Annotated in this window: 47 protein-coding genes (2 of these 47 cut by a window edge); 27 read left to right on the forward strand and 20 right to left on the reverse strand. The window is 72.3% G+C overall.

All coding sequences use genetic code 11. The features are described 5' to 3' along the window. The 4 genes from IE275_RS46910 to IE275_RS36830 form a co-directional block, all read right to left on the reverse strand. Window positions 1–1,084 carry the beginning of an AAA family ATPase gene (locus tag IE275_RS46910; RefSeq protein WP_189717009.1) on the reverse strand. Its footprint begins 2,993 nt before the window's first position, so only the first 1,084 of its 4,077 coding nucleotides appear in the window; its start codon is at window positions 1,082–1,084; its stop codon lies off the left edge, out of view. Between the two features lie 3 nt (window positions 1,085–1,087). Beyond that, the gene (locus IE275_RS36820) at window positions 1,088–2,563 is read right to left on the reverse strand and encodes an esterase/lipase family protein (RefSeq protein WP_189717010.1); all 1,476 of its coding nucleotides are present in this window, start codon (window positions 2,561–2,563) and stop codon (window positions 1,088–1,090) included. 123 nt (window positions 2,564–2,686) lie between these two features. After that, window positions 2,687–4,177: a cellulose-binding domain-containing protein gene (locus tag IE275_RS36825; RefSeq protein WP_189717011.1), complete on the reverse strand. Its 1,491-nt coding sequence runs from the start codon at window positions 4,175–4,177 to the stop codon at window positions 2,687–2,689. 283 nt (window positions 4,178–4,460) lie between these two features. Beyond that, complete coding sequence (locus IE275_RS36830) at window positions 4,461–5,780, reverse strand: radical SAM protein (protein WP_189717012.1); 1,320 nt, start codon at window positions 5,778–5,780, stop codon at window positions 4,461–4,463. A 150-nt stretch (window positions 5,781–5,930) separates the two neighbouring features. Here IE275_RS36830 and IE275_RS36835 point away from each other — a divergent pair, with 150 nt between their 5' ends. The 9 genes from IE275_RS36835 to IE275_RS36875 all read left to right on the forward strand — a co-directional run bounded on the left by IE275_RS36835 (window position 5,931) and on the right by IE275_RS36875 (window position 17,683). Beyond that, window positions 5,931–7,205 carry a D-arabinono-1,4-lactone oxidase gene (locus IE275_RS36835; protein WP_189717013.1) on the forward strand — a complete coding sequence of 425 codons (1,275 nt, stop codon included), beginning with the start codon at window positions 5,931–5,933 and terminating at the stop codon, window positions 7,203–7,205. Between the two features lie 136 nt (window positions 7,206–7,341). Beyond that, window positions 7,342–8,589 carry an ROK family protein gene (locus tag IE275_RS36840; protein WP_189717014.1) on the forward strand — a complete coding sequence of 416 codons (1,248 nt, stop codon included), beginning with the start codon at window positions 7,342–7,344 and terminating at the stop codon, window positions 8,587–8,589. 367 nt (window positions 8,590–8,956) lie between these two features. Beyond that, the gene (locus IE275_RS36845) at window positions 8,957–10,219 is read left to right on the forward strand and encodes an ABC transporter substrate-binding protein (protein ID WP_189717015.1); all 1,263 of its coding nucleotides are present in this window, start codon (window positions 8,957–8,959) and stop codon (window positions 10,217–10,219) included. A 20-nt stretch (window positions 10,220–10,239) separates the two neighbouring features. Then, the gene (locus IE275_RS36850; RefSeq protein WP_189717016.1) at window positions 10,240–11,205 is read left to right on the forward strand and encodes a carbohydrate ABC transporter permease; all 966 of its coding nucleotides are present in this window, start codon (window positions 10,240–10,242) and stop codon (window positions 11,203–11,205) included. After that, window positions 11,202–12,098: a carbohydrate ABC transporter permease gene (locus IE275_RS36855; RefSeq protein WP_189717017.1), complete on the forward strand. Its 897-nt coding sequence runs from the start codon at window positions 11,202–11,204 to the stop codon at window positions 12,096–12,098. The genes IE275_RS36850 and IE275_RS36855 overlap by 4 nt, the downstream gene beginning before the upstream one ends. A gap of 12 nt (window positions 12,099–12,110) precedes the next feature. Next, window positions 12,111–14,987 (forward strand): glycoside hydrolase family 2 TIM barrel-domain containing protein, encoded by a 2,877-nt coding sequence (locus tag IE275_RS36860; protein ID WP_189717018.1) that lies wholly within the window; start codon window positions 12,111–12,113, stop codon window positions 14,985–14,987. Between the two features lie 91 nt (window positions 14,988–15,078). Continuing rightward, complete coding sequence (locus IE275_RS36865; RefSeq protein ID WP_189717019.1) at window positions 15,079–16,074, forward strand: ABC transporter ATP-binding protein; 996 nt, start codon at window positions 15,079–15,081, stop codon at window positions 16,072–16,074. Further along, a complete protein-coding gene (locus IE275_RS36870) occupies window positions 16,074–16,877 on the forward strand; it encodes an ABC transporter permease (protein WP_189717020.1) in 804 nt (267 codons plus the stop codon). The genes IE275_RS36865 and IE275_RS36870 overlap by 1 nt, the downstream gene beginning before the upstream one ends. 5 nt (window positions 16,878–16,882) lie before the next feature. Then, window positions 16,883–17,683 carry an ABC transporter permease gene (locus tag IE275_RS36875; protein WP_189717021.1) on the forward strand — a complete coding sequence of 267 codons (801 nt, stop codon included), beginning with the start codon at window positions 16,883–16,885 and terminating at the stop codon, window positions 17,681–17,683. A gap of 30 nt (window positions 17,684–17,713) precedes the next feature. Here the strand turns inward: IE275_RS36875 and IE275_RS36880 are convergent, their stop codons facing one another. Continuing rightward, the gene (locus IE275_RS36880) at window positions 17,714–18,409 is read right to left on the reverse strand and encodes a TetR/AcrR family transcriptional regulator (RefSeq protein ID WP_189717022.1); all 696 of its coding nucleotides are present in this window, start codon (window positions 18,407–18,409) and stop codon (window positions 17,714–17,716) included. Window positions 18,410–18,576: 167 nt separating this feature from the next. Here IE275_RS36880 and IE275_RS36885 point away from each other — a divergent pair, with 167 nt between their 5' ends. Continuing rightward, entirely contained in the window at window positions 18,577–19,182 is a 606-nt protein-coding gene (locus tag IE275_RS36885) for an NADPH-dependent FMN reductase (protein ID WP_189717023.1), read from the forward strand. 12 nt (window positions 19,183–19,194) lie between these two features. Continuing rightward, entirely contained in the window at window positions 19,195–20,607 is a 1,413-nt protein-coding gene (locus IE275_RS36890; RefSeq protein WP_189717024.1) for a DHA2 family efflux MFS transporter permease subunit, read from the forward strand. Between the two features lie 206 nt (window positions 20,608–20,813). Here the strand turns inward: IE275_RS36890 and IE275_RS36895 are convergent, their stop codons facing one another. From IE275_RS36895 to IE275_RS36905, 3 genes are all read right to left on the reverse strand, one after another. Then, on the reverse strand, window positions 20,814–22,142 hold the full coding sequence (locus IE275_RS36895) for an MFS transporter (RefSeq protein WP_189717025.1): 1,329 nt from the start codon (window positions 22,140–22,142) through the stop codon (window positions 20,814–20,816). Between the two features lie 148 nt (window positions 22,143–22,290). Beyond that, window positions 22,291–23,604 carry an MFS transporter gene (locus tag IE275_RS36900; protein ID WP_189717026.1) on the reverse strand — a complete coding sequence of 438 codons (1,314 nt, stop codon included), beginning with the start codon at window positions 23,602–23,604 and terminating at the stop codon, window positions 22,291–22,293. Continuing rightward, a complete protein-coding gene (locus tag IE275_RS36905; protein ID WP_189717027.1) occupies window positions 23,601–24,194 on the reverse strand; it encodes an ArsR/SmtB family transcription factor in 594 nt (197 codons plus the stop codon). Before IE275_RS36905 ends, IE275_RS36900 begins: the two co-directional genes overlap by 4 nt. A gap of 246 nt (window positions 24,195–24,440) precedes the next feature. On the opposite strand from IE275_RS36905, the gene IE275_RS36910 reads away from it, so the two are divergent. Together IE275_RS36910 and IE275_RS36915 are read left to right on the forward strand one after the other, a co-directional pair. Further along, window positions 24,441–24,989, forward strand: a complete 549-nt coding sequence (locus IE275_RS36910; RefSeq protein ID WP_229870993.1) for a hypothetical protein — start codon at window positions 24,441–24,443, stop codon at window positions 24,987–24,989. 118 nt (window positions 24,990–25,107) lie between these two features. Beyond that, window positions 25,108–26,439, forward strand: a complete 1,332-nt coding sequence (locus IE275_RS36915) for a jacalin-like lectin (protein ID WP_189717028.1) — start codon at window positions 25,108–25,110, stop codon at window positions 26,437–26,439. 58 nt (window positions 26,440–26,497) lie between these two features. Here IE275_RS36915 and IE275_RS36920 read toward each other — a convergent pair whose 3' ends face one another. Continuing rightward, the gene (locus tag IE275_RS36920; protein WP_189717029.1) at window positions 26,498–27,625 is read right to left on the reverse strand and encodes a hypothetical protein; all 1,128 of its coding nucleotides are present in this window, start codon (window positions 27,623–27,625) and stop codon (window positions 26,498–26,500) included. 224 nt (window positions 27,626–27,849) lie between these two features. Here IE275_RS36920 and IE275_RS36925 point away from each other — a divergent pair, with 224 nt between their 5' ends. Then, window positions 27,850–28,446, forward strand: a complete 597-nt coding sequence (locus IE275_RS36925) for a TetR/AcrR family transcriptional regulator (RefSeq protein WP_189717030.1) — start codon at window positions 27,850–27,852, stop codon at window positions 28,444–28,446. 37 nt (window positions 28,447–28,483) lie between these two features. Here IE275_RS36925 and IE275_RS36930 read toward each other — a convergent pair whose 3' ends face one another. Both IE275_RS36930 and IE275_RS36935 read right to left on the reverse strand, forming a co-directional pair. Continuing rightward, entirely contained in the window at window positions 28,484–29,266 is a 783-nt protein-coding gene (locus tag IE275_RS36930) for an isocitrate lyase/PEP mutase family protein (RefSeq protein WP_373299364.1), read from the reverse strand. Window positions 29,267–29,554: 288 nt separating this feature from the next. Then, window positions 29,555–29,932 (reverse strand): VOC family protein, encoded by a 378-nt coding sequence (locus IE275_RS36935; protein ID WP_189717032.1) that lies wholly within the window; start codon window positions 29,930–29,932, stop codon window positions 29,555–29,557. 115 nt (window positions 29,933–30,047) lie between these two features. Between IE275_RS36935 and IE275_RS36940 the strand changes: the two genes are divergently transcribed. After that, window positions 30,048–31,433, forward strand: coding sequence for a hypothetical protein (locus tag IE275_RS36940; protein WP_189717033.1), 1,386 nt, complete (start codon window positions 30,048–30,050; stop codon window positions 31,431–31,433). A gap of 149 nt (window positions 31,434–31,582) precedes the next feature. Here IE275_RS36940 and IE275_RS36945 read toward each other — a convergent pair whose 3' ends face one another. Continuing rightward, entirely contained in the window at window positions 31,583–33,295 is a 1,713-nt protein-coding gene (locus IE275_RS36945) for a DUF2264 domain-containing protein (RefSeq protein WP_189717034.1), read from the reverse strand. Between the two features lie 105 nt (window positions 33,296–33,400). Continuing rightward, window positions 33,401–34,486: a rhamnogalacturonan acetylesterase gene (locus IE275_RS36950; protein WP_189717035.1), complete on the reverse strand. Its 1,086-nt coding sequence runs from the start codon at window positions 34,484–34,486 to the stop codon at window positions 33,401–33,403. A 191-nt stretch (window positions 34,487–34,677) separates the two neighbouring features. Here IE275_RS36950 and IE275_RS36955 point away from each other — a divergent pair, with 191 nt between their 5' ends. Further along, window positions 34,678–36,357 (forward strand): rhamnogalacturonan lyase B N-terminal domain-containing protein, encoded by a 1,680-nt coding sequence (locus tag IE275_RS36955; protein ID WP_189717036.1) that lies wholly within the window; start codon window positions 34,678–34,680, stop codon window positions 36,355–36,357. A gap of 7 nt (window positions 36,358–36,364) precedes the next feature. Here the strand turns inward: IE275_RS36955 and IE275_RS36960 are convergent, their stop codons facing one another. Beyond that, complete coding sequence (locus IE275_RS36960) at window positions 36,365–37,777, reverse strand: RICIN domain-containing protein (RefSeq protein ID WP_189717037.1); 1,413 nt, start codon at window positions 37,775–37,777, stop codon at window positions 36,365–36,367. Between the two features lie 283 nt (window positions 37,778–38,060). Between IE275_RS36960 and IE275_RS36965 the strand changes: the two genes are divergently transcribed. Then, complete coding sequence (locus IE275_RS36965) at window positions 38,061–40,181, forward strand: autotransporter (protein WP_189717038.1); 2,121 nt, start codon at window positions 38,061–38,063, stop codon at window positions 40,179–40,181. A gap of 217 nt (window positions 40,182–40,398) precedes the next feature. Beyond that, a complete protein-coding gene (gene mmuM, locus IE275_RS36970; RefSeq protein WP_189717039.1) occupies window positions 40,399–41,340 on the forward strand; it encodes a homocysteine S-methyltransferase in 942 nt (313 codons plus the stop codon). Between the two features lie 201 nt (window positions 41,341–41,541). On the opposite strand, the gene IE275_RS36975 is transcribed toward mmuM, so the two are convergent. Further along, a complete protein-coding gene (locus IE275_RS36975; protein WP_189717040.1) occupies window positions 41,542–43,230 on the reverse strand; it encodes a carboxylesterase/lipase family protein in 1,689 nt (562 codons plus the stop codon). Between the two features lie 292 nt (window positions 43,231–43,522). Between IE275_RS36975 and IE275_RS36980 the strand changes: the two genes are divergently transcribed. After that, window positions 43,523–44,536 (forward strand): hydroxyacid dehydrogenase, encoded by a 1,014-nt coding sequence (locus IE275_RS36980; RefSeq protein WP_189717041.1) that lies wholly within the window; start codon window positions 43,523–43,525, stop codon window positions 44,534–44,536. A 399-nt stretch (window positions 44,537–44,935) separates the two neighbouring features. Next, window positions 44,936–45,988, forward strand: a complete 1,053-nt coding sequence (locus tag IE275_RS36985; RefSeq protein WP_189717042.1) for a LacI family DNA-binding transcriptional regulator — start codon at window positions 44,936–44,938, stop codon at window positions 45,986–45,988. 50 nt (window positions 45,989–46,038) lie between these two features. On the opposite strand, the gene IE275_RS36990 is transcribed toward IE275_RS36985, so the two are convergent. Beyond that, window positions 46,039–46,692 carry a ThuA domain-containing protein gene (locus IE275_RS36990; protein ID WP_189717043.1) on the reverse strand — a complete coding sequence of 218 codons (654 nt, stop codon included), beginning with the start codon at window positions 46,690–46,692 and terminating at the stop codon, window positions 46,039–46,041. A gap of 76 nt (window positions 46,693–46,768) precedes the next feature. Next, window positions 46,769–47,371, reverse strand: coding sequence for a hypothetical protein (locus IE275_RS36995; protein WP_189717044.1), 603 nt, complete (start codon window positions 47,369–47,371; stop codon window positions 46,769–46,771). A 72-nt stretch (window positions 47,372–47,443) separates the two neighbouring features. Here IE275_RS36995 and IE275_RS37000 point away from each other — a divergent pair, with 72 nt between their 5' ends. Continuing rightward, window positions 47,444–48,076 (forward strand): VOC family protein, encoded by a 633-nt coding sequence (locus IE275_RS37000; RefSeq protein ID WP_189717045.1) that lies wholly within the window; start codon window positions 47,444–47,446, stop codon window positions 48,074–48,076. Window positions 48,077–48,176: 100 nt separating this feature from the next. Further along, window positions 48,177–48,581: a VOC family protein gene (locus IE275_RS37005; protein ID WP_189717046.1), complete on the forward strand. Its 405-nt coding sequence runs from the start codon at window positions 48,177–48,179 to the stop codon at window positions 48,579–48,581. Here IE275_RS37005 and IE275_RS37010 read toward each other — a convergent pair. Beyond that, window positions 48,578–49,255 carry a helix-turn-helix domain-containing protein gene (locus IE275_RS37010; protein ID WP_189717047.1) on the reverse strand — a complete coding sequence of 226 codons (678 nt, stop codon included), beginning with the start codon at window positions 49,253–49,255 and terminating at the stop codon, window positions 48,578–48,580. The two genes, IE275_RS37005 and IE275_RS37010, sit on opposite strands and share 4 nt — an antisense overlap. A gap of 71 nt (window positions 49,256–49,326) precedes the next feature. Further along, window positions 49,327–50,292 (reverse strand): AraC family transcriptional regulator, encoded by a 966-nt coding sequence (locus tag IE275_RS37015; protein ID WP_189717062.1) that lies wholly within the window; start codon window positions 50,290–50,292, stop codon window positions 49,327–49,329. A gap of 111 nt (window positions 50,293–50,403) precedes the next feature. Here IE275_RS37015 and IE275_RS37020 point away from each other — a divergent pair, with 111 nt between their 5' ends. Beyond that, entirely contained in the window at window positions 50,404–51,237 is an 834-nt protein-coding gene (locus IE275_RS37020; protein ID WP_189717048.1) for a Rossmann-fold NAD(P)-binding domain-containing protein, read from the forward strand. A gap of 31 nt (window positions 51,238–51,268) precedes the next feature. Here IE275_RS37020 and IE275_RS37025 read toward each other — a convergent pair whose 3' ends face one another. Next, the gene (locus tag IE275_RS37025; RefSeq protein ID WP_189717049.1) at window positions 51,269–52,444 is read right to left on the reverse strand and encodes a YihY/virulence factor BrkB family protein; all 1,176 of its coding nucleotides are present in this window, start codon (window positions 52,442–52,444) and stop codon (window positions 51,269–51,271) included. Window positions 52,445–52,567: 123 nt separating this feature from the next. Here IE275_RS37025 and IE275_RS37030 point away from each other — a divergent pair, with 123 nt between their 5' ends. From IE275_RS37030 to IE275_RS37045, 4 genes are all read left to right on the forward strand, one after another. Then, the gene (locus IE275_RS37030; RefSeq protein WP_189717050.1) at window positions 52,568–54,217 is read left to right on the forward strand and encodes an acyl-CoA dehydrogenase family protein; all 1,650 of its coding nucleotides are present in this window, start codon (window positions 52,568–52,570) and stop codon (window positions 54,215–54,217) included. Window positions 54,218–54,690: 473 nt separating this feature from the next. Next, a complete protein-coding gene (locus IE275_RS37035) occupies window positions 54,691–55,968 on the forward strand; it encodes a GAF domain-containing protein (protein ID WP_189717063.1) in 1,278 nt (425 codons plus the stop codon). A gap of 254 nt (window positions 55,969–56,222) precedes the next feature. Then, window positions 56,223–57,539, forward strand: a complete 1,317-nt coding sequence (locus tag IE275_RS37040; RefSeq protein WP_189717051.1) for a hypothetical protein — start codon at window positions 56,223–56,225, stop codon at window positions 57,537–57,539. Window positions 57,540–57,643: 104 nt separating this feature from the next. Next, window positions 57,644–57,671: the 5' portion of a GNAT family N-acetyltransferase gene (locus IE275_RS37045; RefSeq protein ID WP_189717052.1), read on the forward strand. 545 nt of this gene lie beyond the right edge of the window; the window shows 28 of its 573 coding nt (coding positions 1–28); it begins with the start codon at window positions 57,644–57,646; its stop codon lies beyond the right edge, outside the window.

Consider the following 57,671-nt stretch of genomic DNA (forward strand, 5'->3'; position numbering starts at 1 on the left):
TCGCCCCGGTCAGATGGAGGGTGACGTCGACGTTCGGCAGGTCGAGAGGGTCTTCGTAGTCGGGGCCGGCGAAACCGGCCCGCGACAGCAGCGGCAGCAACTCGCCGAAGCGGGCGTTGGCGTGCAGCAGGACGTTGCCGAGCAGGGCGGACTTGCCGCACCCGGCCCGGCCGCTGACGACCAGGAGGCCCGACCGGTGGTGGGCGAGCCACTCGGCGATGGCGGCGCGGTCGTCGGCGCGCCCGACGAAGTTCCAGGACAGCTCACCGAAGTCGGAGCCGAGCCCCTTGCGGGCGAAGTGCGCCCGCTCAGCCTCCGGCAGTGCGTCGATCGCCGTGCGCAGCCGGGCGTGGTTCTCCACCGAGGCGGTGACCGGGAACGCGGTACGGCGGCGCAGCGGTGGCAGGCCGCCCAGGTTGAGCGCGCCGATGAAGAACGCCTGGGCCTCGTCGAGGTACTGGGCCAGTCCGCTGACGGGAATCTCCGTGTCGTGGTCGGAGTAGCGCTGGGTGAGGATCCGTTCGAGGACGTGGCGGAACGTGCCCAGATGCCCGAGCCCCTCGTCGCGTCCGGAGCCGACGAGCAGCAGACCGCCGGCGCTCTTCGCCGCGCTGATCGCGGCGAGGGCGTGCTCCACGAACCCCTCGGCGCCACAGGCCTCGACGACGACGATGTCCCACTTGCGGTAGTAGGACCTCAGTCGGCGTGCTTCGACGACGTGCCTGGCGAGGAAGGCCGGCGGGATCCGGGAGTCGTCCTCCATCCTCGGGGCGCCCCGCACGTAGAGGGCGGACTCCTGGCCGTTCGAGGTGCCGTGTCCGATCCACAGCAGGACGCCGTTGCGGACGTCCTGCGGGCCGGCCCACGCGGTCAGCCGCTGGTCGACCTGTGCCAGGTCGCGCTCCTCGGGCTTGGCTTCCCAGGGAACGAGGGTGCCGCCGAACTGGGCGAGCAGATCACCGATCGCCCGCGCCTCGTCGTCGGCGTCGAAGTTCTCCTGCCGCACGTAGTCGCCGAGCGCCACGGAATAGACGTCGAAGCCGTCCCCGTCCGGCTCCGCCTCCGGGTTCGTGTCCCCCCACACAGGTCAGCCGCCGAAGTCCGGGTCCTCGGCGCTGACGAGGACCAGCCGGGTGACCGGTTCGCTGCCGCCCGACACCTTGATCCGGTACAGGCCGGGTTCTCGCAGCCGGCACCGGACGCGGAGCGCGCCGGACGTGTCACGGCGCGGCGGCAGCCGCGGGGCGTCGACGACGCGGTCGGTGTCCCCGGTGTCCTCGATCCGGCAGCTCATCCGGCGCGGGTCGTCCTCGCCGGTCACCGTGATCTCGAACTCTTCCTGCACGCCCACGAGATCAGGCACCTCGAGCCCGGTCTCGCCGTGCCCGAGGCGTTGTCCCAGGTCCGTGAGGCGGCGCAGCCCGGTCAACAGTCCGCGCGCCCGGTCGATCGCGCTGCCGCAGCTGGCCAGCGCGCCGTGCTGCTGGGCGTAGGTGCCGCCCTCTTCGGTGCCGTCGACGTGTCCCGCGTAGCGGTAGACGGTGCCGTCACCTCCGCAGTCGTCCTTGAGCGGCCGCCCGATGCCGTCCCGCCACACCTCGTCGTCCGGGTGTCGCTTGAAGACGTACGGCTGGGTCAGGACGACTCCGTCCTTCAGCCGCATGCTCTGCATGGTGTGCTGGGCGATGCCGACGACCATCACATGGTCCGGGATGCGTGTGGAGCGCAGCGCCGTCGTGCGGGAGAGGGACGCCTCGGCCAGTTCCGGGTCGCCACCGAGGGCGGCGATGTCCGCGGGGGTGGGCGCGACCATGTCGTCGGCGGTCTCGACACAGCGGTAGGCGGGGAGCAGATCGTGCAGCCCGGGAAGGGTCCGGGCCAGGTCCCGTAACTGCCGGTGGGGCAGCGGTACGGGCGCGCCGCGCCCGGAGTTGAGGATCGCCGCCGCCTTCACGGCGCCGTGGAACGGTGTGCCGAGGGTGAGCGTGGCGCGTACCCGGTCTGTCGCTCCGGGGATCCGGGTCAGTTCCCGGACCAGCAGGCCGCCCATGGAGTGTGCGACGAGCACCACCTCGGCCGGCCGCCCGTCCGGATCGTGGCGCCGGGCCGCCGCGTACGCGGGATGCTCCGTCCAGGCCCGCAGGTGCCGGTCGATCGCGTCGGCGAGCAGACGGGCGTTGTGCGCGACCGGGAGCCGCCAGTCGTACGCGAACTCGCAGATCGCGGCCGGGTCGGCGACGGCGGGCGTGATTCCCCGGACGAGGCCGGTGTACGGCTCCGTTCCCCCGAGGAGCGGCGACCAGGAGGCGAACTTCAGGAGCCTCCGGGCGGTGATCCGGCCCGTCCGGCCGGCCCGCTCCTCGTCGGTGACGGCGAGTGCCGCCATCCCGCTCTTGTGATGCCAGCGGGCGGAGTACGCGAGCGCTCTCCGCATGCCCCACAGAACACGGCCGGAGTCCGTCTCGACCAGCTCGCTGCCCATGATCCCCGGGATGATCACTACGGCGTCGTGGGTCGCGGCATTCCCGACCACGGGCAGGTTGACGGGGTCTAAGTGCTCCATGGGCCGAGAGCCTACGGTGAGACCTGCCCGTCTCGTGGCGTGTCCCCCGAATGTGCCCATCCTGTCCACACCACGACTTCCCTGTGGTGCGGACAGCGTGGTCTCCTCGGGTCGTGCCCCGCGTCAGCCCTCCGCGCAGTCCTGCCCGTTGAGGGAGAACTCCCGCGGCGCGGTGTTCGTGTCCTGCCAGGAGGCGAGGAAGCCGAAGGAGAGGCTGCCGCCGGCGGGAACGGAGCGGTTGTAGTCGGCGGCGGTCGCGACGACCCGGGAGCCGTTCTGCGCGAAGCTCGCGTCCCACATCTGGTCGACCCGCTGGCCGTTGCGGAAGGACCAGGCGATCCGCCAGGTGTCGAGGGCGTCGACGGTGGTCACGGTGACGGTGGCCTGGAAGCCGTCCGGCCACTGGTTGACCAGCTTGTACGCGACCGTGCAGGCGGCGGCGTCGTCGGAGCCGGACGTCTCGCCGGTGCCGGCGGTGGACGAGGAGGTGCCCTGCGGCTCGGGGTCGGGCCGTTCCCCGCCGGAGGCGGTCGGCGTGCCGTCGGCGGACGGGGTCGGGTCGGTCGCGGGCCGCGCGGCCGAGGTGGCGGGGGCGACGGTCGGCTGGGAGGGGGCGGCGGAACCGGCCACCGGGGTGCTGTCGGTGGGACCGCCCTGGGCGTCGTTGACGGTGCCGCTGTCGCCGGGTGACATCGAGACGGCGAGGGCCAGCGCGGAGACCATGACGGCGGCGGCGACGAGCCCGCCCCGCACGGCGCGGGCACGGTTGGTGGCGGCCCGTCCGGTCTCGGCCTCGACGTCCGGCGTGTCGGGGCGTCCGGCGCCCAGCCGGACCTCGGCGGCCCGGCGGCGGCGCTCCAGGTAGGCCAGGCCGCCCCAGCCGATGACCCCGCCGACCAGTGCGGCGGGCAGACCGCCGCCGTGCAGCCGCAGACAGGCGGCGGCCTCGGCGCACTCCACGCAGGTGGCGAGGTGCCGGGAGAGGTCGTCGGGTGTCTCGGCGGAGTTCGAGCGGGTGACGGCGTCCAGCAGCCGGACGTAGCTGCGGCACTCCGCGGACATCGGCGTGTCGAGGTGGTTGCGGTGGCAGCGGTCCCGGAACAGACCCCGGACCTGGTTCAGTTCCTCGACGGCGGCGGACGGGTCGAGGCCCTGCCGGCGGACCACGGAGTGCAGGGGCAGCGCCTCCACCTCCGCCAGCCACAGCAGGGTGGCGTCCTGTTCCTGCATGTCGCGCAGGCCACGCAGCGCGATGGGGCGGCTGAGCGGAGGCCCGGTGTAGCGTGCGGCCTTCTCCGAGTTGAGCCAGAGCCGCAGATCGGGGTCGAGTTTGTGGCCCTGGCCCTCGGCCTCCCAGGCGGCCGCGGTGGCGCGTACGGCGGTCAGCAGCAGGGGGATCCGGGGCAGCCGGGACGAACGACGGCCGGTGCCTCGCCCGGTACCGTCCTCGGCGGCGCGGGCCTCGCGTATGCCGAACGCGAACGCCTCGCGGGCCAGTTGGTTCGCCGCGGTCGAGCCGGAGGTGCACAGGTCCGCATACGACAGGACGGCGTCCCAGCACTCGGAGAACAGCGCTGCCTCGGCGGCGTCCTTCGGGGTCGGCAGGTCGGGCATGAGTCTCCTGCATCCACAAGCGAGGTCAACTCACCATGACGGCAATGGAGTTGGGGGGAACCTCGCGGCAGTGGCAGAGCTTTTCACGTAACCCGCACAACTGACAAGCGCCCTGTTCAGATGTCATGTCAGGACGTCCGGACAGACAGCCGCGCTCCGCTCGAACCCGCTCCCCCGGCTCCGTTCGCCGCCGTTCTCCGCCTTCTTGTACGGACGCGAGCGCCCGACGACTCAGCCCCGGAGCCGGGAATTGTGGGAAACCCCTTGAGGAACCGTGCGGGGACTATACGGCCGAGGTCTCCTGCGCCGGAAGGCTGTCCATGAAGGAACTGACGGAGAACACGGCGCGACCGGGGCCGGGCGGGCCGTAGCCGGGGGGCGAGGCGAGCCCGAACTCGTCCATCGTCGCCCGGTAGGCCTCCAGCAACCGGATGTGGTACTCCAGCGGCGCGCCCTGCGGATTGGCCTTGCCGAGCGGGGTGGTCGGCTCCGGGCACCAGGTGGTGAAGCGGGGCGTGATGCCGTGCGACATGAAGAAGCGCAGCCCCTCGGTGGTCGACGCGATCGCCTCGTCGACGGTGGTGAAGCCGAACGGCTCGGCCATCTCCACGCCCGCCACGAAGTTGGGGATGACATTGCGCGCCCCGAACACCTCGGCGGAGTCGAGGATGCGCCGGTGCCACTCGTCGCGGCCGACGTAACGCTCCTTGCCCGGGCAGTACAGCTCGAACAGCCGGCGGTCCCACACCTCGTAGTTGGGGTGGTAGATCTGCACCCCGTAGTCCTTGAACCGCTGCACGTCGTCGCGCGGCAGCGCCTGGGCGACGACCTTGCCGATCCAGCGGCCCGGGAAGCGCTCCTCGATGGCCTTGGCGTAGTGCCCGTAGAAGTCGGCTTCGTCCCGCCCGGCGACCGTCTTGGTGATGGCGCCGCCGGTGAGGGTGTAGGCGGTGGACGCCTTCGCGGTGTCGTACTTGTCGATGATCTCCAGCGCCTCCAGCACCTCCTCCACGTCCTTGACGCCGGTGTAGGGCCGGCCGGCCGCCTTGTGCTGGCGCCAGTTGTGGTTGATGTCGCAGTACTGGCACTCCTCCTTGGCACCGAAGTACTGGCAGACCCGGAAGACGGTCAGATAGATCAGGTAGCCCCACTGGATGGTGGGGGCGACCTCCATGACGGACTTCCCGTTGGAGAGCGTGTGCCGGTAGTACTCGGGCATCGGCGGCACCCCGACGTCGGCGATGCGCCCGCCGTCCAGATAGAGCCCGAGGAGCCCGTCGTCGTCCGCCGCCACCCGGTACGGCGAGGACGGGTTCACCCGCACGGAGACCACGGTCCGCCGCAGGTCGTACGGCCCGCCGGTGAGGATGATCTCCTCCGGCGGCCGGCGCAGCGCGGCCTCGCCCAGCTCGGGCAGGGTGCCGTGGTCGAAGGAGAAGATGAAGTACGACTTCGGCTTGACCTCGCCGGACTCGTTGTCGCTCAGCGCGGAGGGGTCGAAGGCCACCCCGCCGCGCAGCAGGTCCTCCTTGAAGACGGCCTCCCGCGGAACATGCGGAAACCGCTCCATCAGATCCTCGACCAGCGCGGTACGGCTGCCCATCCGTCTCTCCTCCCGGCTCAGGCGTACGACTCCTCACGGTATGCCCCCGGCGACGCGCGGGTGGTGGCGGGGGGCCTCGTGTTGCGGACGCGGTAGGTTCCACCTGGGAACCGGCGGGTTCTCGATCTCTTCAGAAGGGGCGGCAGTCGTATGGCCGAGACCGTGCCGCAGACGGCGGGACCGCGCTGGACGGGGACGAACTGGGCGGGCAACATCACGTTCGCCGCGCGGGAGCTGCACCGCCCCGGCACGCTCGACGCGCTGCGCGCGCTGGTGGCGGACGCCGCGCGCGTGCGGGTGCTGGGCAGCGGGCACTCGTTCAACCCGATCGCCGAGCCGGGCGCGCACGGCGTCCTGCTGTCCCTGGACGCCCTGCCGGCGGAGGTGGACGTCGACACGGCGGCGCGGACCGTGCGGGTCGGCGGCGGGGTGCGGTACGCCGAGCTGGCGCGCCGGGTGCACGCGCACGGTCTCGCGCTGGCGAACATGGCGTCCCTGCCGCACATCTCGGTGGCGGGCTCGGTGGCGACCGGTACGCACGGCTCGGGCGTCGGCAACGGCCCGCTCGCGGCGCCCGTGCGGGAGGTGGAGATCGTCGCGGCGGACGGTTCCACCGTCGTCGTCGGACGGGACGACCCGCGCTTCGGCGGGGCGGTCACCTCCCTCGGCGCACTCGGTGTGGTCACCGCGCTCACCCTGGACCTGGAACCCGACTACCGGGTCGAGCAGCACCTGTTCACCGAACTCCCGCTGGACGGACTGGACTTCGAGGCGGTCGCGGGGGCGGCGTACAGCGTGAGCCTGTTCACCGACTGGGGTGCGCCGGGCTTCCGTCAGGTGTGGCTGAAGCGGCGTACCGACCAGCCGCTCGCCGCCTTCGGGTGGGCCGCGCCCGCGACCGTGGCACTGCACCCGGTGCCGGGGATGCCGGCGGTCCACTGCACCGAGCAGTTCGGGGTGCCGGGGCCGTGGCACGAGCGGCTGCCGCACTTCCGGGCGGAGTTCACGCCGAGCAGCGGACAGGAGCTCCAGAGCGAGTACCTGCTGCCGCGCGAGCACGCCCTCGGGGTGCTGCACGCGCTCGACGGGATCCGGGAGACGGTCTCCCCCGTGCTGCAGACCTGCGAGGTGCGGACGGTCGCCGCCGACGAGCAGTGGCTGAGCCCGGCGTACGGGCGGGACTCCGTCGCCGTGCACTTCACCTGGGTCGAGGACACCGCGGCCGTCCTGCCGGTGGTACGGGCGGTGGAGGCCGCGCTGGAGCCCTTCGCGCCGCGGCCGCACTGGGGGAAGGTGTTCGAGATGCCGGCCGCCGTGGTCCGGGGACGCTATCCGCGGCTCGGCGACTTCACGGCCCTGGTACGGGAGCTGGATCCGGCCGGGAAGTTCACCAACGCCTTCGTGCGCGACGCCCTGGGGAGCTGAACCGGGCCACCCCGGCCCGGACTTCATAAAGCCCCTTTCCTAACCCCTTGTCGAACCTCGCGGTTGCCCATAGCCTGACGCCGCGCCGGTGCCGTCACGGTCCTCGGCACCCGTGGCGGTCGGCGAAGGGAGCGCGATGAAGCGCGGCACATCACGGGACATCCGCACCGCGAACCGCTACGAGGTGCTGCGCCAGATCATCGCCGCCTCCCCCACCTCCCGGCAGGAGCTGGCGGCCGCCACCGGGCTGTCGCTGGCCACGGTCGCCACCCTCGTCGGCGAGCTGCTCGACCTCCGGATGATCACGGAGGTCGGGTTCGAGGACTCGGCGGGCGGCCGCCCCCGGGGCCTCGTGGCCGTCAACGCGTCGGGGGGCGCGTTGATCGGCGTCGACATCGCGGAGACGTACGTCCATGTCGAGCTGTTCGACCTGGCGCTGAACGTCCTGGCCCGCGCCGAGGAGCACATGCGCCCCGGGGAGAGCCGGCCGGAGCAGGTGATCGGCCATGTCAGCGCGGCCGTCGGCTCGGTGGTCGCGCAGGCCGGGGTCGAGGCGGCCCGGGTGCTCGGCGTCGGGGTGAGTGTGCCGGGGCAGGTGGACCGGAGCACCGGCATCGCCGAGTACGCCCCCAACTGGGACTGGCACGACGTGCCGTTGCTCGACCTGCTCTCCGAACACATCGCGTATCCGCTGTACTTGGACAACCCGCTGCGCGCGAGCGCGGTCGCCGAGCTGTGGTTCGGTGCGGCGCGCGGCCACGGTGACACGGTCGTGGTCAACCTCGGCACGGGTGTGGGCGCCGGACTCGTCCTGGGCGGCGGGCTGCACCGGGGGGTCAGCAACAGCGCCGGCGAGTGGGGGCACACCACGCTGGTGCTCGACGGGCGGTTGTGCCGGTGCGGCAACCACGGCTGCGTGGAGACGTACGTCGGCGCGCTCGGGATCATGCAGAACCTGCGGGAACTCAGCCCGCGCAGCGCCTTGTTGCATCCGGGGGACCAGACCGCCACCATCGACGCGCTGGCGGCGGGCGTCGCCGCGAGGGAGCCGGAGGCCGTCAAGGTCGTCCGGGACACGGCCCGTTACCTCGGCGCCGGTATCGCCGTCCTGGTCAACGTCCTCAATCCCGAGGTGGTCGTCCTGAGCAGCTGGGTCGCGGCCCGGCTCGGCGAGCCCCTCCTGGAGGAGGTGCGCGAGGCGGTCGCCCGGCACGCGCTGAAACGGCCGCTGGCCGCGAGCCGGATCGTCCTCTCCCCCATCCCCACCGACCCGGTCTGTCTGGGTGCGGCGACGTTCGCGCTCGAAGGGGCGCTCCAGTCGGTCGGGCAGCGCAGCACCAAGCGCACGAGCCCGGCACGGAGCCGCACCGCGCCGTCCGCCTGACCCGGGGGGATCGGGGAATCGGGGGACCGAGGGAGCGGGGCGAGCAGGGAGGGCCGGGAGAGCCAGGCCCCCGGCCGCGGCCGGGTACCGGCGGCGCGGACCACCGCAGCACCCCCAACTGCCGCTCCCCACCGTCTCTTTCCCCGCCCGCGTTCCCCGTTGCCGACCGCTCTACACACCCCCTCCCCCACCCCCTCCCCACCCCCATGTTCGCCATCCCGAACACTTCACAACTCTTCGAACAGGCTTCGTCCAACCCCTTGCCGAAGCCTTAGCCGAAGGTTAACGTCCCGCACCGCAGCCAGATTTGAGCCACCTGGCGCTGAGTCCCAGAGCCGTAGCCGTACTTCGAGACAAGGACGTCAGCATGTCGGCAATGAGCAACAGCAACTGGTCCCGCCGTTCCCTCTTCCGGGCCGCCGCGGGCATGGCCGCGGCCGGCACGCTCGCCGCGTGCGGCGGCAACAACGGCAGAAGCGGGGGCGGTTCGGGCGACTCGCTCGTCCAGTACTTCCACGCCTACGGCGAGGCGGGCACCGAGCAGGCCGTCAAGCGGTACGCGAAGGCCTACAAGGACGCGAACGTCAGCACGCAGTGGATCACCGGCTCGAACTTCGAGAGCAAGCTCTTCGCCTCGCTGCTCACCCAGAACGCGCCCGACCTCTTCGAGTTCCACCCGCAGATCCAGCTCGTCGAGAGCGGGCAGGTGGCGGACCTGACGGACATCATCGAGCCGGTCAAGGACGACTTCAACCAGGCCGACATCCAGTCGCACACGGTCGACGGCAAGATATACGGCGTCCGTATGATCGACGACCCGCAGTTCTTCTTCTACCGCAAGTCGCTGCTGGAGAAGGCCGGCCTCGAGGTGCCGCAGACCCTCGACGAACTGCTCGAAGTCGCCGCCAAGCTCACCACCGACAAGGTCAAGGGCGTCTACCTCGGCAACACGCTCCAGGCGGTCATCCGCCCGATGATCTGGGCGGCCGGTGCCGACACCCTGGACGCGAAGAACCAGCCCGCCTACCACACCGACGGCGTCGTCGGCGGCATCAAGCAGATGCGCAAGCTGTTCACCAGCGGCGACCTGCTCCTGGACGCCCCGGCCGACTACTGGGACCCGTCCGCGCTCGTGCAGGGCCTCACCGCCATCCAGTTCTGCGGCATGTGGGCCATGCCCGTCATGCAGAAGGCGCTCGGCGACGACCTCGGGATCTTCCCCTTCCCGAAGGTCGGCGACGCGGGCAAGCCCTCGGTCTACAACGGCGGCTGGTCGATGTTCGTCAACGCCAAGGGCGACAAGGTCGACGAGGCCAAGGAGTACGTGAAGTGGCTGTGGATCGACCAGAAGGAGTACCAGGAGGACTGGGCGCTCTCCTACGGCTTCCACATCCCGCCGCGCACCTCGATCGCCCAGTCCGCCGAGAAGCTCAAGTCCGGTCTGCCGGCCGAGGGCGTCAAGCTCTTCAGCGACTACGGGCACTTCGACAACATCGGCTGGACCCAGGCCATGATCAAGGCGACGGAGGACGTGTTCGCCGACTCCGTGCGCAAGGGCGGTGACCCCGAGGCCTCGCTCGACAAGTGCGACAAGGTCGTGGGCGCCGAGCTCAAGAAGCTGTTCGGATAGGCCGGCGGACGGACCCCGACATGTCGACCACCACCGAGCTCGACTCCGCCCCCTCCGCTCCGGCCAAGGCCTCCCCGGCCCGGCCCCGGCGGGGGCTGCGGGGCAGCGGGACGTTCAACTTCTGGCTCTTCACCGGGCCGTTCCTCGTCGGCCTGCTGATCTTCGTCTACGTGCCGATCGGCTGGAGCATCTGGCTCAGCTTCTTCGAGGCCCGCTTCACCGTCACCCCCAGCACGTTCGTCGGCTTCGACAACTACCGCTTCATGCTGGAGAACGACAACTTCACCGGCGCCCTCGGCACGTTCACCGTCTTCGCCGCGATCATCGTGCCCACCACCTGGGCGCTCTCGCTCGGTCTGGCGCTCCTGGTGAACCGGCTCCGGTTCATGCGGGCGTTCTTCCGGTCGGTCTTCTTCCTGCCGACGGCGTGCAGTTACGTGGCCGCTTCCCTCATCTGGAAGATGTCCCTCTTCAACGGGGTCCGCTTCGGTCTGGCGAACACCGTGATCGGCTGGTTCGGCGTCGAGAACGTCGCCTGGCTCGCCAACCCCGACCCGCCGTGGTACTGGCTGGTCATCGTCAGCGCGCGACTGTGGCTTCAGTCCGGTTTCTACATGATTCTCTTCCTGGCCGCGCTCCAGAACATCCCGGACGAGCTGTACGAGGCCGCCGCGCTCGACGGCGCCAAGCCCGGCTGGCAGACCTTCCGGTACATCACGCTGCCGCAGCTGCGGGCCACCTCGACGGCCGTGATCCTGCTGCTGCTGATCGCCGCCTACCAGGCCTTCGACGAGTTCTTCAACCTGCTGTCCAAGACCACCTGGGGCCGGCCGCCGCTCGTCGAGCTCTACTACACCGCGCTCGGCGACAACCAGGACTACGGCGCGGGCAGCGCGGGCGCCGTGATCCTCACACTGCTGATCATCCTCGTCACCCTGTTCCAGGGCAGGATCATGGGATTCGGAAGGGGTGAGGAGTCCAAGTGACCACCACCGTGACCAAGGCGCGGGACGCCGTACCCGGCCGGCCCCGCACCCCGCGCGGCGGCCGGCGCGGCTCCGTACTGGGCTCCACCGGCCTGTACCTCGCCGTCGGTGTCGCCGCTCTCCTCTTCCTCGTCCCGTTCTACGTCCTGATCCGCAACGCCTTCGCCACCGACCCCGAGATCACCGGGGAGGAGTGGACGTTCTTCCCCACCGACATCCAGTGGGGCAACATCACCGAGCCGTTCGAGGACACCACCGTCGACTTCGGCCAGTCGATGGTGAACTCCCTCGTCGTCGGCGTCCTGCACACCGTCGGCACCCTGCTGGTGTGCTCGCTGGCCGGCTACGGCCTGGCCCGCATCCCGTACCGGCACGCCGACAAGGTCTTCTACGGCGTCCTGTTCACGCTGATGGTCCCCACGGCCGTCACGTTCGTGCCCGGCTTCGTGCTGGTGTCGTCCCTCGGCTGGATCGACTCCTACCGAGGACTGATCATCCCGGGCCTGTTCAGCGGTTTCACCTGTTTCCTGTTCCGGCAGTACTTCCTGGGGTTCCCCAAGGAGCTGGAGGAGGCGGCGCGGGTGGACGGCCTGGGCTACTGGGGCGCGTACTGGCGGGTCGTCGTACCCAACTCGCTGAACTTCTTCGCCGCGATCGCCACCATCACCTTCATCAACGGCTGGAACTCCTTCCTGTGGCCCCTGGTCATCGGCCAGGACCCCAGCGCCTGGACGGTCCAGGTCGCGCTGTCGTCGTACATGACGAACCAGACCGTCAACTACCACCTGATCTTCATGGCCACGGCCATTTCCCTGCTGCCCCTGCTGCTCGTCTTCCTCTTTTTGCAGCGCTGGCTGGTGCAGGGGATCGCGCAGACCGGCATCAAGGGATGACCTAGGAGACAGATGTCCTTCCGCACCACCGGAACCACGTCCGCCGCCGACTACGTCGAGGACGTCTCGCCGGGCAGCGGGGCCCTCGCGCCCCGCGCCTGGTACGCGTCCTCGGACGCGAAGTCCCTGTCGCTGAACGGCAGATGGCGCTTCCGGCTGTCGCCGACGGCGGACGCCGAGGACGAGACGTTCGCCGGCACCGGCTACGACGCCGGGGGCTGGGCCGAGGTCACGGTCCCGGGCCACTGGGTCCTCCAGGGCGACGGGGCCTTCGGGGCGCCGATCTACACCAACGTCCTCTATCCTTTCCCGGTGGACCCGCCCCGGGTCCCCACGGAGAACCCGACCGGCGACCATCTGCGCACCTTCGACCTGCCGGCGGACTGGCCCGCCGGCGGGGGCGCCGTCGTGCGCTTCGACGGCGTCGAGTCCTGCGCCCGGGTATGGCTGAACGGCACCGAGCTGGGTGAGTTCAAGGGCTCGCGGCTGGCCCACGAGTTCGCCGTCGAACATCTGCTCAGGCCCACGGGGAACGTCCTCGCCGTCCGCGTCCACCAGTGGTCGGCGGGGTCCTATCTGGAGGACCAGGACCAGTGGTGGCTGCCGGGCATCTTCCGTGACGTGACCCTGCTGCACCGCCCGGCGGACAGCGCGCTCGACTTCTTCGTGCACTCCGCCTACGACCATGTCACCGGCGAGGGCACCCTGCGCGTCGACTCCGACGTCGACGGGCGGGTGACCGTGCCCGCCCTCGACATCGATGTCGCCACCGGGGAGACGGTCACGGCGACGGTCCGGCCGTGGACGGCCGAGACCCCTGCGCTCTACGACGGGGTCCTCGACACCGGCGGCGAGCGCGTCCCGCTGCGCATCGGTTTCCGTACGGTGGAGCTCGCGGACGGTCTGATCAAGGTCAACGGCAGGCCGGTCCTGTTCAAGGGCGTCAACCGCCACGAGTGGCATCCTGAGCGGGGCCGCGCCCTGGACGTGGAGACGATGCGCCAGGACGTGCTGCTGATGAAGCGGCACAACGTCAACGCCGTCCGCACCTCGCACTATCCGCCGCACCCCGCCTTCCTCGACCTGTGCGACGAGTACGGCCTGTGGGTGATCGACGAGTGCGACCTGGAGACCCACGGCTTCGAGCAGCAGGCCTGGCGGGACAACCCCGTCGACGACGACCGCTGGACCCCGGCCCTGCTGGACCGCGCCGCCCGCATGGTGGAGCGCGACAAGAACCACCCGTCGGTGGTGATCTGGTCCCTGGGCAACGAGGCCGGCACCGGACGCGGTCTCACCGCGATGGCCGAGTGGATCCACGGCCGCGACACCTCGCGCCTCGTGCACTACGAGGGCGACGCGGACTGCCGTGACACCGACATGTATTCACGGATGTACGCCGACCACGCCGAGGTCGAGCGGATCGGCCGGGGCCTGGACGGCGGCACCCACCGGCGACGGCACCTTCCGTTCATCCTGTGCGAGTACGCCCACGCCATGGGCAACGGCCCCGGCGGACTCGCCGACTACCAGCGGATCTTCGAGGACCACGCCCGGGTGCAGGGCGGCTTCGTCTGGGAGTGGATCGACCACGGCATCGCGCACCCCACGCTGGGCTACGCCTACGGCGGTGACTTCGGCGAGGAGCTGCACGACGGGAACTTCGTCTGCGACGGACTGCTCCTGCCCGACCGCACCCCGTCCCCCGGCCTCGCCGAGTTCAGGAAGGTGATCGAACCGGTTTCCGTCGAGGGCTCCGGCGACGGCACCGTCCGGATCACCAACAAGCAGGACTTCGCCGACCTCACGGCGCTCGCCTTCACCTGGGTGTTCCGGGCCGACGGCGAGACCCTCGCCTCGGGCGTGCTGCCGGTGCCGGCGCTCGCGGCGGGCGAGTCGGCCGTCGTGAAGCTGCCGCGGCCGCCGGCCGACGCGCCGGCCGGTGCGGAGACCGGGTGGACGGTCCGGGCCGTGCTCGCCGGGAGCACCCCGTGGGCGCCGCGGGGGCACGAGGTGGCGTGGGGGCAGATACCGCTCACGGCACGGGCGGCGCCGTCCGTGGACCGGACCGACGGCCCGGTCGTCGGCGAACGGCTGATCACCCTGGGTCCGGCCTCCTTCGACGCCCGCACCGGCGCGCTCCGGTCGATCGGCGCGGTCGAGGTGACCGGGCTGCGACTGGACGTCTGGCGGGCGACCACCGACAACGACGACGGCTCCGCGTGGCAGGCGGACACCCGCTACGGCGAGCGGTGGCGCACGCTCGGCCTGCACCGGATGCGCCACCGCCTGGACGCCGTCGAGGCCGACGACGACAGCCTGACGGTACGGACCCGGGTGGCGCCGGCCGCGGCGGAGGCCGGCCTGTCGACGGTGTACCGGTGGACGTCCGACGGGAACCGGCTGCGGCTGACCGTGTCCGTGACGCCCGACGGCGACTGGACGGTGCCGCTGCCCCGGCTCGGCGTCCGCTTCGGACTGTCCGCGGCCGACACGGTGACCTGGTTCGGCGGCGGTCCGGGCGAGGCGTACCCGGACAGCCGGGCGGCCTCGGAGGTGGGCCGCTGGCAGTCGACGGTGGACGCTCTCCAGACGCCGTACGTCCGGCCGCAGGAGAACGGCGCCCGCGCCGACGTCCGCTGGGCTCGGCTCGGCGGACTGCGGATCGACGGCGACCCGGAGTTCTGGTTCACCGCCCGCCGCTGGACCGGCGAACAGCTGGACGCCGCGCGGCACCGCACCGACCTCACGCCCGGCGGAACCGTCTGGGTCAACCTCGACCACGGCCAGCACGGCATCGGCTCCCAGTCCTGCGGCCCGGGCCCGCTGCCGCGGTACTGGCTGAACGTGGCACCGGCCGAGTTCTCCTTCGTGTTCTCGGCCGAGTGACCGAACGACCGGCATTCCGACACCCTGAGGACGTCTCCCGCGGCCGGCCGGCTCCCCGCCGTCCGGCCGCGCCGCACCGGAGGTTGAACGAGTGAGCGGCAGTATCGAGGTGCGCGGTCTGTCCCGCACCTTCCACACCACCGTCCGCCGGCCCGGCGTCGCCGGAGCGCTGCGCTCCCTGGTGAACCCGGAGCGGGTCGCCAAGCACGCGGTGTCCGACATCTCCTTCGACGTGGCCGCGGGCGAACTTCTCGCCCTGCTCGGCCCGAACGGCGCCGGCAAGTCCACCACCATCAAGATGCTCACCGGCATCCTCACCCCCACCTCGGGGGAGGCGCGCGTCGCGGGCGTGGTGCCGTACCGGGAGCGGGAGCGCAACGCCCGCAACATCGGCGCGGTGTTCGGGCAGCGCACCCAGCTGTGGTGGGACCTGCCGGCCCGTGAGTCGTTCGCGATCCTGCGCGACATCTACGAGGTGCCGAAGGCCGAACACGCCTCGCGCCTGCGGGAGTTCGACGATCTTCTCGACCTCTCCTCCTTCTGGGACACCCGGGTGCGTCACCTCTCCCTCGGCCAGCGGGTGCGCTGCGACCTGGCGGCCGCCCTGCTGCACGACCCGCCGGTGGTCTTCCTCGACGAGCCGACCATCGGCATGGACGTGGTGGTCAAGGAGCAGGTCCGGGAGTTCCTCCGGCATCAGGTCGAAGAGCGTGGCCGTACGGTCCTGTTGACCACGCACGACATGACGGAGGTCGAGCGGCTCGCCGAGCGTGTGGTGCTGATCAACCACGGCCGGCTCGTCCTGGACGGCGGCCTCGACGAGATCCGCCGCAGGTTCGGCTCGACCTGGCAGGTGCGGGCCACGCTGGCCGACGCGCACTTCGAGGTCGTACCGCTGCCGGGCATCGCGGTGCTGAGCCACGACGGCCCGCAGGTGGTGTTCGGCCCGGAAGGAGCCGACGCTCCGACGGTCCACCAGGCGCTGAAGGCGGTCATCGAACGCTACGAGGTGACGGGCATCGCCATCGACGAGGCCGATCTCGAGGACGTGATGCGGGCCGCGTACGTCCAGGCCGGGGTGGCGTGATGCCCGCGGCGCACGCCTGGCGCGTCGCCCGCGTCACCCCGCTCGGCGAACTGCACGCCCCGCCCCGGATGACCGCCGTCCTGCTCCGGCTGACCGTGCAGGTGGTGCTGGTGGCGTCGCTGTGGGACGGCCTGTACGCGCATACCGGTACGACCGCCGGACTCGACCGCGACCAGGCGGTCACCTACGCCGTCCTGGCCGTACTCGCCTCCCGGCTGCGGGAGTTGGACCAGTACACGGGCCGGGACACCGTGCTCCAGCACCTGCACTTCGGCACGATCGTCTACTGGTACCTGCGCCCGCTGCCGCCCCGGCGCTACTACGCCCTGCGCGCCCTCGGCGAGCAACTGTACGGGCTGGTCTGGGCGTTGGGCGGATACGCGGTCTGTGTCGCGGCCGGAGCGGTGGAGCCGCCCGCGTCGGCCGCGGTGGCCGGGGTGTTCGCGCTCAGTCTGCTGCTCGGCCAGTGGGTGCTGTACTACGTGCTGCTCGTCCTGGACCAGCTGTGTTTCTGGACCGTCCGCAACAACGCGGCCATGATGATCCTGGTCTTCGCGCAGAACCTGCTGTCCGGGGTGTACGCGCCGTTGTGGTTCTTCCCGGACTGGTTCGTGACGCTGAGTTCGTTCCTGCCGTTCCAGGCGACGCTGAGTGTGCCGCTGTCCCTCTACATCGGCCGGATCCCCCTGTCGGACGCGCCCGCCGAGCTGGCGGTCCAGGCGGCCTGGGTCGTGGTGCTCGCCCTGTTCACCCGGTTTCTGTGGCGGCGGGCCGCCCGCCGTGTCATCTCCCAGGGAGGCTGAGGCGTGTGAAGGCCGTCCGGATCGCGTGGCGCGTCACGTGCCTCAACTTCCGCGCCCAGCTGGAGTACCGCGCCGAGTTCCTGCTGATGATCGCCATCGGTGCGGTCTGGCAGGTGTCGGTGATCGTGTTCGCGACCGTGCTGCTGACCCGGTTCACCGGCATGGGCGGCTGGGACAGCTCGGAGGTGCTGCTGATCCCGGCGACACGGATGCTGGCGCACGGTCTGTTCGTGCTGGTGCTGGGCCGTATGCACTTCGTCGGCCGGCAGATCCAGGAGGGGCGGATCGACATCTATCTGGTGCGTCCGATGCCGGTGCACCGCCAGGTCCAGCTCGCCTACTTCCCGACCAACGCGATCGGCGACCTGACGGTGGCCGCGGGTCTGATGGCGGGCGCGCTCAGCCGCAGCGGCCTGGACTGGTCGGCGGGCCGGATCGCGTACCTGGTCGCCGCCGTCGTCGGCGGCATGCTCCTGGAGGCGGCCCTGTTCACGGCCGTGGCCGCCGCGGCGCTGCGCTTCCCGGCCGCCGACTACTGGAGCAACTGGCTGGAGGAGCTGCTCGGCACGTTCGGCAGCTACCCGCTGAACGTGCTCCCGAGGGCGGTGAGCGGCTTCCTGACGTACGGCCTGCCCCTCGCGTTCGTCGCCTACTTCCCGGCCGCGGTCCTCACCGGCCACGGCCACGACACCGGCGTCCCGTACTGGCTCGCGGCGCTCTCCCCGCTGCTGGGCGCGCTGGCGTACCTGGGCTCGCGGCTGCTGTGGAGGTGGAGCCTCGGGCACTACGCGGGGGTGAACGGGTAGGCGGCTTCGGGCCGTGTTCCTTCCAGGCCGTCACCCGGCCGGGCGGGCCCGATAGGCGCGGAGGAACGCGGCCACTCCGCCGGTGACGAGGCGCTCGGTCTCCTCCTTCGGCAGGGGCAGCACCCCGTAGTGGGACTGCTGGGTGGCCGTGTGGGAGATCAGGGCCGTGAAGTGGGTGGCGCAGAGGGCCGGGTCGCCGTGCAGGTCGAGCAGGCCGGCCGCGGCCAGGCTCTCCAGCGCTTCGGCGAGGGCCTGGCCGACCGGCCCCGGGCCCGCGTCCCGCCAGGCCCGGAGCACCTCCGGCGGCACATGGTCGGCCTCGGCATGGATGTGGCGGACCAGGGCGAAGTGGTTCGGATACTCCTCCATGAGGCCGACGAAACCCCGGGCCAGCAGGACCAGGTCCCGCTCCAGGTCCTCCGGGCGCGGTGGACGCTCCGGATCCAACGCCGCCTTGATCAGGCCCAGTTGGGCGTCCTTCACCTCGCCTGACGTCCAGGTGACCACCGTACGGAAGAGCTGGGCCTTTCCGCCGGGGAAGTGGTTGTAGAGCGTGCGGGTGGACACGCCGGCCTCGGCGGCGAGCGCGTCGACGGAGGCACGCGCATAGCCCTCGCGGCCGAAGACGGTGCAGGCCGCACCGGCCATGGCGACCCACTTCTCCAGTTTGCGGGGCGAGTACTGCTCCCGCGCCGCAGCCATCCATGCGTCGTTGGTACCGCCCACGCCGACTCCTCACGCGCCCGGGGGCCTGACGACGCAGGCACCCGGAGGTCAGTTACAACGGGCGTTGTACTTTTTACAACGCCCGTTGTAGTTTACCGAACGTGAGGCCGCACGACGCGGCCGTCCCGCCCTTGACGGGGCCACCGGGAGAAACAGGGGGACCACCCATGCCCACCACCGACCGCACCACCGCCCTACGGGTAGCCGTCGTCGTCGGCAGCGTCCGTGAGGGCCGCCAGGGCCGCGCCGTGGCCGACTGGTTCCTGCGCACCGCCACCGGCCACACGAACCTGGACCTGGACGTCATCGACCTCGCGGACATCGACCTGCCCCTGGTCATGCCGGGCTGGGGCGGCACCCCGAGCCCGGCGACCGCGGGCGCGCTCGCGGACTCGTCCGCACGCCTGGCCGCCGCCGACGCGTTCGTCGTCGTCACGCCCGAGTACAACCACAGCTTCCCGGCCGTTCTGAAGAACTTCATCGACTGGCACGGCCCGCAGTGGCAGGCCAAGCCGGTCGGCTTCGTCTCCTACGGGGGTCTCGCGGGCGGCGTCCGCGCGGTGGAGCAACTCCGGCTGGTGTTCGCCGAGTTGCACGCCATGACCGTACGCGACGCGGTGAGCCTGCACGGCCCGTGGTCCGGGCTCGGCGAGGACGGCACCCCGCGGGACACGGCCGTGAGCGAAGGCGCCGCCAAGGGCATGCTCGGTCAACTCGCCTGGTGGGCATCGGCGTTGCGGTCGGCCCGCGCGACCCTTCCCTACCAGGGCTGAGGGGGCGGGGACATGGCCACCGCACAGTCGGTAGGCTCCCCGGCACAGCAGCCGTCCGCCGAAACGCTGCTGAACCGCACCCTCGCGGTCGTCATCATCGGCTCGGTGATGTCGGTGCTCGACATGACGATCGTCAACGTCGCGCTGCGCAGCCTGTCGGAGTCGTTCCACGCGCCGCTGGAGACGATCCAGTGGACGGCCACCGCGTACACGCTGGCGCTGGCCGCCGTCATCCCGACGGCCGCGTGGGCGATGGGCCGCTTCGGCACCCGGCGCGCCTATCTGACCGCGCTCGCGCTCTTCACCCTCGGGTCGCTCCTCGCGGCCTGCGCCTGGAACACGGGCACCCTGATCGCGTTCCGTGCGGTGCAGGGCCTCGGCGGCGGGCTGCTGATGCCCGTCGGCATGGCGATGACCATGGCCGTCGCGGACCGCGAGCGCTACGGCCGCACGATGGCGCTGCTCGGCCTGCCGGTCCTGGTCGGCCCGGTGGCCGGCCCGGTGCTCGGCGGCTGGCTGCTGGACGCGACGTCCTGGCGCTGGATCTTCCTGGTCAACCTGCCCGTCGGCGTCCTGGCACTGACACTCGCGGCCAGGCTCCTCCTGCCCGACGCACCCCGGAAGGGGGTTCCGGCGCCCAGGCTGGACGTGCCGGGCCTCCTGGCCCTCTCCCCCGGCCTCGCCCTGCTGCTGTTCGGGCTGGCGCGAGGCGGCGAGCGCGGCGACTTCACGGCGCCGGGCGCCCTCCTGCCGACCCTCGCGGGAGCGGCACTGATCGCCGCGTTCGTGTGGCGCGCACTGACGACTCGTCATCCTCTCCTGGACATCAGGCTGTTGACCGACCGTACGTTCGCGGTGGGCATCGGCGTCCTCGCCCTGTTCACCTGCGGCTACTTCGGCTCGATGCTCCTGGGGCCGGTGTACTGGCAGGAAGTGCGGGGCTGGAGCGCGACCTCGACGGGCCTGCTCGGCGTCCCGGTCGGGCTGGCCGTCGGAACGACGATGCAGTGGGCGGCACGCCGCGTCGACAAGGTTCCGCCGCACCGGCTGATCCGAGCCGGCATCGTGATCGGCGCCCTCGGCATGGCCCTGACGGGGCTGAGCATCGGCACGCAGCACGTCCCGGCCTGGCAGCCCCTCTCCTCGACCGTGCTCATGGGCATCGGCTCCGGGCTGGTGCTCATGCCGACGATGACGACCGCGAGCCGCGACCTCCCCAAGGACCGGCTGGCCGCGGCGAGCACCGCGCTGGGCATCAACTCCCAGGTGTGCGCGTCGGTGGGCACCGCGCTGATCTCCGTCGTCCTGGGCTCGGCGGGAACGGACCCGTCCGGCTTCCGGATCGCGTACCTGATCGCCGCGGGACTGCTGGCCCTGGCCCTGGTACCGGCGATGGCCCTGCCGGGGCGACGCCCCGGGGCGTGAACCGGGCGGGTGGCGACGCCCGGGTGGGGTGGATCGGGGCGGGTCGGCTTGGATCGGGGCGGGTCGGCTTGGATCGGGGCGGAGCCGGAAGGATCCGCACCGAGAGATCCGGAGGGACCCGCACCGGGCGATCGGGAGGGACCCGCACCGCGGCGGCGTAGCGGATCTTCGTCCGGCCGCCCGGGCGACATCGGGAAGGGAACCCCCTACCGCCGCCCCGCCCCACGAACGGGTGTCACCAGCGCCGCCCCCGCGACCAGCACACAGCAGCCGCCCGCGGCGAGCGCCACCGGCGTGGTCCCGTGCCGGTCCGCCGCCCAGGTCAGCACCGCCGCACCGACCGGGGCAGCCGCGTACTGGAGCGTCCAGAAGGCGGCGGTGACCCGGCCCAGCAGAGCCTCCGGGGTGACCTCCTGCCGCAGCGACATGGAACAGGTGCCGGCGACGGCCACACACGCCAGGAAGAGCGCGGCGAGCACCCCGACCACGGGAATGTCCCGCGCCCAGCCCAGTCCAGCGACAGCGGCCCCGCTCACCGCGACCGCCGCCGTCCAGGTCCGTCCGAAGCCCAGCCGGCGGCGCAGCCCGGCCACGAGCAGCGACCCGGCGACGGTGCCGAGCGCCCCGCACGCCATGACGGCGCCGACCGTGCCGTCGTCCTGCCCCAGGTCGTGCTTGAGGTGATAGATGACGAGGTCGTTCAGGCCGAGGGTGAGGAAGCTGAAGACGAACAGCAGGGCGGTCAGCGCGCGCAGCACCGGATGCCCGTACAGGAACGTCACACCGGTGCGCAGGTCCTGCCGGAGTCCGGGGCGGGTGGGGGCCGGCCGGGGTGGGGGTTGCGGATGCGGTGCCCGCTTCCCGGAACCCTCTGTGCGCCACCGCACCCCGGGCTCGTCGTCCGGCGGCCGCCGCAGCCGTACGGCGGCCAGGCAGACCGCGGAGACGCCGAAACTGGCGGCGTCGACCCCGACCGCGGCGGCCGGGCCGGTCCAGGCGGCGAGCAGGCCGGCGCACAGTGGTCCGAGGACGCCGGCGGCTGCGGCGGTGGCGTTGAGACGGCCGTTGGCCTCGGTGAGCCGGCCGGTGCCGACCAGACCGCGGACAACGGTCACGTAGCCGACCGCGAACAGCATGCCGACCGCCTCGCACAGGGGCAGCACGGTGTAGAGCAGCCAGATGCGCGGCCCGGCCCACCACACCAGCGGCACGAGCCCGTACAGCACCATGCGGACCAGGTCGCAGCAGATGAGCAGGCGCCGCCGGTCGACCCGGTCCACCACCGGCCCGGCGAACACGGCCGCCACGACCGAGGCCGCTCCGCCGACAGCCGTCAGCAGGCCCATCGCGGCGAGCGACCCGGTGGCCTGGAGAAGAAGCAGGGGCAACGCGATCAGGGCGAAGGAGTCGCCGAGGACGGAGAGGGTCTGTGCGGCCCAGAAGATCCCGAAGTCCCGCTGCCGCCAGAGAGGCGCACGGCGGTCGGCGGCGACGCCGGCCTCCCGGTATCGGTCGCTCCGTGTCTCGTCGGCCACGCGACCGTCCCCCCTCGAAGTCCCCGGCAACCATAAGTCCGCCGGCGGCGGCACACGGGTCGATCACCCCGTAGCGGATCCGGGACGGCCCCGCCGTACGACGCGAGGTGTGCGGCGCAGCTCGCGTGCGCCGGCCTGTCGAGCGGGGTCAATCCGGGCCCGGGGCGCGCTCCGCCTCGCACGCGACGGGCGGCGTCCCCTCGGGTGCCGCCCGCTTCAGCTCGTCGAGGGATCTGATCCCGGGGATCGGCGACGGCAGCAGCCACAGCACCGACAGCGCACCCCCGACCGCGGTCACGATCAGTGTCGTCCGCAGCCCGGCGACCGTGGCGAGGCCACCGCCGGCCAGCGCGCCCAAGGGGCGGATGCCGTAGTTGACGGTGCTGTAGGCGCCGGCGACCCGGCTGCGCAGTCCGTCCGGAGCGGCAGCCGTGTCGAGGGAGTTGAGGTTGACGTCGAACAGCATCACCCCGAACCCGGCGAGGAACTGAGTCGCGGCGAGCGTGCCCGCACGCGCCCAGGCCGGCCCGTCGGCGAAGGCGGCCAGCGCGTAGGGGGCCGGGAAGAGCACGGCGCCGACGGCCACGCTGCGGCCGATGCCGGTCCACCGGGAGATCGCGGGCGCCGTCACCGCGCCGAGCAACGCCCCCGTCGATCCGATCCCGAAGGCCAACCCGATGACACCGGGCTGGAGTCGAAGGTCTCGTTCGGCGAAGAGCACGAGCAGTCCGGTGCCCGTGAGGAACGTGAAGAAGTTGACGGTGGCGGAGCAGCCCAGGCTGGCCCGCAGCACCGGGTCACGGACGACGAACACCAGCCCCTCCCGGGCCTGGCGCGGCAGGGAGGGTCCCGACCGGTCGGCGGCGGGGGCCGGTTCGTCGATGCGCGGCAGGCCGACGAGGTACGCCGACGCCACGAACGACAACGCGTCGGCGACGACGGCGACGGGAGCCGTCAGCGCCTGGACGAGTCCGCCGCCGGCCGCCGGCCCGACCACGAACGAGGCCGACCGGGTCACGCTCAGCTTGCTGTTGGCGTCCAGGTACGACGCGGGCGGCACGAGGTGGGCGAAGACAGCCGAGTAGGCGGTGTTGAAGACGACGGCCGCCGTACCCGTCAGCAGGGCGACGGCGTACAGGTGGAACAGGGTGAGGGCGCCCAGGGCGTACGCGACGGGCAGGGTGAGCAGCAGTGCCGCGCGGAGCAGGTCGGCGTACACCATGAGGACCCGCTTGGCACGGTGGCGGTCGACCCAGGCGCCCAGGAGCAGCGCGAGCAGGTTCGGTGTCCAGACGAGCGCGGTCAGCCGGGCGACCTCCCCGGCGGACGCGTCGAGCGCCGCCACCGCGACCAGCGGCAGCGCGAGATCGGAGATCCGGTCCCCGAACTGGGAAACGGTCTGCCCCGCCCAGAAACGCAGGAAGCGGCGGTCGTGCCACAGGGACGCGGTCGCGGCCGTCACTCCGGCTCGCCACCGCCCGGGCCCTCGGGAAGCGCGTACGTCATGACGCGCACCCCTCGGCTGCCGGGCGGCCGGCACTCGGCCTCCCGGCGCACGTACGGTGCGAGCAGTGCCTCGACCGCGTCCCGGAGCCCGGCGAGTTCTTCGGCGGACACGACGATCCGGGTGTTCAGCCCGCCCGCGAGCGCGACCCACTCCGCCTCGAGTCCGGGTTCCGTGTCGGTCAGCCAGCGCAGCGGCAGTTCGGCGGTCCGCGCGAACATCTCGCCGGTCAGCACGCGCGCCGCCGACCGGCCGTCGTCGTCGGGCGGCACCTCGAACCGAAAGCCGCGCGCCGCCGCCTCCCATCGGCGTTCCCGTCGGTCCGTGCCGCCCTCCGCGTCCCGCACCAGCCCGAATCCGGCGAGGTGGCGCAGGTGCCAGCTGGTCACGGAGGGGGTCGCGCCGACGTGCGGGGAGAGCTGGGTGGCGGTGGCGGGCCCGTGCCGCTGGAGCCGTTCGAGGACGGCGAGCCGCACCGGGTGGGCCAGCGCCCGCATGGCCTTGGGATCGGTGACCTCGACGTCACCGAATCGATTGCCCGAATCCATGACGTGAGAGTGTCCTCTCAGAGTGCCGTCGGAGTCAACTGTCGCATGTCCGGCCGGTGTTGGGGCCGGGTCGCGGGTCCCCCCGCGCGGCATGCACATCCCCCTCATACAGGAAGCGCTTTCGCGGAGCCGCCGGGCAAGCGTTCCACAGGCCACGCGGAGATCGGTCCCGCGCCTGCCGGCGGGAACCGATCCCCGGAGATACACAGGTGCGGCCGAGAGCCCGCATGGCCCACGATGACCCGCATGCACGACTTCTTTCCCCCGGACCGCCCCCGCGAGGTCCGCCCCGGCGAGTACCCGGCGTGGGACGCCGCGCTCGCCCTCGTCAACCGTGACCTGGCCACCCTCCTGCCGGAGCACGGCCCGCTGCGCCTGCTGGCACTGCCGCACCGGCCGACGGAGCCGACCGACGCCGGGCAGCCGCCCGAGCAGGTGTACGTCGCCCTGCCCGACGGCCGCTGGCACGGCGACGACCTGCACGAACACCCGGACAGCACACCGGACGGCACGCCGGCCGGCGCGCTCGTCGACGTGGCGGAGGCGGCCCAGGAGACGGTGCTGGAGTGCCTGTGGCAGGTGTGGCCCGTCTGCCCCGATCACCGGCTCGGGATGCATCCGGGCCTGGACGACGGCAGGCCGGTGTGGCGGTGCGCGGGAAGCCGCGCCCCGGGGAATCCGGAACATGTACGGGCGATCGGCGATCTGGAGCCTCCGTACCGCCCGCGCGGTGCGCGCCGGGAGCGCAATCGGAACAAGCAGAGCAAGCGGGACGGGACGGGCGCATCCCAGTAAGCGATTTCCCGCGCGGCACCCACTGTTTCCTCAACAACCCTTGTGCGTCACTCCGGACGGCTCCAATCTGAGCAATGTTCATCTCCCTCGCCGCTCCCCCGACCGGAGACACCCCCACATGAGACGACTCATCGGCACCCTGGCGGCCGGCGTCCTGGCCCTGACGGGCCTCACCGCGACCGCGGCGGCCCCCGCCCAGGCCGCCTCCGACGCCGCCGCCTCGGGCACCTTCAACGTCCTGACGTACAACGTCGCGGGCCTGCCCGAGGGCCTCAGCTCCGGCCATCCGGCGACCAACACCCCGCTGATCTCACCGCGGTTGGCGGCGTACGACATCGTCAACGTCCAGGAGGACTTCAACTACCACGCGGCGCTGTACGCGGGCGACAACCACGCCTACCGGACGGCGACCAGTGGCGGCGCGGGCATCGGCGACGGCCTCAACACCCTCTCCGATCACCCCTTCGAGGACTTCGAGCGGGTGCGCTGGAACGACTGCACCGGCACCAACTGCCTGACCCCGAAGGGCTTCACACTGGCCCGGGTGCGCCTGGCCGAGGGGGTCTTCATCGACCTCTACAACGTGCACACCAACGCCGACGACTCCGCCGACGCGCTGGCCGCCCGCCGCGCCAACATCGACCAGCTGTCGGACTTCATCCAGGCCAACTCGTCGGGCAACGCGGTCCTCGTGATGGGCGACACCAACACGCGCTACACCCGCAGCGGCGACAACATCCGCACCCTCGCCGACGAGAACGGCCTGACGGACGCCTGGGTGCAGCTGGTGAAGGGCGGTACCCGGCCGGCCCAGGGTGCGGACGCGCTGCTGTGCCCGACGACGGCACCGCCGAACGACTGCGAAGTGGTCGACAAGGTCTTCTACCGGGGCAGCAAGCTGCTCTCCCTGACCGCGAACCGCTACAACAACGAGTGGGCGTCGTTCCTGGACTCCGCGGGCGGCAACCTGTCGGACCACTTCCCCCACACGGTCGACTTCTCCTACACCCTCAACTCCTCCTTGCGGGCCAGCGACTTCTTCGGCGGCCCGCACAGCGCGGCCTTCAACGACGCGGACGACCTGCCCGCCACCCCGGCACCGCGCACCCTGACCCTGCGCGGCGGCGCCCGCCTGGACGCGGTGGCACTGACGCACGACGGCGGTACGACGCTGACCCACGGCGGCACGGGCGGCACGGCCACCTCGCTGACCCTGGCGGCGGGCGAGCACCTCACGTCCGTGAAGCTGACGCAGGGCCAGAAGAGCGGTCACACGAGAATCTTCTCGGCGGCCTTCACGACCGACAGGTCCCGCACCCTGACCGCCGGAACGGCGACGACGGACACCACCACCTTCACGGCCCCCGCCGGCTGGCAGATCGTCGGCTTCACCGGCCGCTCGGGTGACGAGGTGGACAAGCTGGGCGTGCTGTACGCGCCGATCGCCTGAGCCCGGGACAGGAACCCGCCCCGGCCCGGGGCGGGACACCGTCGGACGCGGGAGACCGTCAGACGCGGGACACGATCCCGCAATCCTCGGAAGAGTCCTGGCCGAGGTCCGTGCTGCGGTCGTACGGGTCCGTCGTCGGGCCGGTCGGCTCCGGTCCCGTGGGGTCGGCGCTCTTGAAGTGCGGGTGCAGGAAACCGTCGTAGACCTCGCAGGCGGAGTTGCCGATCTCCTGGTCGTACTTGACGACGACCAGCCGTCCGGCGGTGATGTTGTAGTGCGCGGGGTCGGACAGTTCCACGTCGAGCACGCGGCGCACGATGGTCCGGGTCACCTCGTTGGAGCCGCCGGCCTGGGCGACCGGATAGACGAAGGTGTAGTCGGCGTGCACCCTCACACCCGCGAACTCGCCCTTCTCGAACGTCATCCGCCCACGCGTCTTGACCACATCGCCCACGATCCTGATCTCGTCGGGATCGAATCGGCTGAACATCTTCAGCGGGTCGTCCCCCTCGCTCGGGGACCGCAGCGAGGTGTTCATGTCGTCGAGAAGGCCCGGCTGCTTGGGGTCGAGCACCGAGAGCGCGGCGGTGGGGCGTTCCCCGCGCAGCGTCTTCGGGTCGAGGTTCGCGCCGATCAGCAGTTTCGACGTCAGCTGCAACGCCTGCGCGACCCGGTCCTTCGAAGCGCCTCCGACGGCCTTCGCGGCCGGCACGACGATCCCGGCCTCGCCGTCGGCCCAGCGCAGGGCCGGGGAGCCGGCGAACGGCCGGTCGAGCGTGGGGATCTGATCGGGCTCCTGGCCGGGCGCGCCGGTCGGGGCGGCCGTCTCCGCGGGGAGCGGGGACGCGGAGGCCTCCGGCTCGCCCTGGCCGAGGGGGTCGCCGGGCAGCAGCGACGGCTTCAACGCCACGACGACCACGGCGATCGCCGCGGCCACCCCGAGGGCGGACCAGATCTTCTTCCGGCGCCGGGGGCCGCGGGCCGCCGCGTCCGGGGTGGCCCGCCACGCCGCGGGCGTCTCGCCCCGGGCGTCCTGCTGCCGCAGCCGCTCGGTGACCATGCGGGCGCGTGCGGAGGGCTCCTTCGGCGCGGCGGCTCCCGATTCGCTGTCGCGCAGGAAGGCCTGCAATGCCTCGTCGGAAATGGACGAGCCGTCTCCGGGCTCTTCGGGGGTTCTGCCGACCACGGTCGTGAAACGCCTTTCTTCGGCCTTCGGCTTGCTTCCCCTAGGGGACGTCCCAGCGAATCCACAAGTTGCCGGATCACCCCTCCATTTGATGTGAACCTGATCACAGCCCGCTCGGTCCCGACGTGGCCTGCCGAACAGCCCGCGCCTTAGGATCCTCACTGATCCCTCCGGCCCGAGCCGCAGGCCCGAGCCCCAGCAGAAGCGCAAGCAAGGCGGAACCCATGCCCCGAGCCGGCCTCTCCACCGACCGTCTCGTCGCCGCCGCCGCCGAGCTGGCCGACGAGGTCGGTTTCGAGGGGGTCACCGTGTCGGCGCTGGCCCGACGGTTCGGAGTCAAGGACGCGAGTCTCTATTCGCATGTACGCAACCTCCAGGACCTGCGGACCCGGCTCGCGCTGTTCGTCGGCGGCGAGATGATCGACCGCATCGCGGTGGCCGTCGCCGGACTCGCCGGCCGGGACGCGCTGACCGCCTTCGCCGGGGCGTACCGGGAGTACGCCCTGCGGCACCCGGGGCGGTACGCGGCCACGCAGATCCGTATCGATCCGTCCCTGGCGGCGGACACCCCCGAAATGCGCCGCACCGCCGAGATCACCTACGGCATGCTCCGCGGTTACGGCCTCGACGAACCGGACCTCACCGACGCCGTCCGTCTGCTGCGCAGCACCTTCCACGGGTACTGCCTGCTGGAGGCGGGCGGCGGCTTCGGTGCGCCGCGGGAGGTCCAGCGGTCGTGGGACAAGGCCGTCGACGCCCTGCACATGGCCCTGACCCACTGGCCCCGCGAGGCCCGCGGCGGGGGCGCTCAAGGGGACTGACGCGCCCGCCCGGGCGGGGGCGGTGCGCCACCGGGCCTCATTCGGGCCGCGCCCCTGTGCCGAGCGCCTGGACATCCTCGTACGTCGGGGTCCGGCCCTTCGGGGTCCGGCCCTCGCGGATCTCGGTGACCGTCTCCAGGGCCGCGCCGAGCGCCCGTCGGTACAGCAGCGATCCGAGGCTGATGCGGCTCACTCCGAGCTCGGCGAGCCGGGGGACGGTCGGGCCGGCCGGCGTGTAGAGAATGTTGAGCGGGACGTCGAGGTGATCGACGAGTCCGGCGATCGTGGCGGGATCGGTGAGGCCGGGAACGAACACGCCGTCAGCGCCCGCCTGTTGGTACGCGTCGAGCCGGGAGAGCGTCTCGCCGAATCTCCCCGCGCAGTCCCCTCCGGGGCCCGGCCAGTACATGTCCGTACGGGCGTTGATGAAGAGGCCCGGTGCCGCCGCCCTTGCGGCCGCGATCTTCGCCGTGTGCCGGACGGCCGGGCCGGAACCGTCCTCGAGGTTGATGCCGACCGCGCCCACGGCGGCCAGTTGGCGTGCGAACTCCCCCACCTCGTCCGGGTCTTCGCTGAATCCGTCCTCCGCGTCCACGGACAGGTGGAAGGGGCGTGAGCCGAGGAGGAGGGCGAGTCCGAGGGTCTCGTCACGGGTCGACGACGTCCCGTCGGGCAGACCGGCCGCGGCGGCCACGGCCAGACTGGTCGTCCCGATCGCGCGGAACCCCAGGCCCGCGAGTGCGAGCGCGGAGGCGTGGTCCCAGGCGTTGGGCAGCAGGAGCGGTGCGCCGGCCCGGTGGAGTGCGGTGAAAGAGGTCAGGGACACCCTGCCTCCCGCTGCCCGCGACGCTCCAGTCCGGCACCACCGCCACCTCGCACCCGGACGACCGCGCTCCCCCGCGCCGCACCGCCCGGCCGGGCTCCGGGCCGGGCTCCGGCGTCCGCCCCGACCCCCTGCCGACACTTGATCGACTTGCTCACCCTTGCCGTCATGCCCGCACGCTAGAGGCCCGTTCGTTCGGCGCCGGCCGAACCGTCGGCGTCGCGGCAGCGCCGGCCACCGTGAGGGCCTGGCGCCGCCCGTCCCGTAGGCGCTGCCGGAACCCGCTCAGCCGACCGCGTCCGTCCTCTCCGCCGCGCTGCGCTCCACGCAGAACTCGTTCCCCTCCGGGTCCGCGAGGACGGCCCAGCCCCTGCCGTCCGGCCTGCGCTGGTCGTCGACCAGTGTGGCGCCGAGGGCGAGCAGCCGCTCGACCTCCTCGTCGCGCGTGCGGTCCTGGGGCTGGATGTCGAGGTGAACGCGGTTCTTGACGCTCTTGGCCTCCGGGACGGTCACGAAGAGCAGTCCCGCTCCCTCGATCAGCGCTTCCGGGTCACCGGGCTTGTCGTCGTCATGGAGAGGTTCACCGAGGACCTCGGCCCAGAAGCTGCCGAGGGCGTAGGCGTCGAAGCTGTCGACCGTCACGTGACGAATGGCAGAAGTCATGCGCGGATTCTTCTGTACGCCTCCGGTCGCGGCAACGGAGATTCACCGGCGCGCACCCGGTCCGCCCGGAGAAACGGCACGGCAACCCTTTCCGTACCTGCGGCAACCACAGGCCATGACATCTGCACGACGCACGACGCGCCACCGCCGTGTCCGCGCGGCCCGCAAGCCCGCGATCGGCGCCCTCGCCGCCCTCGGGGTGCTCGCCGGCGCCTGGTACGCCACCGCCGGGGCGGCGGCCACCACCCCGAACCTCGCACCCACCAGCACGCCGGTCGCTCTCACCGCCAAGTTCCCGTATCTGTCGGCCGGTTACAACCACACGCGCGAGTGGACGCGGACGACGACCGCGGTCGCGCCGAACGGCGGGCTGCGCGTCGCCTGGCCCGCCGCGGACGGGGTGCATGTCACGCCGCTCACCGCCGCGGGGAAGCGCTCGGGCGCGGACACCGTCGTCAAGGGTGCGAAGGAGGTCGGTGGCCTGGTCGCGCACAACGACGGATTCGCGCTGCTGACCCGGGTCGGCGACACCAACAAGTGGAAGGAGACGGCGGCCGCGATCGTCCGTTACACCAACGGCAGGCAGACGTTCCGCACCAAGCTCACCGGCACCGCCTCGAACGACACCGCTCCGCTGCTGGACGGCCAGCTCACCTGGAACGGCACCAAGTACGGGGCGTATTTCGTCGTGCACGGCGCGGGTGGCTTCGCCGACGGGCACTACGGCGACAAGTTGACGTACCTGAGCGCCAAGGGGGCGAAGCTCGGGGGCGGGTGGAGCTGGGGGTGCAGCCACAACGAGGGCATCGCCCTGCACGCCGAGGCCTCGGGTGCCTTCACCTCCCTCTGCTTCGACGACTGGCGCTCGGGGCTGTTCGTCTCGACCGGAATCGGCGCCCCGGACACCGCGCCCGTCGTACAGCGCGAGCAGTGCTGGGCGGGGTACTGCGGCGGTACCTTCCCCGGCCGCACGGGGGACCTCGTGAAGTCCTCCACCGGACGCTACGCAACCGCCTTCGCCTCGCGCGGCGCCGCCTCCGCCAGGAAGAACCCGGAGGACTCCAGCGGCCGCGGCTGGACCGTGAAGCCCGGGACGGGCACCCACCAGGTCGCCGTGGCCTTCATGAAGAACCGCTCCTCCGGTCCCGGGAAGGCGGTGTACCTCACCGGCGCGGCGGGCACCGAGAACGTCAACGTCCACCTCGCCCCGTACGGCAAGGACCGGCTCCTGGTCTCCTGGGAGTCCCTGAAGAACGCCCAGTGCGCCGACGGCACGTGCACCGGCACCTTCACGGGCACCCACCTCCGCCTCATCGACTGGAACGGCACGTTCCGGAGCGCGGACAAGGTGGTGAGCACCCGGATCACCGGCGACATCGCGGTTCTCGAGGACGGCACCCTGACGTGGGCGTACGCACCGGTGACCCCGACGTACGCGAAGCCCCTCTCCGGTACGTCACCGACCACGACGACCCTGCGCATCGCCCGTCTCAAGCCCTGACCGGCCGTTGCGCCCGCCGTCCCCGTCCGCCCGGTACGGCCCCGGCCCCGGTCGGCGCGGCCCCCTCCCCGCGGTGCATGGCGGGGGGCGGTCCGTCCACGACACGGGCCGCCGACGTACGGCACCGGTGGCCCCGACGTGCGTCGCGGTCAGCCGTCCGTCCGGGCGGCGAGGCTCCTGACCTGTACGGACTCCTCCGTCATGGCGACGGACACACCGGGCCCGCCACGCCAGCGGACATGCAGTTCGTCCGGCCCCGCCGGCTGTACGGACACCGTCTCCGCAAGGGGTTCCGCGACCGGTTCCGGCTCCGCGGTGAGCCGGGCGAGCGCGACGAAGACGCCGGTGCCGTCGGTGGTGTGTCCCGTCAGCGAATGGTCCAGTCCGAGCACGGGGAGGAGCTCCGACCGCGTGCCCTCCCCGGCCGCCCACCCCGTCACCCGTACGGGGGTCCCGGGCTCCGCCCCCGTCACGCGATGGATCCGCACCTCCGTCGCCCCGCGGACGAGGACGACGCCGGTCACCCTCGCTCCGCCGCCCGCCGTGTGCCGCGACGCCGCCCAGCCGTCCCCCACCCCGAGCGGTTCGATACCCGTACGACTCGGGTCTCCCCCGACGACCACGCTGTTGTCGTACGACGGCGAGGGCGTCGTCCGGGTCGAGTACGCGAGCCGGGTGTAGTGGGGGTCGTAGCGGACGTCCTCGCTGCCGTGGTTGTGGAGGCGGACCAGGCCGTCCGAACGCGTGGACTGGAGGAGCCAGTTGGGGGCGGCGATCGACGTCGCCGCGTCCTCCCGTTCGGCCGGGCCGGGCTCCTCGTCGGCCGTCCACACCTCGTGGTCCGGCGGCAGGAGCAGGCCCAGGAAACCCTTGCTCGCCCAGTAGGGGGAGGCGGGCCCCGAGTAGCCCTGGAGGACGGAGGGGTCGGGGCCGTGCCAGCCGAGGGTGAGCAGGCCGTGCTCGTCGACGGCGCCCCGGTCCAGGAAGTACCGCAGCGCTCCCGAGGCCAGGCGGCGGGTCTCGCCGGGGCCCAGTGGGGTGTGGCCGGTGAGCGCGCCCAGCCACAGGGGGGCGGTGGTGGCGAAGCGGTAGGTGAGCGAGCGGCCCTGGTGCAGGGGGGCGCCGTCGCCTCCGAACAGGCGTGCGTAGTCGCCGAGATGGGCGCGCAGGCGGCCTCCGTAGAGCGCCAGCAGGTCCCGGTCCTCGGCCAGCCAGGCGTGCAGGACCGGGTACAGGTGCATGGCCCAGCCGTTGTAGTAGTCGAAGGCGCGGCCCGCGCCGTCGCTGTACCAGCCGTCGCCGACGTACCACTGCTCGATGCGCTCCAGACCGCGGTCGATCGCCTCGCGCGAGGCTTTCGGCGCGTGGCCGATCGACTCCAGGAATCCGCCCACCGTGACCGGGAACAACTCCCAGTTGCAGGGCCAGGGTTCCGCGGTCAGCGCGTCACCGAGCCAGGCCGCCGCGCGCTGGCGTACGGCGTCGTCGAGACGGTCCCACAGGAGCGGGCGGGTCAGCCGCAGCGCGAGGGCGATCGACGCGGCCTCGACGAGAGGCTGGCCGCGGTCCTCGATACGGGGCCAGACCCCCGAGACGCCGGCCGCCAGGCCGTCGGCGTACCGCCCCAGTGCCGTCTCGTCCCGGCGGAAGGCGGCGAGCAGGAGGGTGCGGGCGTACCCCTCCAGCCCGTCGGAGAGGTGGCCCGACCAGCTCTCGTGGGTCCCCGGAAGGTGGTAGAGGGCGCTGTCCTCGGTGGCGTACGGCTCGACCGCGGCCAGCAGGGCGTCGGCGGCCGTCTCCCAGTGGGCACGGGTGTAGCCGGTGCGGGGGCTGAGAACGCGGTCAAGCGGTGGCAGCCGCATCGGCGGTTCCTTCCTTCGCGGGAGGGTCGGGGCCGGGAGGCCCGAAACCCCGTAGGGGTCAAGACCTGGGGGCGTCCCGGTTCCGGTCGGGGCGCCCCCAGGGGCTCATCCCACCCGCACCGCGCCTCTCGGCACCAGATGCTGGGCGACGAGTTCGTCACGCACAAGCCCGGCGAAGACCGTGGCACCGTGCACGGAGGTGTGCGTGTTGTCGCGTTTCTCGTTGTAGAGGTACAACGCCTTGGAACCCTCCACACCCAGGGACTCCACCAGTGCCTTGGTCTTGGCGGTGAGGTCGATCAGCGGGACGCCCTGTGCGGCGGCGACCGAGCGGATCACCGCCGGATGGTCGACGCCAAGTCCGTTGACCAGCAGCGCTGTTCCGTTGTCGAGCGTGCCGTCGGCGTTGAACCAGCGGCGCACGATCGGGGTGACGAGAACCGGCTTCCCGCCCTTTGCCCGGACGCCCGCCACCAGTGTCTCCAGGTTCGCCCGGTACGTCACCTCGTCGGTCGTCTTGTCGTTGTGGGCGAGCTGGACCAGAACCAGGTCGCCGGGCCTGATCAGCGGCTGGACGGTGGCCCAGAGCAGCGGGTTCCCCAGGTAGGTGACCGTACTCTCGCCGGAATCCGCGTAGTTGGCGACCGAGACGCCCTTGCGCAAGTACTGCGGCAGCTCCTGGCCCCAGCCGGCGTACGGGTCGCCGGGCTGGTCGCAGACCGTGGAGTCGCCGACGAGGAAGACCTGGCGGGTGGCGGAGGTCCCCCCGCGTGAGCCGGTTCGCGCGGGGGAGAGGGCGGGGGTGACCCTGATGCCGGCGAGCGCGGGTGCCGATCCGCCGAACACCAGGTCCAGGCCCGCGGTCCCCTCGGCTCCCGTCGGTTCACCCTCGGGGGTGCGGACGTCGACGGTGAAGCTCCGGGCGGCGCGTCCGCCGGCCGGGACGGCGGTCTCGGGGAGGAGGGCGCGCCGGGTCTCGCCGGTGACGCCGGTGCTCGACGCGGTGTCGCCGCCGAGCAGGATCCTGACGTCGTAGGTGCCGGGCGGAACGTCGAAGTGGCATGCGGTCGCGGAGCAGTTGTCGATACCGAGGGGCGCGGGGCCGCCGTGCGCCTGGGCGGTGGCGGGCAGGGCCGCGAGGACGGCGGTCAGGGTCAGCGCCGCCGAAACGGCGATGGTGAAACGTCTCACTTCCGGCTCCTCCGTCACATCGGCAGTGCTGGCGGCTGGACCGTACCGCCTCCGGCAAGCGCTTTCTAGACCTTGAACCGATTTCACAAGATTGCCAACCTCCAGCAGGCGAAAGCCCTTTCGCGAAATCGATTCAACTGTCACTCTCTCCCACACCCGCACACCCCACACCTCCCGAAGGAGGCACCCCCATGTCCGGATCCGACAGCCACCCGGTCCGACGCCGCACCTTCGTGCTCACCGCCGCGGCCGCCGCCGGCTCGGCGGCCCTCGCCGGCCCGCTCGCCCCCACCGCGGCCGCCGCGGCCTTCGGCTACTCCGACGACGGCTCGAACTACGTCGTCGACACCGGTGCCAACCTGGTCTTCAAGGTCAGCAAGACCAACGGCGACCTGACCTCGCTGGTCTACCGGGGCACCGAATACCAGGGCTACGACGGCAAGAACTCGCACATCGAGTCCGGCCTCGGCAGCTCCACGGTGACGATTCTCCAGTCGGGTTCGACGATCCTGATCTCCGTCACCTACGGCACGCTCAAGCACTACTACGCGGCCCGCAGCGGCGAGAACAACATCTACCTGTGGACCAACAAGGCCGACGCCTCCGTCTCGGCGACCCGCTACATCGTCCGCGTCAAGGCGGGCCTGTTCCTCAACGACGAGCCCGACTCGTACACCTACGCGCCGACCACCATCGAGGCTTCCGACGTCTTCGCGAAGTCCGACGGCCAGACCCGCTCCAAGCACTACTCGAAGCTGCGCGTGGCCGATTACCACTACCTCGGCTGGACGACGGGCGGCGTCGGCCTGTGGATCGTGCGCAGCAACCACGAGAAGGCGTCGGGCGGTCCCTTCTACCGCTCCCTGCTGCGCCACCAGAGCGCGGACGGCGGTGGCCTGTACGAGATCCTCTACTACGGCCAGAACCAGACCGAGGAGCAGCGCTTCGGCCTCCAGGGCCCGTACGTCATCGCCTTCACCGACGGCGGCGCGCCCTCCTCGTCGCTGTTCCCGGGCACCCTGACCACGTCCTGGGCGGACTCGCTGGGCATCTCCGGGTACGTCGCCGCGGGCGGCCGCGGGCGGGTGGCGGGCGTGGGCATCACCGGGCGGAACACGGCGTACCCGTACACGGTCGGTCTCGCCAACTCGGCCGCTCAGTACTGGGGTTCGGCGCGCGCCTCGGACGGCTACTTCTCCGTCACCGGCATCCTGCCGGGGACGTACACCCTGACCGTCCACAAGGGCGAGCTGGCGGTCCACAGCACTTCGGTGACCGTGTCCGCCGGGGCGACGACCACGCTCAACTCGATCGCGATCCCCTCCTCCAACGACCCCTCCAACGCGAGCGCGATCTGGCGGATCAACGACTGGAACGGTACGCCGAACGGCTTCAAGAACGCCGACCTGATGACGTACGCGCACCCGTCGGACGTCCGGGCCGCCGCCTGGACCGGGAACGTGGTCATCGGCAGCGGTACGGAGACGTCCGCCTTCCCCTGCTACCTCTGGAAGGACGTCAACAGCGGTCTGCTCGTGTACTTCAGGCTGACGGCGGCCCAGGCCGCCGCCGCGCACACCCTGCGCATCGGTGTGACGACGGCGTACGCCAACGGACGACCGCAGGTCGTCGTCAACGACAGCTGGACGTCGGCGATCCCCTCCCCGCCCACCCAGCCGAGCACCCGGTCGCTGACCAACGGGTCGTACCGGGGGAACAACCACACCTTCACCTACAGCATCCCGGCGAGTGCGTGGCTCACGGACACCGGCCAGTACAACGTGCTGAAGATCGACGTGGTGAGCGGTTCGGGGACGACGTCCTTCCTCAGCGCGGGCACGTCGATCGACGCGATCGACCTGCTCGCCTGACGTCACGTCATGTACCGCGTGTCCACTGCTGGTTGGTTCCTCCGTTGCAGATGTAGGTGATGATCGCGGCGGAGTTGGCGGTGGACGCGCCGTTCACGTCCAGGCATTCGGCGCTCGCGCGGGACTTCACGTTCACATAGCTTCCGGTGGTGACGAGGGACCACTGCTGGGCGGTGGCCGTGGCGTCACAGTTCTCCTGGGTGACCGTGGCGGCGTTCTCCTGCACGCACAGGGAGCTGTTGCGGACGACAAGCTGGTAGTAGCCGCTGCCGACGGACTTGAACCAGTACTTCTGGTTGTTGCCGCCGTTGCAGTCGTACTGCTTGAGCTGCGCGCCCTGCCACAGCGACTGGCTGGTCACGTCGGCGCACCTGGCGGAGTGCCGGGCGACGAGCGTGTTGTAGGTGGCGCCGGTGCCGGTCACCGTGCCCGCGGCCGTGTCGACGGTGACCTCCGGAGTCCAGGAAAGGGACAGGGAGGTAGAGGACGGGAAGGTCAGCGGCAGCCAGACGTAGCGCGAGTCGTTGACGGTCCCGGCGAAGGAGTTGCCCCAGCGGTCGCCCATGTAGAGGTACGACGTGCCCGACGTCCCCTGCACGGGAAGGACGTACGCGGTCTGGGAGCCGAAGGCCGTCGAGTCGCCGACGTTCGCCATCGCCGTCCAGGGGCCGGTCAGGCTGGTGGCGGTCGCGTACTGCTGCTGGTTGGGGTTCCAGCCGGTCGCGCCCGAGGTCAGCATGAAGTAGACGCCGTTGCGCTTGAAGAGTGCGGGCGCCTCGCGGTGACCGCCCGGCCACGGGTTGGCGACCAGGCTGTCGACGGCCGTGTAGTCGGCGGTGAGCCGGTAGATGTGCAGGTCGTAGTTCTCGTTGGCGGCGGAGACCATGTAACCGGTTCCGTCGGTGTCGACGAACGCCGTGATGTCGCGGGACATGTGCTGGCCCAGCGGGCGGAAGCTGCCCTGGTAGGTGTAGGCGCCGTCCACGGTGTCGGACACGGCGACGGCCGCACGGGCCTCGCCGTAGTCGGTCCCGTTCTCCTTGTGCATCCACATCACGAACATGCCGGTGGAGGCGTTGTAGATGACCTTGGGCCGTTCGATGTACGCCGTGCCCAGCTCGGCGGCGCTGGACTGGGTCAGGACGCGGTTCCTGAACTCCCAGGTCTTGAGGTCGGTGGAGCGATAGGCGTCCACGGAGCGGAAGGTGTTGTCCGCGTTGCGGTCCTCACCGAACCAGTAGTAGTAGCTGCCGACCTTGATGACACCGCCACCGTGCGCGTGCACGACGTTTCCCGAGGTGTCGGTGAACTGGACCCCGTTGGGGACCGTCTGGGCCGCCGCCCGGGCGGGGCCGGCGGTGGCGAGGGCGCCGAACAGCGCCAGGCAGAGGGCGAGCAGGGTGGCGTACGCGCGTCTCATCTCACGCACTCTCCTTCGTGGTGTCGGCGACGGGCGCGCGCCGAGGTCGGGGGTTCCGGGGGCTGGGGTGCACGCGGCTGCCTCTCGCGAGAACGGCGTTCGAGACTGCGAACGGCGGAGGGAATGACGAACGCCGAAAAGGTAAGGGCGTGTTACGAGCAGGTCAACGGGTCTGACGAGACTTGATAGAAAGCCTTTTCTGGAGGATCGCGGCCCACTGTGGAGGATCCGGGCCGGGCGGCGATTTTCTGTTATCGGCGGAGCCCGCGGCCGTCTCCCATACGTGCGCAGCCCTCTCCCCACCACAGCAGCGGCCGCCGGCGCCCTCGCAGCCGTCGCCGCCCTCCTGGTCACCGCTCCCCCGGCCGTGGCCGCCGGCGCCCGGGACATCACCGCCGACGTGCTCGCCGACCGGGACGTGACCCTCACGGGCGACGCGGTGGTCGCCGTGCCTTCCGGTACGACCACGTACACCGGCGTCTTCCGAGGCCGGGGAAGCCTCACCGTGCGCGGCGGCGGGACCCTGGTCCTCACCCGCGACAGCGACTTCACACTGCCGGCGGCACGGCAGCGCCAGGTGGTGCGCACCCGGGGCGGGAACCACCCGTACACGACGGTCGCCCAGCCCGACCCGCCCGCGATCACGGTCGAGCACGGGGCCACCCTCCAGTACGGCACCGGCGGCGCGACCGGTCTCCTCGGGCACTTCCCGTACGACACCCCCGGCTACGCGCTGAACCAGCTGAACATCCGCGTCGACGGCACGCTGCGGCTGTCACTGACCCGCACCTTCAACCTCGGCACGATCAGCGGCTCCGGGCTCGTCACACAGCCCCGCGGCATGTGGGGCACGCTCGACCTGGCCGGGACGCATCCCTTCTCGGGCGTCATCGACAACGGCACCGGGATGGCGGTGGGCCGGCCCGAGTACCCGGTGGCGCTGCCCCACGCGCGCGCCATCCTCAACCAGGGCTCGTGGATCATCGACACCCCGCCCGGCCGGACGGTCACCCTGCGCCAGAACTTCTACCAGCGGGAGTACGGCAGCGACGTCGACGTCCACACCCGGCCCGGCGGCAAGGTCGTCCTCACCGGCCAGTACAGCTACAGCGACCGGGGCGGCGACACCCACCCCTCGCTCAGCGACCCCGGTGTCAACTGGCGTCCGATCGCCCATCGGTCGAACAAGCGCGGCACCAACATCGAGGGTGCCGACGTCCGGTGGGGCGACGGCACCACCCACGCCGTCTTCATGCCGGGCACGAAGGACACCGTCTACATCAACCTGCACGAGCGCGGCGGACGGCGGTCGTCGCTCACGTTCGACTACGACGGCCCGGTGACGCTGGGCGCCCCCATCGGCGGCGGCACGTACCACGACACGCTGGCCGCGCCCGGCGGAGGGGACGTCGTCGTCGCCGGCACGAAGGGGAACGACGTCACCTTCGCGGCCGCCCAGTACTACGACGGTTCGACGACCGTGGAGCAGGGGGCGGTGCTGCGGCTGGGGTCGGGGGCCGCGGGCGGCGACGGCTCCCTGCTCACCGGGACCGCGCGGCGGCGGATCGTGAACGACGGGACCCTGGTCGTGCGGAACACGAGGACACCGGTCTCCCTGTCGCGGATCGGCGGGAGCGGCGCGTTCGTCCAGTCCGGCACGGCCACGACGACCCTCACCGGCTCCGCGGTCACGTACACCGGAACGACGACGGTCCACCGGGGCACCCTGGCGCTGCGCGACGGGGCCACCCTCAGCAACAGCCGCGCGCTGCGGCTCACTTCGTCCACGGCGCGGCTGGACTCCGGCGCGTCGGCACTCCGGGTGACGAGCACGCTCAGCGGCACGGGCACGGTGAAGGGGGCGGTGACGAACGAAGGCGTGGTCACGGGAGGCCTCACGGTCACCGGCGACTACACCCAGGACGACCAAGGCCAACTCGCCGCACGGGACACCCCGTTGAAGGTGGGCGGGAAGGTTCGGCTGAGCGGCGGACTGGATCTGTCGGCGTTCGGCACGAAGGCGGGGGGACAGCGGCCGGAGCGGACCGTCACCGTCCTCGACCACTCGGGGCGCGGCTCGGTCTCCGGCACCTTCGACGGAGTGCGCGAGGGGGCCGGGATACAGGTCGCCGACACCGTCTACCGGCTCAGCTACCGGGGCGGCGACGGCAACGACGTGGTCCTCACCGCCGACCCGACGCGTTCCGCACAGTCCCCCCGGGCCTCGCACCGATCCGGGGCGGTCGCCGCCGGCACGCGGAGCACGGGCAGCGGTGCGAGCGGCGGGATGGGCTGGTGGCCGTACGTGCTCGCCGCGGGCCTGCTCGCGGGGCTCGGCATGCCGATGAGCCTGCGCCGCCGGGCCGCACCCGGACGAGGCGGCGGCCGCCACGCCGCGCGGTGAGGCCCGACGTCGACGCCGGGCCCCCGGCCCACGCCGTGCGGAGACCCGCGAGCCCACACCGTGCGGACACCCGCGAGCCCACACCGTGCGGACACCCGCGAGCCCACACCGTGCGGACACCCGTCGGCCCGCGCACGATCCGTCCCACATCACGGGCACTCCGCTCACGGAGTGGACGATCACGGCGGTCCGGCCCGGGGTCGACTAGCGTCGTGACATGACCAGCGACACCCCTGCTCCCCTCGCGGAGATGTCCCTCGCGGCGGCCCTCGCCACCGAAACCGTCGTCCTCGACGGCGGTATGTCCAATCAGCTCGAGTCCGTCGGCCACGATCTGAGCGACGAGCTGTGGTCGGCACGGCTGCTCGCCGAGCGGCCCGAGGCGATCACCGAGGCGCATCTCGCCTACTTCGAGGCGGGCGCGAACGTGGCGATCACCTCCAGCTACCAGGCCACCTTCGAGGGCTTCGCGAAGCGTGGCATCGAACGCGAGGAGGCCGCCCGGCTGCTCGCGCTGAGCGTGGGGCTGGCCCGGGACGCGGCACGGCAGGCCCGGGACAAAGGGGTCGCGCATCCCCTCTGGGTCGCCGCCTCGGTGGGGCCGTACGGGGCGATGCTGGCGGACGGCTCCGAGTACCGGGGACGGTACGGGCTGAGCGTCGATGAACTGGAGCGCTTCCACCGGCCCCGCCTGGAGGTGCTGGCCGCCGCCGCGCCCGATGTCCTGGCCCTGGAAACGGTTCCCGACGCCGACGAGGCCGAGGCGCTGCTGCGTGCGGTGCGCGGACTCGGAGTACCGGCCTGGCTGTCGTACTCCGTCGAGGGTGACCGGACGAGGGCCGGTCAGCCGCTGGACGAGGCGTTCGCCCTGGCCGCCGACGCGGACGAGGTGATCGCGGTCGGCGTGAACTGCTGCGCCCCCGAGGACGTGGCCGCGGCCGCGGCGACCGCGGTACGGGTCACGGGCAAGCCGGTCGTCGTCTACCCGAACAGCGGCGAGGCCTGGGACGCCGAGGCCCGCGCGTGGAACGGCCGGTCCACCTTCTCCCCCGACGAGGTTCTGGGCTGGCGGGAGTCGGGGGCCCGCCTGATCGGCGGCTGCTGCCGGGTGGGACCGGAAGCGGTCGCCTCGATCGCACGGACGCTCGGGGCGGCGTAGCCGACCACCGGGCACGGCGGGGCGAACGGTCCGGATCGCGCCGGTGCCGTCCGAAGCGGTTTCCCGGTGTCGCCCGGAGTCCCCTTGGGGGAGGGCGTGCCGGGCGTCACCCACCTGCCCGGACAGCACACCCAGGCGCCCGTCGGCAGGGGCCGCCCGGTCGTGACGCCCGGTGGCCGGCCCCGGGCGGTGCCGCGGGGCTCACTGCCGTCCGGCGCCCCCGGCCCGTCGCAGACGGCGCACGGCCGACCTGAGTTCCGTACCGCGCGGAGCCCGCCCACCGGTCACCGTGTCCGACGGCAGCGCGGCGGTGTGCGGGGGCTGCTCGGTGTCGGCGGCGAGCGCCCACAGGGCCATCGCGGCATCGCGCGGGCCGTACGCCGTATACGGCTCCCGCACGGCACGCCCGCCGTCGGCGCTCTCGTCTTTTGCACCGTCGCCGCCCGGGTGCGCGGTGCTGTCGGGGCCGCCGAAGATCCGCACCGGGTGGGTGGCGTCCCAGGGTTCCCAGCCCGGGTCGCCCGTCCGTGCGAACCGCACCCACGCCCCGTGCATCGCGTCGGCCAGGTCCCGCGGAGCGCCCTCGCCGGCGAGCTTCTCGGACTCGGGCGAGTCACCGGTGCCGAAGACGAAACCGAGTTCCAGGGCGTGGCAGGCGCCGAGGCCCGGTCGGAGCGAGGGCCAGGCGAACTCGTACACGTACGACGTCCCGGGGCGCGCGTCGGCCAGCCGGTGCAGGGGTCTGCGCAGCAGATGGTCGGTGACCATCTGGCCGACGGTCTCGGCGGTGCCGGCCTCGGGGTGCAGGTCTCGGTAGCCGCGGGGCACCTCGTGACCGCAGCGGCAGCGGGCCATGGCGCCGGCGAGGGCGACGGGGCCGAGCCGGTCGACGCGTTCCAGAAGACCGCCGGGGACGAGCCAGAGCCGGTACTCGTCGCGGGTCCAGCCGAGGAGGAGCTCGGTGCCGAGGGCGGCGTCCCCGTCGATCAGGGCTTCGAGCGGGTCGCGCGGGACGAGGTCGCCGTCGACGACCAGGCCGAAGGCGGGCCCGCCCAGCACCGGGCTGCTGAGCCTGCCGACGTCGGACTGAGTGCGCAGCAGCAGGTCGCGGTCGACGGCGGCGAAGGCCTCGGCGGTGGCGGGGATCTTCAGCCGGGTCGCCATGCGCCGCACCATGCGCCGCACCTTGTCCCGTTCGAAGGCCTCCGGAGGCCCGCTCTGCAGGACGGCCCGCCGGAACAGGCCCTGGGCCCGCGGGGCGGCAATGAGCGCGCCGACGCTGATCGCCCCCGCGGACTGCCCCGCCAGGGTGACCCGGCCGGGGTCGCCGCCGAAGGCCCCGATGGACCGGTGGACCCACTCCAGCGCGGCGAGCTGGTCGCGCAGGCCGGGGTTGGCGGGCGCGTCCGGGAACAGCCCGTAGCCCTCCACCCCCAGCCGGTAGTTGATCGATACGAAGACGATTCCGTCGCGTGCGAAATGACGCCCGTCGTACACCGGAGTGGCCGAGGAACCCCTGGTCAGGGCCCCGCCGTGCAGCCACACCACGACGGGCAGCCGGGCACCGGGACCGGGCTCGGGCGTCCAGACGTTCAGATTGAGACAGTCGTCGCCCGGCACGACCGGGTCGGACAGGTACTGGGCGAAGGCCTCGGAGTACGGCGGTTTCGGCGGCGTCGGCCCGAAGCCCCCCGCGTCCCGGACGCCGTCCCAGGGCTCGGGCGGGACGGGTGGCCTGAACCGGCGGGGCCCGAACGGGGGTGCCCCGTAGGGGATGCCCCGGAACACCGCGACGCCGTGCTCGTACCGCCCCCGTACGGAGCCGTAGGGCGTGCCGACCACAGGATCCGCCCGGGTCTCGGTCACGGGGTCCGTCCGGTCTGCCGTCATCTGCTCACCAGCCCTTCGCCGCGCTCTTGCACCGGTACCACCAGAGCACCACAACGGCGCCCGGTATTCCGGTGCACGGGCCTGTGACAGGGCTGTTCGGTGGACATCGGGGCGGTCGGCCCTCGGGAAGCGGCGGCTGTGCCGTCGCGGCGCCCGCGCCCGGGGCGAGGGCCGCGGTTCGCCCCCCGGCGATCTTCCGGCGGCCTGTCCGGGCGATTGACCGCGTCTTCAGCCGGACCTACGGTAGAAGGCGCTTTCGGAAAACGTTTCCCACGCGTGTTTCAGGAGTGCCATGCCCAGTGCCCAGCCGCCCAGGGCCGTGTTCGCCATGGATCCGGTGCACCTGCCCCTGCTGTTCCCTCCAGCGCTGGTGGCACGGCTGCGGCGGGCGGCCGAGATCGACCCCGCGCTCGTCGTCCAGGACTTCACCCACGCCGCCGCGACACCGGCCCTGGCCGACGCCGACATCCTGATCACCGGCTGGGGCTGCCCCCGTCTGGACGCGAGCACCCTGGCCGCCGCGCCCCGGCTGCGCACCGTCCTGCACGCCGCGGGCTCCGTCCGCTCACTGATCGGCGAGGCGCTCTGGGCCCGGGGAGTGACCGTGTCCAGCGCGGCCACCGCGAACGCCGTCCCGGTCGCCGAGTACACCCTCGCCGTGATCCTCCTCGCCGGCAAGGACACCCTCACCCACCGCGACCGCTACCGCCGCACCCACACCCCGCCCACCCCCGGCGAGACCGCCACCACCGGCAACCACGGCCGCCGTGTCGGAGTCGTCGGCGCCTCCCGTATCGGCCGGCGCCTGCTGCACCTCCTGCGTCCGCACGACGTCGAGGTCCTCCTCCACGACCCCTACCTCGACCCCTCCGAAGCCACCGAACTCGGCGCGCGGCTCGTCCCCTTGGAAGACCTGCTGCGCCACAGCGACATCGTCACCCTGCACGCGCCCGACCTCCCCGAGACCCGTCACCTGCTGGACCGCGCCCGGCTCGCGCTCATCCGCGACGGCGGCGTGCTGATCAACACCTCGCGCGGCGCCCTCGTCGACCACACCGCGCTCACCGACGAACTCGTCTCCGGCCGGCTCCACGCCGTCCTGGACGTCACCGAACCCGAGCCGCTCCCCGCCGACTCCCCCCTCTACCGCCTCCCCAACGTCTTCCTCACCCCCCACATCGCCGGCTCCCTCGGCAACGAACTCCAGCGCATGGGCGGCATCGTCGCCGACGAACTCGAACGCGTCGCGCAGGGTCTCGGCCTCGCCCACGAGGTGCGACGCGCGGATCTCGCGCGGGTCGCGTGAATCCTGGCTGCTCCCTCTTCATGGGTGTAAACGTTTTCCGCACGCACACGGCCAGGCCCACGCCCACGGCGGCCGACACCCGGTGACGAAGCCCCCCGGCCCGCCTCCCCCGAGGTCCCGCTCCTGGGCCGGCCGCGCGGTCAGTACGCCCTTCACGACGGACGTCCACGACTTCCGGCCGACCTGTACGCCCTCCACCGGTCCGCGCGGCGCGCTCGGCGCGGACGGAAATGCCCTTCCGCTCAAGATCCGGCGCTTCCCGGTGTCTTCACGTCACGCCGAGGTCCACCTAGGATAGCAAGCGCTTTCTGCGAGTCGTTCTGCTGCGCGAGCGGTTTCGAAAGGGCGCCGGTCGAGCTTTCGCCGGGGCCCTCGGGCGGGCCGGAGAGGTGGTTCCCGATGGTGCGCACGGCGGGTGCGGGCATGACGGCCGGACCGACGCTGGCGGTCGTGGCCCGCGAGGCGGGGGTGTCCGTGCCGACCGCGTCCAAGGTGGTCAACGGGCGGGAGGACGTCGCCCCCGAGACCCGGCGCCGGGTCACGGAGGCGCTGGACCGGCTCGGTTACGTCCGCAGACCGCGTTTCGACGCGACGAAGCCGCCCCGGCTGGTCGACCTGGTGGTGCACTCGCTGGAGAGCTCCTGGTCGGGCGCGGTGCTGCACGGGGTGGAGGAGGCGGCGCACGACGCGGGGCTGGACGTGGTGGTCTCGGCCGCCCTGTCCCGCACCCGGGCCGGACGCCCGCAGCGCGGCTGGCTGGACAAGATGACGGTACGGGGATCGGCCGGAGTGCTGTTCAACCTCGCCGAGTTGACGGACTCCCAGTTCGCGTTCCTGGAGCAGCACCGCATTCCGTTCGTGATGATCGACCCCGTGATCGAGCCGCCCTCCGGGGTGGTGTCGGTGGGAGCCGCGAACTGGCAGGGCGGGGTGACCGCGACCGGGCATCTGCTGGCGCTCGGCCACGAACGCGTCGCCGTGATCGCCGGACCGCGCCGCAAGCTGTGCAGCAGCGCCCGCGTGGCCGGTTACCGTTCGGCGCTGGCCTCGGCCGGCCTCCTGCCCCGGGCCGAGTACGTCCGCAACGGCGGCTTCGACGAGGCGACCGCTCACCGCCGGATGCGCGAGCTGCTCGCCCTGCCCGAGCCGCCCACGGCCGTGTTCGTCTGCTCCGACCGCATGGCCCTCGGCGTGTACCAGGCCGTACGGGAACAGGGACTGAGGATTCCGTACGACGTCAGCGTGGTCGGCTTCGACGATCTGCCCGAGTCCCGCTGGGCCGCCCCCGCCCTCACCACCGTCCGTCAGCCGCTGGCCGAGATGGCGGCGACGGCGCTGCGGCTGCTGGTGCGGATGATGGACGGGGAACGCCCGGAAGGAACCCGGACGGAGTTGTCGACCCGGCTGGTGGAACGGTCGAGCACGGCACCGCCCCCGTTGTCCGGGCCCTGACGCCGAATACGCGCCGGCCCCTCCCCCGCACACGGAGACGACCCCGGATCTCAGGCGGCCGCCTCGGCCGTCGCCCAGGTGAGCCCGCCGCGCAGATGGGCCAGGAAACGGGGGTCGCGGTAGGCCTGGGCCGCGTGCCCGAGAGCGGTGTAGAAGACGCGTCCCGCGCCCTGTTCCCGGCACCATGCCAGCGGGTGGTCGTCCCCCATGCCGCCGCCCTCGTAGGACGACTCGTCGGCGCTGAGCAGGACCCGTACCCGTCCGCGCGGGCCGGCGCGGAAGTCGTACCACTCGTCGGTGAAGTCCCAGACGGCGGGCAGGTGCCCGGTGGCGGGGTGATCGGGATCCTCGATCAGCACCTTGCCCGGCTGGTACGCGGGGTGACGGTCGAAGCGGGCGCCGAGGAGTTCGCCGTAGTACGGCCAGTCGTACTCGGTGCAGGCCGCCGCGTGGACGCCGACGAAGCCGCCTCCCGAGCCGACGTACCCGGCGAGCCGTCGCCGTCCGGCCGGGGTCAGCACCTCGCCGCTGGTGGAGAGGAAGACCACGGCCGCGTACCGGTCCAGCGGTTCCTCCAGGGCCGCCGGGTCCTCGGTGTGATCGACGGTGAACTCCTCCAGCGCGCGGACGGCGGCCACGGCGTCGGGGATGGAGTCGTGCCGGTAGGCGGTGGTGCGGGTGTACACCAGCAGGCGGGCGGTCATGGCGCCGAGCCTATGACCGGGACGAGGGTGCGTCCCAGGGAGATCGTCGGGGCGAATGTTTCGGGCACCCTTCTGCTCAGCCACCCGCGTCCACGTCGTTGTCGGGCGCCCCGTCACCCACCGGCGGCAGGTCGCCGCGCTCCACCGGTCCGCCGCCCGCGGGAGCCGGGGGCAGCAGGGCGTCCAACTCGTCCGCGGACGGACGATGCAGCTGCCGGGCCGCCGCCCGCAGGACGTCCCGGGGCAGGCCCTTACCGCTCAGCCGGATGACGAACCCCTCCTTCGGCACCGCGTACTCCCGCCGTTCCCCGGTGCTGCGATACCAGGAGTCGCCGTCGCGGACGCAGGTGGTGGACGCACCGGAGGAGTCCCCGACCGGCTGGTCCGGGCAGCTGTCGGCGGTCATCGTGCCGCGGTCGACGGTGAGTTGAAGCTGCCTGCCCTCCTTCTGGGAGACATAGACGGCGGAGAAGCCGTCATCCCCGTACACGCCGACGGACTGCCGGGCCAGGCTGTAGCCGGGTGCCTCGGTCGCGTACACGAGTTCCGGGGCGATCCCCAACGCGCGGGCGCGGGAGCCCAGTTCGGCGGGGTCCGCGCCCGCCTTCTCCGTCCCGCAGGCGACGACGAGCGCGGGGAGGAACAGCATCGCCGGGAGGGCGCGCGGCATACGGATCATGCCTGCCATCCTGACGCACAGGTGTCCCGGGGACCCGGTGATTCCGGCGGCGGGCGCGTAGGCTCGGGCGGGATGAACACCATTCCCGCACGCCTCGACCACATCGTTCTCGCAACCCCCGACCTGGCGGCGACGGTCACCGAGTTCACCAGGCGCACGGGAGTGGCCCCCGCGCCGGGCGGGGTGCACATCGGGCTCGGCACCCGCAATCACCTGGTCGGACTGGGCGGCTGCGCCTATCTGGAGATCCTCGGTCCGGACCCGGAGCAGCCGACGCCGACCGGGCCGCGCCCCTTCGGCGTGGACGACCTCGACGCGGCCCGCACCATCACCTGGGCGATCAGCCCGCCCGACATCGACGCGACGGTCGCCGCCGTCCGCGCGCACGGCTACGACCCCGGCGACGTACGGGAGATGAGCCGGCGACGCCCCGACGGCACGTTGCTGGAGTGGCGGCTGACCGACGGCGGCGACCCGCACCCGTCGGGTCTGGTGCCCTTCCTGATCGCCTGGGGTGCCACGCCCCACCCGTCCGCGTCGGGCCTGCCGGTCACACCGCTGCTGGAGCTGACCGCCACCGCTCCCGACCCCGAGGAGATCCGCCCCGTGCTGACCGCCCTCGGCACCGATCTGGTTCTCGGCACGGGCCCGGCGGGCTTCTCCTTCACCGTCGACACACCGAACGGGCCGGTCACCTTCGACTGACGGACACCGATCCGCTCACCCGGCCGCCCGGGTTCCCGGCAGCGGCAGCCTGTCCGTTTCCTTCAAGACCGCTCACCCGCCCGTTTCCTATCGTGGCCGCATGAGCACACGTTTCGATGCCATCGGGCTGGTCGTCTCCGACATGGCCGCCTCCGTCGTCTTCTACCGCCGGCTCGGCTTCGCGTTCCCCGAGGGCGCCGAGCGGGAACCGCACGCCGAGGCCGATCTGCCCGGCGGACTGCGGCTCCTGCTGGACACCGAGGAGACCGTCCGCTCCTTCCATCCGGGGTGGCGGCCACCGTCCGGGGGCGGCCGGCACTCGCTCGCGCTGCGCTGTGACGGGCCGGCCGAGGTCGACGCGGTGTACGAGGATCTCGTCGGCGCCGGTCATCACGGCGAGCTGAAGCCGTGGGACGCCTTCTGGGGCCAGCGGTACGCCGTCGTGCACGATCCGGACGGCAACGGCGTCGACCTGTTCGCGCCGCTGGGGGGCGAGACACCCTAGGGCCGCAGTAGGCCGCGGAGCGTGAAGCCCGTGAACTCCCTGACATCGCGCGCGAGATGAGCCTGGTCGGCGTATCCGGTGCGGGCTGCCGTGTCCGCGTACGCAACGCCCTCGCGGGCCAGGGCGAGGGCCCGCTGGAGGCGGAGGATCCGGGCCAGCGTCTTGGGGCCGTAGCCGAACACGCCGAGTGAGCGGCGATGCAACTGGCGGGCGCCGAAGCCCAGTTCGTCGGCGACGGCGGCGACCGGCCGGCCCGCGGCGAGGGCGGCGACGAGTCGGCGCAGCTCGGGTTCGGGCGGGGCCGCCCGCTCCAGCGCGAGTTCCTCCAGCGCCGCCGCGGGCCGGGGCGCTGCGGCGATCCGGGCGTTCAGGCGCCGTACCTCCGCCGGGGACCACAGGTCGGCCAACTCCACGCGCCGGTCCCGCAGTTCGTGTGCGGGCACGCCGAGGAGCGAGGGCGCGGTGCCGGGGAAGAAGCGGATGCCGGTCCAGGCGAGGGACGGCCCGTCGGGGACGTACGCGCGCGTGTCCGGACCGGCGACGAGCAGGCTGCCGCCGTCCCACAGCAGGTCCATGCAGCCGTCGGGCAGTACGGGACGCGCGCCGGGCACCGGCGGCAGGGTGTTCGTCCAGACCACCGCGCCGGCCAGCCGGGAGGGCCGCTCCTGGTACACGTACGCCAGGCTACGCCGCACCCCGCCCGCGGGCGCCGTCGCACCGGCCGTCCTGCCCGAGGGCCCCACCCCTACCCGACCCCGACCCCCATCCCGGATCCGACGCCCACCCGGTACTCCTGCGGGCTCACCCCGTAGACCCGCTTGAACGCGCTGGACAGCGCGAAAGCGCTTCCGTAGCCGACCTGCCGGGCGATCGCGCCGATGGTGTCCTCGGTGGTGCGCAGGTGGTCGGCGGCGAGGGCGAGCCGCCAGCCGGTCAGGTGGGTCATCGGGGGCTCGCCCACGAGGTCGGTGAAGCGGCGGGCCAGGGCGGCCCGGGAGACGCCCGCCTTCGTGGCGAGGGAGGCGACGGTCCAGGGGTGGGCCGGGTCGTCCTGGACGAGCCGCAGGACGCGGCCCACGACCGGGTCGGCCAGCGCCCGGTACCAGGCCGGGGCCGCCGCCTCGGGGCGGGAGAACCAGGCCCGCAGGGCGGCGATGACCAGCAGGTCCAGCAGCCGGTCCAGGACGACTTCCTGACCGGGCTCGTCGCGCGCGATCTCCTCCATGAGGATCGGGGTGAGCGGGCACGGCCATTCCTCGGCGCCGAGGGACAGCAGGGGCGGCAGGGCGTCCAGCAGCCGGCCGCTGATCTCGCCCTGCATCAGATAGGTGCCGATCAGGACGACCGTGGAGCCGTCGAGCCGGTCGCCCCAGGCGCGGACGCCGAGGTCCATGGAGCCGTTCAGCAGGCGTCCGTCGGGGTACGCGCACTGCCCGCCCGGCAGGATCAGCGCCTGCGGCGGCGTACCCGGAGCATCCGCACAGGTGTACGAGTCGGGTCCGCGCGCGATGGCGAGGTCGCCCGCGGCGAGCCGGATCCGTTCCCCGTCGTCGGGTACGACCCACCCCTCGCCGCGCACCATGAGCATCACCGTCAGCGGCGCCCGGTCCTCGACCCGTACGCTCCACGGCGGGTCGAAACACGCCCGGATCATGAGGGCGCCACGCGCGCGTGGCCCCTCGAGAAGGCCGGCAAGGGGGTCTCCCCGCATGAGCCTGTTCGAAAGTGGGGGCGCGTCCATGCGGTCAGCGTAGACGCGCGCTTATGGGAATGAGCCGTTCAGCGATGGGAACGTGCGGGGGCGCGGCAGTTCACTGGGGGCATGACGACGAACACGGACATGACGGTGGTGGTGACCGGCGCGACCGGTCGTACGGGCAGCCGGGTGGCGCAGGCCGCCGAGGCGGCGGGTCTGACGGTGCGGGCGGCCTCGCGGGCGCAGGGGTTCGACTGGCGGGACCGCTCGACGTGGGCGGGGACCCTGCGCGGCGCGGACGCGGCGTATCTGGTGTTCCCGACGGACGTCGGCTCCCCGGAGGCGACCCGGGCGGTCGGGGAGTTCGCCGAGGAGGCGGTGTCGCTCGGCGTACGGCGGCTGGTGCTGCTGTCGGCGCGGGGTGAGGAGCGGGCGCGGCCGACGGAGGAGGCGCTGCGAGTGCCGGGCGCGGAGTGGACGGTCGTCCGGGCGGCGTGGTTCGCGCAGAACTTCAGCGAGGGGCCGCTGGTGGAGGAGCTGCGACTGGGCGGTGAGCTGGTGTTCCCGGGCGGGGAGGTGCGGGAGCCGTTCGTGGACCTGCGGGACGTCGCCGATGTGGTGGTGGCGGCGCTGACGGCGGGCGAGCGGTACGTGGGGCGGGTGCTGGAGGTGTCGGGGCCGCGGTTGCTGACGTTCCGGGAAGCGGTCGCGGACATCGGCCGGGCGGCGGGACGGGAGCTGACGTACACCCCGGTGCCCGCGCGGCGGTACGGGGAGCGGCTGGCCGGGTTCGGGGTGCCGCCGGAGGAGGTGGACTTCCTGGTGGAGCTGTTCGAGTCGCTGCTCGACGGGCGCAACGCGCACCTCTCGGACGGGGTGCGGAAGGTGCTGGACCGTGAGCCGCGGGACTTCGCGGAGTTCGTACGAGAGGCGGCGGGCGCCGGGGTCTGGAAGGCCTGAGCCCCTGCCCGGCGGCGGCGGGCTCCGCGGGTCACTTCCCGCTGGAGGGCTCGTCGTCGTCGCCCGCGCCGTTCGCCTTGGGGGTGCTCTTGGCGTGGGTGCGCAGCCGGCCGGTGACGTCGTCCGGCGGGAGGAAACGGGACCAGCGTTCCGGGAACTCGGAGGGCATGTCCGGGTCGTCGGGGTCGTCGTCCTCGTGGGAACGGGCCGCGGTCACGCGGGCGACGTACTCGGCGGCCACCTCCTCGCGCAGCCGCTCGTTGGCGGCGCGGGCGGCGGCCGTGGCGGCGGCCGGCCAGACACGGTCGATGGCGGCGTTGACGGCGGCCCCGACCAGCACCGCGAAGGCGGACACACCGATCCACAGCAGTACGGCGACGGCGGCGGCGAGGGAGCCGTAGATCGTGGCGCCCTCGATGGTGTTGGTGAGATAGATGCGCAGCAGGAAGCTGCCGAGGACCCACATGGCGAGGGCGACGAGGGCGCCGGGCACGTCCTCGATCCACGGGGAGCGCACGGGCACGGACACGTGGTAGAGCGTGGTCAGGAAGGCGACCGACAGGACGATCACGACCGGCCAGTAGAGGACCTGGACCAGGGTCGTCGACCAGGGCACGATCCGCACCACGGCGTCCGGCCCCGCCACCATCAGGGGCAGCGCGACCGAGCCGATCAGCAGGGCGGCGACGAACAGCAGGAACGCCACCAGCCGGGTCTTGACGATGCCGCGCACGCCGTCGAGGCCGTACATCACGGTGATGGTGTCGATGAAGACGTTCACGGCACGCGATCCCGACCACAGGGCGAACAGGAAGCCGATGGAGATGACGTCGGGCCGGCCGCCCTTCATCACGTCGTCCAGGATCGGCTGCGCGATGTCCGTGACGCCCTTGTCGGACAGGACGGTGCGGGAGGCTTCGAGGAGGTTGCTCTCCAGGCTGCTGATGGAGTCGGTGCCGGTCCAGTCGTCGACGTAGCCGAGCAGACCGATGAGGCTGAGCAGCAGCGGCGGCACGGAGAGCAGCGTGAAGAAGGCGGCTTCGGCGGCGAGGCCGAGGATGCGGTACTCGATGCAGGAGTTGACGGTGTCCTTCAACAGCAGCCAGGCGGTCCTGCGCTTGGAAACGTTCCGGTAGAGGGCACGCGCCCGGTGGAGACGCCCTGAGGGGCTCTCGGGTTGCTCGGGTGACTGACTTGCTGGCTGCACGCCCTAAAGGTATCCGCCGTTCGGGTCTCCACTCACCTCCGGCGAGGCGGCGTCGCCGGGTCGGGGAGCGACGCGCGGGCTCCGCGTGGCCATGACCGCCGTACCCGAGGGTAGGTTCGCCGTATGGCAGGCAGTACGCACACCGTGACCAACCAGCCCCCTCCGCTGACCGGGCACGACGTCTACGGCACCGACCGGGCCCTGGTGGCCGCGGTGGAGCGCCACGTGGGCCCGGAGCTCCGCGACGAGGCGCACGGGGACCTGTCGGCGCTGGGCCGGTCCGCGGGGTCGGCGCAGCTCCAGGAGTGGGCGGCGCAGGCGAACGAGTTCCCGCCGCGGTTGCGCACGCACGACCGGTACGGGAACCGGATCGACGAGGTCGACTTCCATCCGGCGTGGCACCGGCTGCTCGGCAAGGGGGTCGGGGCCGGGCTGACGGCGGCCTGGACGCGGCCGGCCGGGCATGTGCGCCGGGCGGCGGGTTTCCTGGTGTGGACGCAGGTCGAGGCGGGCAACGGCTGTCCGCTGTCGATGACCCACGCGGCGGTACCGGCGCTGCGGGCCGACCCTGAGCTGGCCGCCGTGTGGGAGCCCCGGCTGACGTCGACGGTCTACGACCGTGAGCTGCGGCCCGCCCGGCTGAAGGCGGGGGCGCTGCTCGGGATGGGGATGACGGAGAAGCAGGGCGGGAGTGACGTACGGGCCGCCACGACGGTCGCGACGCCGCTCGCCGAGGACGGGACGTACACGCTGAGCGGGCACAAGTGGTTCTGCTCGGCGCCGATGTCGGACGGTTTCCTGGTCCTCGCCCGGACGCGGCCCGCCGGGGAGGACGGCGATCTGACGTGTTTCCTGGTGCCGCGGGTCCTGGAGGACGGCGGCCGCAACCCGTTTCTGCTGCAACGGCTGAAGGACAAGCTGGGCAACCGGTCGAACGCCTCGGGCGAGGTGGAGTTCGACGGGACGTGGGCGCGCCGGGTCGGTGAGGAGGGGCGCGGGGTGCGCACCATCATCGGCATGGTGGCGGCGACCCGGCTGGACTGTGTGCTGGGGTCGGCGGGACTGATGCGGCAGGCGGTCGCGCAGGCGATCCACCACTGCACACACCGTGCGGCGTTCGGCGGGAAACTCGTCGACAAACCGTTGATGCGCAATGTGCTGGCCGATCTCGCGGTGGAGTCGGAGGCGGCCACGACGCTCGCGCTGCGGCTCGCGGCGGCCTACGACGACGGAGGCGAGCGGGAGCGGGCACTGCTGCGGATCGCCGTGCCGGCCGCGAAGTACTGGGTGACCAAGCGCTGTACGCCGGTGGTGGTGGAGGCGGCGGAGTGCCTCGGCGGGAACGGTTACGTCGAGGAGTCCGGGATGCCCCGGCTGATCCGCGAGTCGCCGCTGAACTCGATCTGGGAGGGGGCGGGCAACGTCCAGGCGCTGGATGTGGTGCGGGCGTTGCAGCGGGAACCGGCCGCGTTGAACGCGTATCTCCAGGAGGTGGGAGCGGCGCGTGGTGCCGATCACCGGCTGGACGCGGCGATCAAGGGACTGCTGACGGAGCTGGCCGATCTCAGTGGGGTGGAGGCCCGGGCCCGCCGGCTGGCGGAGCGGTTCGCGCTGGTGCTCCAGGGGGCGCTGCTGGTGCGGTTCGCCCCGCCGGAGATCGCCGACGCGTTCTGCGCCTCACGGCTGGGCGGGGACGGGGGCGCGGCCTTCGGAGCACTGTCGCCGGGTCCTGACCTCGCGACGATCGTCGAGCGCGCCGCGCCCTCGTCCTGACACCGAAACTCTCGGCAACCGTTTTCACGCACGTCCGGGCGGCCCGGTCACGCACAGGCCTTTGGGGAACCCCACGAAACACTGTTCCCGTGCGAGCGTGGGCGCCCGCGCGGGCCCGCCCCGTCCCACACGGCGCCGCCCCGGGCTCCCGGGCCACCCCGCCTCACCCCAGGAAAGGCAGGTCGCGGGGGTGGTGCTGCGCCGACACGGCACCACCCCCGCAGCGTTGGCCCTGCGAGGCCAGCATCGCCGCTCGGGACGGCGTGGCTCAAGTTTCGGACACGGTGTGGATGTTCACCAGGGTTGCAGGGGGTTGCAACTTCCCGGGGGTTGTGACCGGAGTGGGCCCCTCCGTCCCGGGCGAACGGCAAGATGGGGGCTTCCAGCAAGACCGGAAACAGTCGGCGCAGGAACTTGACATCCGGTCGTCCCGCCAGTGCGCTCCCCGGGAGGCTCCTGTGGCCCACTCGCCGATGAACGTGCCGCAGCTCGCGGTCGTCGACGCCGCGCGGGCGGCGCGGGTGCTCAGTGAGGTCCGCGACGCGAAACTGGCCGGCCAGCGCACGCCCGTGGCCCCGCGCCCGGTGATCGAGCAGTCCTGGGAGCGGATGCTGCGCAGCGGTGTCGATCCGGAACACGACTTCAGAACGGGGCTGCTCGGTCCGGACGAGGTGCGGCGGCGGCGCGAGGAGTCGCCGTTGCGCGACGTGCTGCCGGTGTTGCGGGAGGGCTTGCTGTCCGTCGCGGACGTCGCCCACCACATCATGGTCGTCGCCGACGCGGAGGGCCGGGTGCTGTGGCGGGAGGGCTGCGGCCCGGTGCTGCGCAAGGCGGACGGGCTCGGGTTCGAGCTGGGCGCGGACTGGGGGGAGGAGACCGTCGGCACCAACGGGGTGGGCACGCCGGCGGTGGTGCGGCGGCCGGTACAGGTGTTCGCCGCCGAGCACTTCGTACGGTCGCACGCCACCTGGACCTGTGCGGGTGCCCCGATCAGCGACCCGCGTGACGGGCGGCTGCTCGGCGTGGTCGATGTGAGCGGGCCGTTGGAGACGATGCATCCGGCCACGCTCGCCTGGGTGGACTCGGTGGCGAAGCTGGCCGAGGCCAGGCTGCGGGAGTTGCACATGAGTTCGCTGGAGCGGTTGCGCGCGGTCGCCGCTCCGGTGCTGGCGCGGCTCGGCGGCCGGGCGGCGGCGGTGGACCGGGACGGCTGGACGGCCGCGGTGACCGGGATGCCGTACGTCGGACGGATCGCGCTGCCCAAGTCGCCGTCGGCGGGCCGCCGGTGGCTGCCGGCGCTCGGGCTGTGCGTGCTGGAACCGCTGGCCGGCGGCTGGCTGGTGCGGGCGGTGGACGAGACCGCCGAGCCGGTGGCGCGCGGTGCCACCCGGATCGTGCTGGACCTGAGCCGGGCCCGCCGCTGGTCGGTGACGGTGTCGGGCGGCGCGGGCAACTGGTCCCGTGAACTCAGTCCGCGGCACGCGGAGTTGCTGTATCTGCTGGCCGTCCACCGCGGTGGGCGCAGTGCGTCGGGTCTGGCCGAGGACGTGTTCGGTGATCCGGCCCGCACGGTGACGGTACGGGCCGAGCTGTCCCGGGTACGGCGGTATCTGGGCGGTTTCCTGGAACACCGGCCGTATCGTTTCTGCGAAGCGGCGGACGTCGAGATGCTCCTCCCGGCCGACCCCAGGGACCTGCTGCCGCACTCGACGGCGCCCGCCGTGGCACGAGGCCGGACCTCGACGCCGTGACACCGCACCGGCACCCGCACCCGCACCCGCATCGGCACCCACGGCCGCTCCCACGACCACCGATGTCCCCGTACGCCGACCATATGTGCGCACCGTAGCGATACTGGTGCACCCGGTGGCATCTTCCGCGCATTTGCGGGGTCTTCGCCCGTGGCGGTGCTTGACTGCCGTAGCATCCCCCTACGGGTCACCCCACCTGCTCCTCGGTCAACGTACGGATCAACAGGCGCAGTTGGCCCGCCTCTGGAGGACGAATGAGACATCGCGGCCGACATCGCCGGCGCAGGCGGGGCAGGGCGCTTCGGGCGTTCCTGACGGGCACCGCCCTCGCGCTCACCGCCGCCGCCACCATGATCAGTGCCTCCCAGGCGACGGTCACCGACGACGGTCCCGGTGGCCTGAAACCGCTGACGACGTCCGCCGAGACCGTACCGCTCGGCCTCACCGAGGAACGGATCCCGCAGGCCTCCCTGGACCGGCTCGCCGCCGGGATGGGCAGCCCCGTAGGGGTCGGCGCGGTACTGGCCGGAGCCGACCGCACCCTGCGCGACGCCATCGACTGCTCGGCCGGCGAGCGCAAGACCCTGCCGGTCTCCCCCACCGCCACGCGCGCGTACTGCTGGGGCACCGAGGACACCGACGGCTGGCGGCCCGGCGCCGTCACCACCTCCGGGGACGCGGACGACGACGGTGTCTGGGGCACGAACCGGGTGATCCTCTCCGGCTGGTCCCGCAGCGGCGGCACGACGGCCGACCGGGGCCTGGCCCGGGTCGCCTTCGTCGACGCCAACGACCTCGGCCACCTCGTCTACACCTGGGCGCTGCTGGCCGTGCCCGTGGACGGCGGGCGGGACTACCGGGGGCTGGTCTCGCACCTCTCCGGGATGGTCTGGTACCAGGACAAACTGCTGGTCACCGCCGACGACGGGGACCGGACCGCGCTGTACGTGTACGACATGAACCGCGTCCAGCGCGCCACCGTCGTCTCCGAGGCGGTCGGCCGGGTGCCGGGCGGCTGGTCGGCCCACGGCGACCGGTACGTCCTGCCGGCCGTCGCCTCCTACCGGCCGAGCGACACCGCGGGCGCCGCGCACCCCGCCACCGTCTCCCTCGACCGCAGCACCTCGCCGGACAGCCTGGTCGCCGGTGAGTGGACGCTCGACGGCGGCGACCGCGACGCCCGGCTGTGGCGCTGGCCCTTCAGCACGCTCCCCGGCCACGAGGGCCTGCTCGCCGCGGACGACACCGGGCTCGTCCAGGCGACGGAGGCGTACCGGACCGAGGTCACGGGCGTGCGGGGCGTGCTGTCGTACGGCGGCGGCTGGTATGTGACCCGGGCGGCCGGGACCCGCGAGGAGCGTGGCGAGCTGTGGCGGCAGACCGCCGACCGCGGCGACGAGGACGACGGCCGGGCCCGGGCGGCGGTCTGCGGATCCGCGGAGAGCCACCTGTGCTGGAGCCCGCGGACGGAGTCCCTCTCCTACTGGCAGGAGACCGGAGAGGTCTGGGCCCAGTCGGGGCGGGTGCTGTTCGCGCTGCCGCTGACGTCCGTCGCCCGGCCGGCCGAGTAGCGCAGCCGACGGGAATCCGGCAGGCAGCGGGCGGGAAGCGCCTTCGCGCCCGCCCGCTGGACACGCGATCGACAGATCCGCCGGTCCGATGATTCCCTGGCGGCATGACGAACATCCCCGTGACCACCTGGT

This window comes from Streptomyces phaeofaciens, from assembly GCF_014648915.1.
Classification (GTDB): domain Bacteria; phylum Actinomycetota; class Actinomycetes; order Streptomycetales; family Streptomycetaceae; genus Streptomyces; species Streptomyces phaeofaciens.

Excerpts from the sequence above, each read along its gene's own strand:
- IE275_RS36910 (WP_229870993.1), top strand. The coding sequence starts at position 24,441 with ATGCACGACTTCTTTCCCCCGGACCGCCCCCGCGAGGTCCGCCCCGGC.
- IE275_RS37035 (WP_189717063.1), top strand. The coding sequence starts at position 54,691 with ATGAACGTGCCGCAGCTCGCGGTCGTCGACGCCGCGCGGGCGGCGCGG.
- IE275_RS36925 (WP_189717030.1), top strand. The coding sequence starts at position 27,850 with ATGCCCCGAGCCGGCCTCTCCACCGACCGTCTCGTCGCCGCCGCCGCC.
- IE275_RS36985 (WP_189717042.1), top strand. The coding sequence starts at position 44,936 with ATGGTGCGCACGGCGGGTGCGGGCATGACGGCCGGACCGACGCTGGCG.
- IE275_RS37005 (WP_189717046.1), top strand. The coding sequence starts at position 48,177 with ATGAGCACACGTTTCGATGCCATCGGGCTGGTCGTCTCCGACATGGCC.
- IE275_RS37040 (WP_189717051.1), top strand. The coding sequence starts at position 56,223 with ATGAGACATCGCGGCCGACATCGCCGGCGCAGGCGGGGCAGGGCGCTT.
- IE275_RS36845 (WP_189717015.1), top strand. The coding sequence starts at position 8,957 with ATGTCGGCAATGAGCAACAGCAACTGGTCCCGCCGTTCCCTCTTCCGG.
- IE275_RS36945 (WP_189717034.1), bottom strand. The coding sequence starts at position 33,295 with ATGCGGCTGCCACCGCTTGACCGCGTTCTCAGCCCCCGCACCGGCTAC.
- IE275_RS36940 (WP_189717033.1), top strand. The coding sequence starts at position 30,048 with ATGACATCTGCACGACGCACGACGCGCCACCGCCGTGTCCGCGCGGCC.
- IE275_RS36840 (WP_189717014.1), top strand. The coding sequence starts at position 7,342 with ATGAAGCGCGGCACATCACGGGACATCCGCACCGCGAACCGCTACGAG.
- IE275_RS36890 (WP_189717024.1), top strand. The coding sequence starts at position 19,195 with ATGGCCACCGCACAGTCGGTAGGCTCCCCGGCACAGCAGCCGTCCGCC.
- IE275_RS36830 (WP_189717012.1), bottom strand. The coding sequence starts at position 5,780 with ATGGGCAGCCGTACCGCGCTGGTCGAGGATCTGATGGAGCGGTTTCCG.
- IE275_RS36990 (WP_189717043.1), bottom strand. The coding sequence starts at position 46,692 with ATGACCGCCCGCCTGCTGGTGTACACCCGCACCACCGCCTACCGGCAC.
- IE275_RS36870 (WP_189717020.1), top strand. The coding sequence starts at position 16,074 with ATGCCCGCGGCGCACGCCTGGCGCGTCGCCCGCGTCACCCCGCTCGGC.
- IE275_RS37015 (WP_189717062.1), bottom strand. The coding sequence starts at position 50,292 with ATGCGGGGAGACCCCCTTGCCGGCCTTCTCGAGGGGCCACGCGCGCGT.
- IE275_RS36860 (WP_189717018.1), top strand. The coding sequence starts at position 12,111 with ATGTCCTTCCGCACCACCGGAACCACGTCCGCCGCCGACTACGTCGAG.
- IE275_RS36825 (WP_189717011.1), bottom strand. The coding sequence starts at position 4,177 with ATGCCCGACCTGCCGACCCCGAAGGACGCCGCCGAGGCAGCGCTGTTC.
- mmuM (WP_189717039.1), top strand. The coding sequence starts at position 40,399 with ATGACCAGCGACACCCCTGCTCCCCTCGCGGAGATGTCCCTCGCGGCG.
- IE275_RS36820 (WP_189717010.1), bottom strand. The coding sequence starts at position 2,563 with ATGGAGCACTTAGACCCCGTCAACCTGCCCGTGGTCGGGAATGCCGCG.
- IE275_RS36885 (WP_189717023.1), top strand. The coding sequence starts at position 18,577 with ATGCCCACCACCGACCGCACCACCGCCCTACGGGTAGCCGTCGTCGTC.
- IE275_RS36955 (WP_189717036.1), top strand. The coding sequence starts at position 34,678 with ATGTCCGGATCCGACAGCCACCCGGTCCGACGCCGCACCTTCGTGCTC.
- IE275_RS36975 (WP_189717040.1), bottom strand. The coding sequence starts at position 43,230 with ATGACGGCAGACCGGACGGACCCCGTGACCGAGACCCGGGCGGATCCT.
- IE275_RS37000 (WP_189717045.1), top strand. The coding sequence starts at position 47,444 with ATGAACACCATTCCCGCACGCCTCGACCACATCGTTCTCGCAACCCCC.
- IE275_RS36995 (WP_189717044.1), bottom strand. The coding sequence starts at position 47,371 with ATGATCCGTATGCCGCGCGCCCTCCCGGCGATGCTGTTCCTCCCCGCG.
- IE275_RS36935 (WP_189717032.1), bottom strand. The coding sequence starts at position 29,932 with ATGACTTCTGCCATTCGTCACGTGACGGTCGACAGCTTCGACGCCTAC.
- IE275_RS36915 (WP_189717028.1), top strand. The coding sequence starts at position 25,108 with ATGAGACGACTCATCGGCACCCTGGCGGCCGGCGTCCTGGCCCTGACG.
- IE275_RS36905 (WP_189717027.1), bottom strand. The coding sequence starts at position 24,194 with ATGGATTCGGGCAATCGATTCGGTGACGTCGAGGTCACCGATCCCAAG.
- IE275_RS36980 (WP_189717041.1), top strand. The coding sequence starts at position 43,523 with ATGCCCAGTGCCCAGCCGCCCAGGGCCGTGTTCGCCATGGATCCGGTG.
- IE275_RS37020 (WP_189717048.1), top strand. The coding sequence starts at position 50,404 with ATGACGACGAACACGGACATGACGGTGGTGGTGACCGGCGCGACCGGT.
- IE275_RS37030 (WP_189717050.1), top strand. The coding sequence starts at position 52,568 with ATGGCAGGCAGTACGCACACCGTGACCAACCAGCCCCCTCCGCTGACC.
- IE275_RS36960 (WP_189717037.1), bottom strand. The coding sequence starts at position 37,777 with ATGAGACGCGCGTACGCCACCCTGCTCGCCCTCTGCCTGGCGCTGTTC.
- IE275_RS36850 (WP_189717016.1), top strand. The coding sequence starts at position 10,240 with ATGTCGACCACCACCGAGCTCGACTCCGCCCCCTCCGCTCCGGCCAAG.
- IE275_RS36835 (WP_189717013.1), top strand. The coding sequence starts at position 5,931 with ATGGCCGAGACCGTGCCGCAGACGGCGGGACCGCGCTGGACGGGGACG.